We start from the raw sequence: 51100 nt of genomic DNA, 5'->3' as shown, positions 1-51100 counted from the left end.
CTTTTAATCAGAGGGTCGAAGGTTCGAGTCCTTCATGGCTCATTTTAATAAGCGGAAGTAGTTCAGTGGTAGAACACCACCTTGCCAAGGTGGGGGTCGCGAGTTCGAACCTCGTCTTCCGCTCCATTTCTATATAAAAAAAGATTTTGGGGCCTTAGCTCAGCTGGGAGAGCGCCTGCCTTGCACGCAGGAGGTCAGCGGTTCGATCCCGCTAGGCTCCACCATACATATAAACGTACAACCTTTAAGCAATTTGCTTAAAGGTTTTTTTGTGCAGTTTCTACAAATTAGAATTGTATATATATTCAAAAAAGTGTCGAGTTGAGCCATCGCTCATTTAGCCGTTACAATAAGAGAGTAGCAACATTTGTGATGGGGGGACATATTATGAATAAGCTTTCAATTATTGGAGTACCAATGGATTTAGGTCAAACTCGCCGTGGGGTCGATATGGGGCCAAGTGCGATACGATATGCAGGTGTTATTGAACGCATCGAGAATATTGGCTATAGTGTAGAAGATAAAGGGAATATTGAAATTGCCTTAGCTGAACGAGTACATAGTGATGAAAATACAAACTTAAAGAATTTAAAAGCTGTAGCAGATGCTAGCGAGAGGCTTGCTCAGACCGTAAGTGATGTTATTACAAATAAAAGGTTTCCTTTAGTGCTAGGGGGAGATCACAGCATCGCTATCGGAACACTAGCAGGAGTAAGTCGTCATTATCAAAACTTGGGCGTGATTTGGTATGATGCACACGGAGATTTGAATACAGCAGATACGTCTCCTTCAGGAAATATTCACGGTATGCCATTGGCGGCAAGTATAGGTATAGGAGACGACGCATTGACTCGAATTGGCGGTTATACACCTAAAGTCAAGCCTGAAAATATTGTGATTATCGGAGCACGTTCTTTAGATGAAGGAGAAAAAGAGCTAATAAAGGAAAAAGGGATTAAAGTGTATACGATGCATGAGATAGACCGAATGGGTATGACAAAAGTAATGGAAGAAACAATTTTATATTTGCGTGATAAAACAGATGGGGTTCATCTATCACTCGATTTAGATGGACTGGATCCACATGATGCACCTGGAGTAGGAACGCCAGTTATCGGTGGAATAAGCTACAGAGAAAGTCATTTAGCTATGGAGATGTTGGCAGAATCTCAGCTAATCACTTCTGCCGAGTTTGTGGAAGTGAATCCTATTTTAGATGAACGGAATAAAACAGCTACAGTAGCTGTTGCATTGATGGGCTCACTTTTAGGAGAAAAATTAGTATAAAACATTAGTACCTACCAAAAAGTACATGAAATATATATGAAGATAAAAAAAAGAAGCTCTTAGTTCGGATTCGAGAGCTTCTTTATATAGAGAAAAACTTTTCATATTCATTTAATAAACCATCTAACTCTGAACTTACTCTCACCACTGTTAGTGATGATAAAGGGTTTTCTGCTGCAAGAGTGACCATGTTATTTCTGCATTCTTCAATTTGATTCAAAAGGTTCTCTTTTGTATGAGTCAAGCTTTCCACTCCTCTTCTTTTCATCTATACTAATTACATAACCTACGTACGATCTTTTTAAACATATTTGACAAATTTTTGTTAAAATAATTAAGCATAAGTGAAACTTTATGATAAAGTACACGTATATATACTATCCCGCAATGGGCGGAGGTAACCGTTACATGGATTTATTATTAAAAAGAAAAATAAAAAAAGTAAAAAAAGGTGACCAGGATGCGTTTGCTGACATAGTAGAATATCACAAGGATAAACTTTTTCATCTATGTTATCGAATGTTAGGAAACCGGGAAGAAGCGCAAGACGCTGCACAAGAGGCGTTTATTCGAGCCTATGTAAATATTCATAGCTATGACACGAGTAAAAAGTTTTCCACCTGGTTATATCGAATTGCTACAAATCTTTGTATTGATCGAATTCGTAAAAAAAAGCCAGACTATTATTTAGATGCAGAAGTAGCCGGGACCGACGGGTTAAATATGTACTCTCAAATAGCTGCCGATCAGGCCTTACCAGAGGAAGAACTAGAGCAAGTAGAATTGCAAGAATTCATTCAGTCGGAAATATTAAAGCTACCTGAGAAATATCGAACTGTCATTGTCCTAAAATATATAGATGAGCTGTCGTTAAAAGAAATCAGCGATATTTTAGACCTGCCGCTTGGTACGGTAAAGACTAGAATTCACAGAGGACGTGAAGCTTTAAGAAATCGACTTCGCCACTTGTAAGGAGTGAACTAAGAATGAAATGTCCAAAAATGTATGTAAATCTCATTCATGAACATTTGGATGGGGATATTACAAAAGAAAATGAACTATTATTAAAAGAGCATTTGCATCAATGCAAAGGTTGTCAGCAGCATATGCATCAGTTAAAAAGAACCATTGCATTTGTGCAAAGCACTTCTCATATAGAATTACCTATGAACTTTACAGCAGGTGTTATGGCTGGGTTACCACGTGAAAAGAATCGAATTCGAATGAATAGATGGTTTACAAACCACCCGATTCTTAGTGCAGCTGCTGTATTTGTGCTGTTAATGTCCGGCACGGTGTTTTCAGCTTGGGAAACGGATGAAGACTTTTCTGTTTCAAAGCAGCCGAACTTGGTCATTCATGATAAAACAGTCGTTGTACCAAAAGGTGAGACCGTCAAAGGTGATATTACTGTGAGAAATGGCGATATTAAAATTGAAGGAAAAGTAGATGGAAATGTTACTGTTATACATGGTGATAAGTACCTAGCTTCTGCAGGAGAAGTGACAGGCAATATTGAAGAGTTAGACAAGATTTTTGACTGGGTATGGTATAACGTCAAAACTCATGCCAAACAAGCTGTTGACTTTTAATAGTTGAAACATAAAACCGTCCGCTTATCTTGTTAGAGAGGAACAGTGGACGGTTTTATTTATATAAAAAGAAGGCTACATTATATAGGAACAAGGATTTAAAAATAAGATGTAATTTACAGTGTAATTTTGTTTTATGGTATAATAAAACGGTTATGTTATCTTTATTACATATATAGAGGAAGTGAGAAGATGCCTATTGGAGACCTGCCAATCCTCTCATATTTAGGAAAAATTGTTGATGTTCTCCTGGTATGGTTCGTCATATATAAATTAATTATGGTCATAAGAGGTACAAAAGCAGTACAGCTTTTAAAAGGAATCACCGTGATTTTAGTTGTACGCTTTATAAGTAACTTCCTTGGACTAAATACGCTGCAATGGTTAATGGACCAAGCGTTAACGTATGGGTTTTTAGCTATCATTATTATCTTCCAGCCGGAGCTGCGCCGAGCGCTTGAACAGCTTGGGAGAGGACGTTTGTTTTCACGCAGTAATTTGCCTGAAGAAGATGAACGTACCATTACGATTGAGGCGATTATAAAAGCAACGCATTATATGGCTAAAAGACGCATAGGTGCATTGATCTCAATCGAAAGAGAGACGGGTATGGGTGACTATATCGAAACAGGTATACCGCTCAACTCTAATATTTCTTCTGAATTATTAATCAACTTATTTATACCGAATACACCACTTCATGATGGAGCGGTTATTTTACAGCGGGATCAAGTAGCCGCTGCAGCATGTTACTTACCTTTATCTGAAAGTCCTTTTATTTCAAAAGAATTAGGTACTCGCCATCGTGCTGCTGTAGGAATAAGTGAAGTAACAGATAGTGTGACTGTTATTGTATCTGAAGAAACTGGAGGCATTTCCGTTACCAAAAATGGTGAATTGTATCGTGAATTGACAATTGATACATTGAGAGAAATGCTAGAAAAAGAATTAGTCACAACTTCTAAAGCAACTTCTTCCACTCGTTGGCAATGGAGGTTGAAGAAGAATGGATAAATTGATGAATCGATCGTGGGTTATGAAAATTATCGCGTTGCTGTTAGCCTTCATGTTATATTTATCTGTTAATTTAGATGATGGTGCCAGTTCATCAAATAAGATCCTGAACCGAAGCAGTTCTGCCAACACTGGAGTAGAAACATTAACAGATGTTCCGGTTCAAGTATCCTACAATGAGAAGAACAGAATTGTAAGAGGTGTTCCGGATACGGTTATTATGACACTGGAAGGTCCTAAAAATATTTTGGCTCAAACAAAGCTACAAAAAGATTATCAAGCTTATATTGACCTTGATAATTTAAGCTTAGGGCAGCATAGAGTCAAGGTTCAGTATCGAAATATCTCTGATAATTTAAACGTAGTGGTTAAGCCTGATATTGTAAACGTAACAATTGAAGAACGCGATTCAAAACAGTTTTCAGTAGAGGCAAGCTATGATAAAAACAAGGTCAAGAATGGATATGAAGCAGGGGAAGCAACCGTTAGTCCAAGAGCCGTCACGGTAACGGGCGCATCAAGTCAATTAGACCAAGTTGCTTATGTGAAAGCTATTATTGATTTAGATAATGCTTCAAAAACAGTGACGAAACAAGCAACTGTTGTCGCACTAGACAAGAATTTAAATAAATTGAATGTAACAGTTCAACCAGAAACGGTCAATGTAACAATCCCAGTGAAAAATATTAGTAAAAAAGTGCCGATCGATGTGATTCAAGAAGGCATGCCAGGCGACGGTGTCAACATTACGAAGCTAGAGCCTAAAACAGATACAGTGAAAATTATCGGTCCATCTGATTCTTTAGAAAAAGTCGATAAAATTGATAATATTCCAGTCGATGTTACCGGTATTACGAAATCTAAAGATATTAAGGTGAACGTCCCTGTTCCAGACGGAATAGATAGTGTAAGTCCTAAACAAATTACCGTTCATGTGGAAGTAGACAAACAAGGTGATGAGAAAGACGCAGAAGAAACGGACGCGAGTGCAGCTGAGACTAAGTCATTTAAGAATTTACCGGTTTCTTTAACTGGTCAATCCTCAAAGTACACGTATGAACTGCTTTCTCCTACTTCAGTAGATGCGGATGTAAAAGGACCAAAATCTGATTTAGATAAGTTAACGAAAAGCGGCATTAGCTTGTCAGCGAATGTAGGGAATTTATCTGCCGGGGAGCACACGGTTCCTATTATAATAAATAGTCCCGACTCTGTTACATCAACTCTATCGACTAAACAGGCAAAAGTTCGTGTAACAGCGAAAAAACAATCAGGGACAAATGATGAGCAAACAGATAAAGAAACAAGTGGAAGCACGAGCGATAAAGAAACAAAGCCAGACACGGGAACTGGATCAGGATCAGGAACAAATCCTGGGACGGGAAATTCAGGTGATTCAGCTGATAAACCAAGCGAAGAGACTGATACACCTGAAGATAATACAGATACACCAACAGATAGTACAGAAACTGGTGACGACAGTAGTAATCAAAGTGATGAAAATTCTACACCCGTAGATGGACAGACAGATAATACATCAGGAAACTAAATGTTTTGACATGAAGGAGAGAAAATTAATGGGTAAGTATTTTGGAACAGACGGAGTACGAGGAGTTGCCAATAGTGAATTAACTCCTGAGCTTGCTTTTAAAATTGGACGCTTAGGTGGTTACGTTCTAACAAAAGATTCAGAGCGACCAAAAGTATTAATCGGACGCGATACACGCGTTTCTGGTCATATGTTAGAAGGAGCGCTTGTTGCAGGATTGCTTTCAATTGGAGCAGAAGTTATGCGACTAGGCGTTATTTCAACTCCAGGGGTAGCGTATTTAACAAAAGCACTTGGCGCACAAGCAGGAGTCATGATTTCTGCTTCGCATAACCCAGTTCAAGATAACGGAATTAAATTCTTTGGTCCAGATGGATTTAAACTTTCAGATGCCCAAGAGAATGAAATTGAAGCGTTAATGGATAGTGAAACAGATCAATTACCAAGACCTGTTGGGGGAGACTTAGGTCAGGTAAATGACTACTTCGAAGGTGGACAAAAATATCTTCAATACTTAAAACAAACGGTTGATGAAGACTTCTCAGGTATTCATGTGGCATTAGACTGTGCGCACGGGGCAACGTCATCGTTAGCAGCACATTTATTTGCGGATTTAGATGCAGATATCTCTACAATGGGGGCATCTCCAAACGGATTAAACATCAATGACGGTGTAGGATCTACACATCCCGAAGCATTAAGTGCCTTCTTAAAAGAAAAAGGAGCGGATGTTGGATTAGCATTTGATGGAGACGGAGATCGTTTAATCGCAATCGATGAAAAAGGCGAGATTGTAGACGGTGATCAAATTATGTTCATTTGTGCAAAATACTTATATGAACAAGGACGTTTAAAGAAAAACACGCTTGTTTCTACCGTTATGAGTAACTTAGGCTTCTATAAAGCACTAGAAGCTAGCGGGATTGAAAGTGCACAAACTGGTGTAGGAGATCGTTATGTAGTGGAAGAAATGAAAGCTAATCAATATAACCTAGGTGGAGAACAGTCAGGTCATATTATTTTCTTAGATTACAACACAACAGGTGACGGTATGCTTTCAGCTATTCAGCTTGTAAACATTATGCAAGCAACGAAAAAGCCTTTATCAGAACTAGCAGCTGAAATGAAGAAATATCCTCAGCTTCTTGTAAATGTAAAAGTAACAGATAAGCATCATGTTACAGATAACGAGAAGGTAAAAGTGGTTATTGAAGAAGTGGAAAAAGAAATGAACGGTAATGGCCGAGTACTTGTACGCCCTTCAGGAACAGAGCCGTTAGTACGTGTTATGGTTGAAGCACAAACACAAGAAGAATGTGAAACTTATGTAACGCGTATCGTAGAAGTAGTAAAAGAAGAAATGGGCTTAGAGTAATTCATTAATTATATGCATAAGCGGTGACGTTTCAAGCTGCTTATGCATATTTTTATATTGTTGAGAAAAATTCTTGGAAATTATCTAATGCTAAAGGCTGTTTTTACAGATAGTAAAGAAGATAATTGACGTTTTCTCACTTCTTATTGTAATATTAAATCTGTTCGTCTCTTAATTTATGTAAAGGAGTGAACAATCTATTTTAAAAGTGAATACAAAGCGCCTGAACTAAGTAAAGGGACGGAAACGACTTAGTTGACGAGGAGGAGGTTTATCGAAGTATCGGCGGATGCCTCCCGGTTGTTGATTATCACGACCGAAAACTTGATGTGAAAAACAATGAGGTGACTTATTGGACAAAAGCATTGAGATGATAATCATTGATGATGAAAAGAGACTCTCTTTTCATACATGAAGGAGGATTTTATCTATGTGCGGAATTGTAGGATATATTGGAACAGAAGATTCGAAAGAAATTTTATTACGTGGTCTTGAAAAGTTAGAATATCGTGGCTATGACTCAGCGGGTATTGCAGTTGTTAACCATGAAGGCGTACACGTATTCAAAGAAAAAGGCCGTATTGCAGAATTGCGTCAGGCAGTAGATAACAGTGTTTTAGCACCAGCAGGTATCGGTCATACGCGTTGGGCAACTCATGGTGTACCAAGCCAAGAAAATGCTCACCCGCATCAAAGTACATCTGGACGCTTCACACTTGTGCATAACGGTGTAATTGAAAACTATGCTATTTTGAAACGTGAATATTTACAAGATGTAACGTTCAAAAGCGAAACGGATACAGAAGTAATCGTTCAGTTAATTGAAAAAATCGCAGCAGAAGGCTTAGATGTAGAAGAAGCGTTCCGTAAGACAGTAAGCTTGCTTCACGGTTCTTATGCACTAGCTCTTGTTGATAACGAAGATAAAAATACAATCTACGTAGCTAAAAACAAAAGCCCGCTTCTTGTAGGTGTTGGCGAAGGATTTAACGTTGTAGCGAGCGATGCTATGGCAATGCTTCAAGTAACAGATCAGTACGTAGAATTAATGGATAAAGAAACAGTAATTGTTACAAAAGAAGGCGTAACAATTAAAACGCTTGATGGTGAAGTGGTAGAAAGAGCACCTTATACAGCAGAGCTTGATGCAAGTGATATTGAAAAAGGTACGTACCCTCACTATATGTTAAAAGAAATTGATGAGCAGCCTTTAGTTGTTCGTAAAATCATTCAAGAGTATCAAAATGAGAACAATGAACTGCACATTGATGCAGACATTTTAGGAGCAATGGATGAAGCAGACCGCATCTATATCGTAGCATGTGGAACAAGCTATCATGCAGGCCTAGTAGGTAAACAATTCATTGAAACGTGGGCGAAGGTTCCAGTAGAAGTGCACGTAGCAAGTGAATTCTCTTATAACATGCCGCTTTTATCTGAAAAGCCATTGTTTATCTTTATCTCTCAAAGTGGAGAAACAGCTGACAGCCGTGCAGTATTAGTTCAAATTAAAGAACTAGGTTACAAAGCGTTAACAATCACAAACGTTCCGGGATCAACATTATCTCGTGAATCTGATTATACGTTATTACTTCATGCAGGTCCGGAAATTGCTGTAGCATCAACAAAAGCTTATACAGCTCAATTAGCAGTGCTATCAATTCTAGCGGCTGTAACAGCAAAAACACGCGGCATTGAATTAGAATTTGATTTAGTTCAAGAGTTAGCAATCGTAGCAAACACAATGGAAGTACTTTGTGAGGACAAAGAAGAAATGGAAAGCATTGCTCTTCAATTCTTAGCAACAACTCGCAACGCATTCTTTATTGGACGTTCTGTTGATTATTATGTAGGTTTAGAAGGTGCGTTAAAACTAAAAGAAATCTCTTACATCCAAGCAGAAGGATTTGCTGGAGGAGAGCTTAAGCACGGAACAATTGCTTTAATTGAAAACAATACGCCAATTATTGCATTAGCAACACAAGAGCATGTAAACTTAAGCATCCGTGGTAACGTAAAAGAAGTAGTAGCACGTGGAGCTAATCCTTGTATCATTTCAATGAAAGGATTAGAAACAGAAGAAGATCGCTACGTGATTCCGAAAGTTCATGAAACACTTTCACCACTAGCAGCGGTTATTCCTTTACAATTAATCTCTTACTACGCTGCATTGCACCGCGATTGCGATGTAGATAAACCACGTAACTTAGCAAAATCAGTTACTGTAGAATAATAAGGTTCTAGACACCCTTCTATTATAGAAGGGTGTTTTTGTATACAATTCTCATTGAGCTAAAAAATATATTTGCTTGCTCACTTTATTTTATATAATAGAGTAGGTAAATGAACGAAACTCACTTATAAAAAAGGAAGTGAAAAGTATTAGTGGAGTAGCTCAAAGTATAAAGTACGTGTTGCGAGGCATCTTTTTTGTCTTGTATTTTCCCTTTTATTTTGTATTTCAAATTTTGTGTAAGCTATGGGTATATTTTATCGCTAAGCCCCTCATATGGATAGGAACAAGAATTATTCAACCTGTCATTGATTTCATTTGGAGATACATTATACGTTTCTTGTTCGTTTATCCTATTTCTTGGCTATGGAGTGTCCTCATCTATCCTTTTATTCTCTTCGTTTGGAAACGATGTTTTTTGCCTATAACTAGATTTATATGGAAGTACGTTTTATACCCTGTGTTGTATCTAGTTTGTTACCCTTGTTATCTTTTCTGGAAATATGTTGTGCTGCCATTTTTCAATGAAATTGTTATTCCTGTGGTTTCATTTTGTCAGCGTATATTCCTCTGTTTCTGGAAAGGAGTTAAGTGGATCGTAATTCATATGATCTACTATCCTTTACGGTGGATTTGGATGAGATGTATATACAAACCGCTTAAAAATGTATATACAAAAATCATTCAGCCTGTTATCAAATGGTTTTCTCATTTATTTAGTTAATGAAATATACCAAAAGATTGCTTGTCTTTTTTAGGTATTAAACTCGAAAGATAAGAGGGAATTGATGTATAATAAAGACGGATATATCATTGCCTATTTATTTTATTAGATTCAATTTTGAAAGAGAGTGAAACAATATGGGCCGTAAGTGGAACAATATTAAAGAAAAGAAAGCGTCAAAAGATGCTAATACAAGTCGTATATATGCCAAGTTTGGCCGTGAGATTTATGTGGCTGCGAAACAAGGCGAGCCAGATCCAGAATCAAACCAAGCGTTAAAAGTTGTATTAGAACGCGCGAAAACATACAATGTGCCAAAAGCAATTATTGACCGTGCGATTGAAAAAGCAAAAGGCGGATCAGAAGAAAATTACGATAATCTTCGTTATGAAGGTTTTGGACCAAATGGCTCAATGGTTATCGTAGATGCTCTTACGAATAACGTAAACAGAACAGCTTCAGACGTGCGTGCTGCTTTTGGTAAAAACGGCGGTAATATGGGAGTAAGCGGATCAGTAGCGTACATGTTTGATCCAACAGCTGTTATTGGTGTAGAAGGTAAGGATGAAGAAGAGACGCTAGAACTGTTAATGGAAGCAGATGTAGACGTGCGTGACATTTTAGAGGAAGAAGATTCTGTAATTGTTTATGCTGATCCGGATCAATTCCATGCGGTACAAAAAGCGTTCAACGATGCTGGTATTACGGAATTTACAGTAGCTGAGCAAACGATGCTTGCTCAAAATGATGTAACTCTTCCTGAAGATGCACAAGCTCAGTTTGAAAAAATGATTGATGCATTAGAGGACCTAGAAGATGTGCAGCAAGTATATCACAACGTTGATTTAGGATAATAGTGAAAGAGGCAGACCTATCAAAGAGGTCTGTCTTTTTTTATAGGCCGTATGAAAAGCATCTATTGACCCTTTCCCTTCGTTTGGAATATGGTAAGATAATGAATTAAGAATAGAAAATAGTAGAATTTTATAAGAGATAACTGGAGGGAAAGCAGTTGAAAAAATTAATGGTGGGGATGGCGTTAACAGCTACACTTGCAACGGCTGTAACGCCTGGCTTTGGCTCAATTGGGGGAAATCAAGGAAAGGCATATGCAGCGACAGTTACATATAAAGTAACGGCAAGCAAGCTAAATGTGAGAAGCGGAGCGGGAACAACTTACGGGATTATCGGCAGCGTAGTGAAAGGTCAAACGCTATCTGTGATGAGCAAAAGCGGAAGCTGGTACAAAATTAACTATAACGGCCGCACGGGCTACGTAAGCAGCAATTATGTACAAGCATCAGGAACAGCAACGCCACCAGCAGAAAGCACAACGTATACAGTAACGGCAAGCACGCTGAATGTAAGAAGCGGAGCGGGCACTAATTATGCAGCAATAGGAAGTGTGACAAAAGGCCAGAAGCTGTCTGTGGTGAGCAAAAGCGGAAGCTGGTACAAAATTAACTATAACGGCCGCACGGGCTACGTAAGCAGCGATTATGTACAAGTTTCAGGAACAACAACGGCCCCAACAACGCCGCCAGCAGAAAGCATAACCTACACAGTAACGGCAAGCACGCTGAATGTAAGAAGCGGAGCGGGCACTAGCTATGCAGCAATAGGAAGTGTGACAAAAGGTCAGAAGCTGTCCGTGGTGAGCAAAAGCGGAGATTGGTACAAAATTAACTATAACGGCCGCACAGGCTATGTAAGCAGTGACTATGTACAGGCTTCAGCTACAGCGTCTCCAAAGCTCGTAGTCGATTCTTTTAAAACGTTAGGTAACGCTCAGCAAGTCATCTTGGTTACAGCAGATAACTACGATACGAAGTCTGCTAAAATTCAAACGTTTGAAAAAGTTGATGGAAAATGGAAGCAAGTTTTAACCGCGAACGGTGTACTTGGACAAAAAGGATTCGCTTTATCGAAAAAAGAAGGAGATATGGAATCTCCGACAGGGAAATATACAATTGGCACAGCATTCGGACGCTATGCAAATCCTGGAACTAAGCTTCCATATCGAAAGATTACAGCAAATGATGTATGGGTAGACGATTCAAAAAGCTCTCTGTATAATACGTGGCAGCAAAAGCCAGCGAATGGCCGCTGGACGAGCGCTGAGAACATGGATATCCCGGCTTATGATTATGGGTTTGTCATTAATTATAATGAATCTAGAACCCCAGGAAAGGGAAGTGCAATCTTCTTTCATGTAGGAACAAATTATACAGCAGGATGTACGGCCACTTCTAAAGAACAAGTTGTCTCTATTTTAAAATGGTTAAATCCAGAGAAAAATCCAGTTATTATTCAATCTCCTGTAAGTGAATTAGATAAATATTAAGTTAGAAAGCAGCTGAATTCGTGTAATTCAGCTGCTTTTTTATGTAATTAAAAGCTTTGTCCGTCTGTGGTACGACAAAGTTAGTTTTCTTATTCATTGAATGAAAGCGTTTAATCTCTTACGATTAAAGTATCATCACGTAGAGAAAGGAAGAGAGCAAATGGCTCAATCTAATATAAAAGTAGCTGTACAAAAGTTTGGGAACTTTCTAAGTTCAATGGTTATGCCAAATATCGGAGCATTTATTGCATGGGGACTTATTACTGCTTTATTTATTCCAACAGGCTTTTTTCCAAATGAAAGCCTTACCAAACTAGTGGATCCAATGGTCAAGTATTTGCTTCCGCTGCTAATCGGCTACACGGGAGGAAAGCTTGTACACGATCAGCGGGGAGGCGTTGTAGGTGCTATCGCCACCATGGGCGTCATCGTTGGATCTGATATTCCGATGTTTCTAGGCGCTATGATTATGGGACCGCTTGGCGGTTACATCATCAAGAAGTTTGATCAGTTTATTGAAGGTAAAGTCAAAACAGGATTCGAGATGTTAATTAATAATTTCTCAGCAGGTATTCTTGGAGGAATTCTAGCAATTCTAGCCTTTTTAGGTGTTAGTCCAGCCGTGGACGGATTTACAGGCGCGCTTGTAGTGGGTGTAGATTGGATGGTTGCACATGGCCTTCTTCCTCTTACAAGTATTCTAATTGAGCCTGCTAAAATTTTATTCTTAAACAATGCTATTAATCACGGTATCTTATCTCCGATCGGAGCAGAACAAATTCGAACAAACGGACAGTCCATTCTATTGTTATTAGAAACAAATCCTGGTCCGGGATTAGGAATTTTGTTAGCGTATTGCTTCTTTGGAAAAGGAACAGCAAAACAGTCAGCGCCGGGAGCGGCCATCATTCATTTTATTGGAGGAATTCACGAAATTTACTTCCCTTACGTTTTAATGCGTCCGCTTCTAATCATTGCGGCTATTTTAGGAGGAATGAGCGGCGTATTTACATTTGTTCTTTTAGGCGGAGGCTTACAAGCGGTTGCTTCACCAGGAAGTATTTTGGCTATTTTAGCTGCTACACCAGGTAATGCAGGCAGCTATGTTGCAAATATCTCCGGTGTTCTCGTTGCAGCCGTCGTATCGTTTATTGTAGGTTCGTTAATTTTAAAAACGGGCAAGCAAACAGAAGATTTGGATGAAGCAGCTCGCAAAATGCAAGAGATGAAAGGCAAGAAGAGCTCTGTAGCAGGAAGCTTTACAAAACAGCAAGGCGACGTACCAGCAAGCGTTCAAAAAATTGTTTTTGCCTGTGACGCAGGTATGGGATCGAGTGCAATGGGCGCCTCTCTTCTTCGCAAGAAAGTTAAACAAGCAGATTTAAATATTTCGGTAACAAATACAGCGATCAGTAATATTCCAAGTGATGCTCAAATCGTTATTACACAGGAAGAGCTAACGCCAAGAGCTCAAAACAAAGTTCCAGATGCGTATCATATCTCGGTTGATAATTTTCTATCTAGCCCGGAATATGACAAATTAATTGATCAACTAAAAAATGATCATACTACTTCTAAGGCGGAAGAAGAAAAGAACGTATCTGTAGAAAATAATACAGATAGTAATGATGGTTTATTAAAAGAAGAAAACGTTTTCTTGAATCAGCACTTTTCTTCTAAGGAAGAAGCAATTCGATTTGCAGGAAGTGTGTTAGTAAAAGGCGGATATGTAGAAGAAAACTATGTTGAAGCGATGATTGAGCGCGACAATATGACTTCTACTTATATGGGAAATGACGTAGCGATTCCGCACGGTACGGAAGAAGCGAAAAAGAACGTTTTAAGATCAGGTTTTACAGTGATTCAAGTTCCAGAAGGCGTTGATTTTGATGGTGAGAAAGTTCGTTTGATTTTTGGAATTGCTGGAAAAGACGGCACCCATTTAGAAATTTTATCTGGTATCGCGATTACATGTTCTGATATGGACAATATTGAAAAGATGGTTCATGCCAAATCAGCTAAAGAATTAATGGCTATTATTCAAAGTAACTAACGGGATAGAAAGGCATGAAGATGCCTTTTTGTCCTTTGTTTATAAATAAGAAAAGAGTTGATGTTCTTGTTTATTACTTCAAGAGAAAAATCAATCATTGAGTTAATTATTAAAACGGCAGGAAAGCATACAGCCCTTACACTTGCTACTTTTTTGAATGTAAGTGTAAGAACCGTTCACCGAGATTTGAAGGCAATTGAATCAATACTTGAAAAATTTGATTTGAAGCTGATTCGTACACAAGACGAAGGACTAATGATTGAAGGTAAAAATGAACAAATTTTTCGTCTTATTCAAGAGCTGATGAAGATTAAAACGACGGATCAGTCTCCACAGGAAAGAAAATTAATTCTTTTAATTCTTCTTCTAGAAGAAGGAGATTCATTTAAATTACAAACGCTGGCTAAAGACTTAGCAGTAAGTATCACTACACTAACTGCTTATTTAGATGAATTAACAGAGTGGTTAACCACATTTGACGTTCTCCTTCATCGAAAAAGAGGGGTGGGAGTAGAGGTTCACGCTACTGAAGCCAATAAACGGAAAGCATTAGCTAATTATTTTCTTCTTCACTTTAATGAAGAGTTAATTGAGTGCTTGTTTTTAGCAGAAAATCAGCAGCATACGGATGAAACAATTTTGCATTATTTTTATCCGGATTATTTGGCAGAAGTAGACAGAATTGTACATCAAGCGATTAATCAGCATCATTCTAAGCTGGCTGACAGCGATTATATAGGGCTCATTGTTCATATTTGCATTATGATACAGCGAACGAAAAAGCAAATGTATCTAGAAGACGACGGCGGCCAAACGGAAGAGCTGGCAAGTGAACTGTTCTTAATGAAGGATATTTGCCGCGAAATTGAACGGGTATTTTCTCTTTCTTTTACAGAAAAAGATATTCATTTCTTAGCAGTGCGGTTACGTGCAGCAAAATTCCAAACTACTAGAGACGTATATTACGACAGCGTAGTGGTTGGGCAGATTATTAAGAATATGATTGCTCACGTTTCTGTTCAGCTTAACACCGACTTAACCGGTGATTTTTCCCTTTACCAAGGGCTGCTTGCTCATATGGAACCGGCAATTTTTCGCCTTAAGCAAAAAATGGAGCTTTTTAATCCATTAACAGAAGAGATTAAAAAAAAGTACCCGGTTTTATTTATGGCTGTGAGAAACAGTATCGATCAAGAGCTGCCGGATTTAGTTTTTCCAGATGATGAAGTAGCATATCTTGTTTTGCATTTCGGTTCAACGCTAGTGCTAAAAGAAGAAGTCATGGAAATTCAGGCACTGATTGTCTGTCCAACTGGAATTGGCACCTCGAAAATGTTAGCTAGCCGTATTCGTAAAGAGATTCCGGAGATTAATTCAGTTGTCATTAAATCGGTAAAAGAAATCAAAGAAGCCGCGTTTGAAGGGTATGACGTAGTGATTTCAACAGTAAGACTGCCTTTTTTAAATGTCGATTACATTTTAGTCAATCCACTCTTAACCGAAGAGGATATTCAATCCGTCCAGAATTTTTTACAGAAAAACATTCAAAAGTTAACCAAAGATAAGGACTATCGCTCGTTCCAATATAAAAATAAGACTGTTTCTAAAGAAAAACCGTCTTTTGAGGAAACGATGAAGCAAATTAAAGATGTGCATGGAAGTATCGAATCAATTCTTCAAAACCTTAGAATGTATCGATTTTCGGATGCAGTGAGTCACGATCAAGTGATTTCGCACGTAGTAAAAGTTGCTGAAAAAGAACGTTTAATAACCAATGCCAACTGCGTTATTCATCAGCTTAAGGAACGAGAAAACAAAGGCGGTTTAGGTATTCCGCAAACGAGTATGGCACTGTTCCATTGCCGTGAACATCACGTGAAAGAGCTGATTTTTCAAGTTTCACATTTAGAACAGCCTTGCACAGTTAAAGGCATGGACGGAACAAACATGCAGGCGCGTAACCTTCTATTAATGCTCGCACCTGAAGAGTTAAGTGAAGCACAGCAAGAAATTTTAAGTTTAATTAGTACCAGCTTAATTGAAGATCATGAAGCAATGATGATTTTTTCGTCTTCAAACGAAGAGATAATTCGCAAAAAGCTAGAGGATACGTTTCATGAGTACCTTCGAAATAATTTGATAAAGGAATGATTTTTGTGAAACAAGTAGTTCATTTTGGAGCAGGCAATATTGGTCGAGGATTTATTGGGGCATTGTTTTCTCAAAGCAACTATCACGTTACATTCGTAGATATTGCTGAAAAGATTATTAATCAGTTAAACACAGAGGAAGGGTATAACGTAATAACAGCCGCAGAGCACCCCGAGACATTAGCTGTTCAAAACGTATCTGGTTTAAATAACCTGACACAAGAACAAGCAGTCATTAAAGCGATTAAAGAAGCAACGTACATTACGACAGCCATCGGACCGAACGTTCTGCCCCGCATTGCTCCTTTAATTGCTAAAGGTTTAGCTGAACGTGTAAAAGCAAGCGACGAAAATGTATATATTATTGCATGTGAAAATCAAATCTCTGCGACAGATTTATTAAAAGGCTATATTTTTGACGCACTGGATGGAGAGACAAAAGCTCATATGATAAATAGGGTCTTTTTCTTCAATTCAGCTGTAGATCGTATCGTGCCTATTCAACATGACCAAGGTTCGCTTGATGTTTTAGTAGAATCCTATTATGAATGGGTAGTAGAGGCACCTGAAGATATTCCTTTTGTAGAAGGAATGACGATTGTGCCTGACCTTGCTCCTTTTATTGAAAGAAAGTTATTTACAGTGAATACGGGACACGCGGTGATTGCATATTTTGGTTATTTAAAAGGAAAAGAAACAATTGATCAAACGTTAAGAGATTCAGATATTTATGAACAAGTACAGCAAACGCTACAAGAAACAGGAAACTATCTAATTAAAAGATATGACTTAGATAGAGAGGAACACGAAGCCTATATTACTAAAATCATTGAACGCTTTGAAAATCCTCATTTAAATGATTCAGTTAAAAGGGTAGGAAGAGCGCCAATTCGCAAGCTTGGACCTCAGGATCGTTTGATTCGTCCAGCGCTAGAAGCAAAAAAAGCGGGCCTTTCTTATACCTATTTAGCAAAGGCTATTGCCGCTGCGCTTTTATTTGACCCGCAAGAAGATAAAGAGGCTATGAAACTTCAAGCGGGTATTCATGAGTATGGTATTGAGTACGTATTAAAAGAGGTTAGTGGGTTAGAGGCAAGTAATGATTTAACAAAAGAAATCATTGCTCAATATAATGCTTTAAAATCGTGAATGAATTTAGTGCGTGTAAACAGTCCATTTTAAATGGGCTGTTTTTCTTTTTGTAGAAAGGGAATATTTGTGTATAGGAGGATGATAAAATGGTAGCTATTACGCACGTTGGATTAGCTGTACCTGATGTAGAAGAAGCCGTACAGTGGTATGGGAAAGTTTTAGGTTTTAAGCTGATTGCCGGTCCTTATACGTTTAATGCGGAGGAAGAAAAAGCTGAAAATATGACCCAAGATTTACTGGGGTCTCATATTAAAAAAATGAAAAATGCTCACATGACAGCTGATAACCAGGTAGGCATTGAACTGTTTGAATTTAATAAGCCGCAAATGCCTCTTGTATTAAAAGACAGCGATGAGCAGTATCAAAGTTATTTTCACATTTGTTTAATAGCCGATGACGTGAAAAAATTAGCGGATAAAATTGAACAATCAGGCGGTAAAAAGCGCAGCCAAGTATGGAATACAAGACCGGGAAAACCTTATTACTTAATTTATTGCGAAGATCCGTTTGGGAATATTATTGAGCTATACTCACATAGTACGGAGCTCATGTATGGGAATAGAGAAGAATAAAAGCTTATCCACATTTTTTGGATAAGCTTTTATTTTTTCACAGCTGTCCGTAGCCGTATACTTTTGCCAGCTCTTCGAAGGTTTTTGATGAATACGTAATAGTTACCGATGTTCCTACTGCCACTTTATCGAATAATTCTTCGACATCCGCATTATGCATTCGTACGCAGCCGTGGCTTACATAGTTGCCGATGCTATCTTCTGAGTTATTGCCGTGAATAGCGTATGTGTCGCCGGTTGTTCCGTTTGCATTAAGCCCTAGCCAGCGAGAGCCAAGAGGGTTATTAGGAGCGCCTCCTGCAATATGCCCTGTATAGTAAGGACGATTTTTAATTTTGTTAACAATCTTAAAAAAACCTACCGGCGTATCGCTCCACGTCTTTCCCGTAGCTACTGAATACGTCTTTTCTAACTTTCCATTATGAAAATAAGCAAGCTGATTTGTTTTTTTATTAATAATAATTAAATCTCCACTTACTGTCTTTTCACTTGCGTCCGCCGTGCTTGCTGTATATGAAATACTGATAATAGTTGCGAGACACAAAGCCGCTGCTCGCAGTAGAATTTTTCTCACGTTCTAGCCATCTCCTCTATTGCTCGTTTACATATTTGATGAATTACATGCTATTAGTGTATAAAAGAAAAATGGACTGAACATGAACCTTACCTGAATGAAAACTGAAAGTTCGTTTTTATTTACACGCGAATATAAAGTAAAAATATGGGCAGAAATACAACTAAAGGTCTGGTACATATCTCATGAAAAAGAGAAAAATGAAAATGCACCTTGTCTGTTTAATTTAGGATGTATTATCATGAAAGTTTGAAATGAAGGGCAGGAGGTGGAACAAACAGATGCTTAAAGAATTTAAAGAATTTGCTTTGCGAGGAAACGTATTAGATTTAGCAGTCGGTGTTATTATTGGAGCGGCATTTGGAAAAATTGTCACGTCTCTTGTAAATGATATTATTATGCCGCTGATTGGTTTGTTGTTAGCAGGTATAGACTTTAAAGATTTATCCTTCACGGTTGGAGATGCTACGGTATTATATGGATCTTTTATTCAAACAATTGTTGATTTCTTAATTGTCGCATTCTCGATTTTCTTATTTATTCGTTTCTTTAATCGCTTTAAGAGAAAAGAAGAAGAGAAAGTAGAGGAAGAAGTGGCTGTTCTCTCAAAAGAAGAAGAGATTTTAACAGAAATTCGTGATTTGCTAAAAGCACAAGCAGTGAAAGAGCGTTCATAGCAGCAATTTTTACATACGTATAAAACGGCTAAGAGGCCCGTCTTTTCATAAGAAAAGCGGGCTTTTTTCGTGTGAAATTTCTCGGGAAATGTTAGTGGTATGATCATGGGAAAATTAGGCGTGAAAGCGAGAGAGATAGGAATGTTAAAATCATATTAAAAGTGTTAAGATATTGTAAATAGGAGGCTTAAGGTTATGTTTAAACATTTGTATCGTTCTTTGCCAATGCTGGTGGCGTATGGGCTGCTTAGCGTTTTTTTATACAGTGCTGTGATGTTTAATGTGTCAAATGACACAAAAATGTTGTTTGATTGGGCCCAAATCCATACAGCTGGGTTCGTAGTATTAATAGGAGGATGCTCACTTGTTTTATGGGCGCTCACTTTCTATTTGCTACTTCGATTTAATCAGATAGAGAGAATACAAGATTCGCAGTGGTATGCCATTTTTACGGCAAGTGTGTTTTCAATTGCGGTAGCAGCCGTTTCTGCTATGGTTTTTGTTATATATCATATTGATATACATAATCCAGGCAAAACAATAGAGTGGATGCAAGCATATCCCGAACGCTATCTTTTTACGGTATTTTTACTTTCGCTGTTAACACTAGCGATCATTATGCTAGTAGGAGAAGCTTATTTAGGGGCTGGGATTACCTTTGTTCTGTATTTTATTTTAGCTCTTGTAAACTATTATAAAAAAATCTTTCGAAATGAACCATTGTTCCCGAACGATTTTATTCAGGCGAGTCAGTTAAAAGAAGTTATTCCGATGATTAAAGATTCGATTTCAATTCCTATTGTAATAGGAGTTATTGGATCCATTGTCGTACTGATCGCTCTTTGGTTTTTCTTGCCGAAAATTAAAATTCGATGGTTTCTTCGAATTATTATGATTCTGCCGCTCATCTTTTTAATGAAATCATTTTTATTCTTTGAACACTCGTTTGCTCAAAAATATTACGATCAATATGCTGCGCTGATGCCTTGGAATCAGCAAAATAATTATTACTATAATGGACCTGTTATTGGCATGATTTCAAATGTTAAAACAGATGTGCTGGAAGAGCCGGATGACTACTCACAAGAAGTAATGGCCAAAGTGGCAAAGCGGATTCAGTCAAAGGAAGAGAAAACACAAGAAAGCAATGCTGAAGTCAAACCAAACGTCGTGTTTGTGATGAACGAAACGTTTTGGGACCCAACAAAGCTTAGCGTGACGTTCTCTGAAGATCCAATGAAAAATACAAGAGAACTTCAAAAGAAATATCCTTCTGGGTGGTCTTTAAGTCCTTCATTTGGCGGGGAGACAGCTAATGTGGAATTTGAAGCGCTGACGAGCTACTCTTTGTCTTTCTTTAACCCTGGAGGCCTTCCTTATCAGCATGTATTGAGTAAAAAAGAATATCCGTCTTTTGTTTCTTATTTAGAAAAACAAGGCTATGCTACAACAGCTATGCATCCAAACAGCGGTATGCTTTATATGAGGCAAAATGTGTATCCAAATTTGGGATTTGATCAAGTGAAGTTTATTGATCAAATGAAGCATACGCAAAAAGATAACAAAGAATTTGTTTCCGATGAAGCGGTAGTTGATGAAGTACTCGATACGCTTCGTCAGTCGAAAAAGCCTGCATTTGTGCATGCTGTAACGATTGCAAATCATCTTCCTTATTCAGCGGATAAGTATAACGGTCAGGAAACCATTAAAGTAACCGGTAAAGGGTTATCACCGGAAATGCAAAAGGAAATTGAAATTTATGCTGAAGGAATTAAACGTTCAGATGCTGCTTTAAAACGATTGAACGATGAAATTCAAAAGCTGGACGAGCCAACCATTGTAGTATTTTGGGGAGATCATTTGCCAGCACTTGGACAAAACCTTCAAGCTTACAAAGAAACGGGTTTTGGAAACGAGAAAACGCAGCAAACATCTCAAAAATTTTATGAGACGCCGCTCTTATTTTTATCTAATTACGATACGAAAATAGATAAAAATCTCGGTACGATGAGTCCTATTTATATTGCTCCGACGCTTGCTCAATCTCTTGGTTACAAAAGTAATCTGTTCTACGATCAGTTGAATCAAATGAAAACAGAAGTGCCGGCTTTTCGTTCAAATATGTATATAGATTCAAAAGGAAAGCTAGTGGATGATCCGGCAGCGCTATCTAAAAAAGCTGCAAAAGACCTTCAAGATTACCATGAAGTTGAGTTTGATACATTATCCGGGAAACAGTACGAAACGCATAAGTTGTATAAATAAAAATAAAAACTCCTTTTAAATAAAAGGAGTTTTTATTTTTTAAGTGTTTAAGGTTGTACTAAAAAATAATTCATGTATAATATTTTAAGGTTAAAAGTAAACTTTAAGTTAAGTAAAACAAAACTTGAGTTTGGAACAGCATGAACAATCATTCATGCTGTTTGCTAATTTTAAATACAGTTGAGGATCGAGAGTATGGAAATAGGAAAGAAAATTAAAAATTTACGATTAAAAAAAGGTTTAACACAAGAAGAGCTAGGAGAACGTACTGATTTAAGCAAAGGCTATATTTCGCAGCTAGAGCGCGATTTAAGTTCGCCGTCTTTAGAAACATTTTTTAGTATTTTGGAAGTGCTAGGATGCGAACCGAAAGAATTCTTCGAAATTGATACGCATGTTCAAAAGGTTGTATACAGAGAGGAAGACTACACGAGTTATTGCGAAGATGAAAAAGGTTACCATATTCAGTGGCTTGTGCATGAATCAAATGAAAAAGAAATGGAGCCAATTCGTCTTATTCTTCATGAAAAAGGTGCATTTAAGAGATTTGAGCCTTCCCTTTCAGAAACGTTTGGCTACATTTTGCGCGGGTGTGTGAAGGTGAAGCTTGGAGGCAGAATATATGAAGCCAAACAAGGAGAAACCATCTATTTTCAAGCTTCTGAAGAACATCAGATTTTAAATGCTCATGACGGAATAACAGAGTTAATTATCGTGGCGACAGAGTCTTATTTATAGAACAAAAGAGGTGAAGTGAAATGACATCTACGAATACAATTATTCAATTTGAAAATGTGACCAAGCAATATGATAATGATTCAGTTGTATTGGATCATGTAAGCTTTGAAATTGAAAAAGGGAAATTTTATACCCTCTTAGGTCCATCGGGATGTGGAAAGACAACGATTTTACGATTAATTGCAGGCTTTACGGAAGCCTCAAGCGGAACGATTTATTTTAATGGGAAAAGAATTAATGATGTTCCGGCTAACAAACGTCAGGTTAATACGGTTTTTCAAGACTACGCGCTTTTCCCCCATTTGAATGTATTTGAAAATGTAGCATTTGGTCTTCGAATCAAGAAGATGAAAAATGCTGATATTACAATAAAAGTTAAAGAAGCCCTTCGTTTTGTTAACTTAGAAGGATATGAAAACAGAGAAATAAAGGAAATGTCGGGCGGCCAAAGACAGCGCGTAGCAATTGCACGAGCAATTGTAAATCAGCCCGAAGTCATTTTGCTGGACGAGCCGCTTTCAGCTCTTGATCTAAAATTGCGTACGGAAATGCAATACGAGTTAAGAGAATTACAGCGTCGTCTAGGTATTACGTTCATTTTTGTTACGCACGATCAAGAAGAAGCGCTTGCGATGTCCGATGAAATCTTTGTTTTGAATAAAGGAAGAATTCAGCAGAGCGGGGAACCTACAGATATTTATGATGAGCCAATTAATCGTTTTGTTGCCGATTTTATTGGTGAATCAAATATTGTACCAGGTAAAATGATTGCTGACTTTTTAGTGGAGTTTGGCGGCCAGCAATTTGAATGTGTTGATCAAGGATTAAACCAAAATGAGCAGGTTGAAATTGTGATTCGTCCTGAAGATTTAGCCATTACAAGCTCCGATCAAGGAAAGCTGCAGGTTCGTGTAGATTCACAGCTGTTCAGAGGAGTCCATTATGAAATTTTAGGCTATGACCATGCAGGGAATGAGTGGCTCGTTCACTCTACGAAAAAGGCAACGGTTGGCGAAGAAATTGGTTTATATTTTGAACCTGAAGCTATTCATGTTATGCGATTTAATGAAACGGAAGAAGAATTCGATAAGCGACTCGAAGGTTATGAAGAGGATTACGATGCAAACTAAATCAAGAAATATTTACTTAGTCCCTTACGTGTTATGGATTTTGCTTTTTGTAGTTGCTCCCATTGTATTAGTTGTCTATTATTCTTTTTTCAGCATCGATAATGAGCTGACGCTTGAAAACTATAAGAAATTTTTTACCCCAGTTTATTTACAGATGACACTGAGTTCATTTTGGTATGCTTTTTTAATTACGTTATTTTCATTGGTTTTTTCTTATCCTACAGCTTATTTACTAACGAAGCTTAAGCACAAGCAGCTTTGGCTTCTACTGATTATTTTACCGACGTGGATTAACCTATTATTAAAAGCTTATGCTTTTTTAGGTATATTTGGCACGTATGGTACGGTTAATAAGTTTACTGAATTTCTGGGACTTGGTACTCATCAAATTTTATTTACTGACTTTAGTTTTGTATTTGTATCGGTGTATATTTTTATCCCCTTTATGATTTTGCCGATCTTTAACTCTTTAGAAGAACTTAATCCCTCGCTTATCTACGCTTCGCGAGACTTGGGGGCATCTTCATGGGTGACATTTAAGCGCGTGGTATTTCCGCTAACGCTAGAAGGGGTTAAATCAGGTTGTCAGGCTGTTTTTATTCCAGCACTATCACTCTTTATGATTACGCGTTTAATTGCTGGAAACCGCGTCATTACACTGGGAACAGCGATTGAACAACATTTTTTAGTGACGCAGGATTGGGGCATGGGCGCCACAATAGCCGTCTTTTTAATTATTGCGATGGCCGTTATGATGCTCATAACAGGCACTGGAAAGAGAGGTGTGTAAAATGAAGAGAAAGTGGAAGTTCAGCCACCTTTATTTATTTTTTGTGTTTTTCATTTTATACGCGCCCATTTTTTATTTAATGTATTACTCTTTTAACAGCGGAGGGAACATGCGTGAATTTGAAGGGTTTACGTTAGATTGGTACAAAGAAGTGTTTCAAGACACACGTTTGCTTATTATTGTCTTGAATACCCTTATTATTGCTCTATTGTCTTCGGTTATTTCAACTATTATTGGCGTGATAGGGGCACTTGCTATCGTATACGTGAAGCGCAGACGTGTTCAAAATACGCTGTTAACATTTAATAATGTGTTAATTGTGAGTCCAGATGTTATTATTGGCGCATCTTTTTTAATTCTATTTACCATTATCGGTGTAAAGCTCGGATTTATATCGGTATTATTAGCGCATATTGCATTCAGTGTACCGATTGTGGTCATTATGGTTCTGCCTAAGCTGCAGGAAATGAGTCCGACACTGCTCGATGCAGCCCGTGATTTGGGCGCAAGCCGCTTTGAAGTACTTTCGAAAGTGGTATTGCCATTTATTCGTCCGGGTATCTTTGCAGGCTTTTTTATGGCTTTAACTTACTCTTTGGATGACTTTGCGGTTACGTTCTTTGTGACCGGGAACGGTTTTTCCACGCTTTCAGTAGAAATTTATTCTTTAGCAAGAAGAGGGGTCTCGCTGAAAATCAATGCTCTTTCTACTCTTATTTTCATGTTTACCGTGCTGATTGTAATTGGTTATTACTTTATCAGTCAGCGATATAGCAATAAAGTGAAAGGGGTGGCGACTGGAAAATGAAGCAATTAGCAAAGCCGTTTATCTTCATCGTCATCCTTTCTTTCGTTCTTATGTATGTGGTTCATCATTTGAACAATGCCGAAGGATACTCTGGAGGAGATACGCTGACCGTCTATAATTGGGGAGATTATATTGATCCTGATTTAGTGAATCAGTTTGAAAAAGAAACCGGAATTAAAGTCATTTATCAGACCTTTGATTCGAATGAAGCAATGATGACCAAAATTGAACAAGGCGGTACGACATTTGATATTGCTGTGCCTTCTGAGTACGCGATTAGCAAGATGCGTGAAGAAAATTTACTATTGTCAATTGATCATTCGAAGCTGCCTAATTTAAAATACATTAATCACCGTTTTTTAGACTTATCTTTTGATCCTGGAAATAAGTACTCTATTCCTTATTTTTGGGGAACTGTGGGTATTGTATATAACTCTGATATGCTTCATGGTAAGAAGATAAAAAGCTGGAATGATTTATGGGATCCTAAGCTAAAAAATCAAATTTTACTTGCAGATGGCGCTAGAGAAGTGATGGGAATGGGGCTAAACAGCTTAAATTATTCATTAAATGATACGAATAAGGCTCATCTTCAAGAAGCGAAAAGAAAGCTTGATACATTGACACCAAATGTCAAAGCCATTGTAGGAGACGAGATTAAGATGCTCCTAGCAAATGAAGAAGCGGCAGTTGGCGTTGTTTGGTCAGGCGATGCTTCTGAAATTATGAGTGAAAACGATAAGCTGAATTACGTTGTTCCAGAAGAAGGTTCGAATTTATGGTTTGATAACATGGTTATTCCAAAAACGGCTAAAAACGTAGAAGGCGCACATAAATTCATGAATTTTATGCTGGATCCTAAACACGCTGCTCAAAATGCGGAATATGTAGGATATTCTACGCCTAATAAAAAAGCGTTAGAATATTTGCCGAAAGAAGTAGCGGAGGATGAACGTTTTTACCCAGAGGAAGAACTAACAAAAAAGCTTGAAGTATATAATAACTTAGGCAAACGAATGCTTGCTTATTACAATGAATTATTTTTAGAATTTAAAATGCACCGTAAATAAAAGGAACTTGATTAGGTCTTTGTACTTAAGTTCTTTATTGTTTTTGTAAATTCAGTTGCGTGATAGCGAGAGGAAAGATAAAATACAAACGAGTAAAGCTAATAACATTTATTTTATGTTATTAGCTTTTTTATTTGTAAAAAGGGAAAGATAAGAAAAAATTGAATGTTCTATTATTCATCCAGAATTTATATTTCACATTATATAGGAGAGAAAAAGTGAAGCAAACACAAAAGCAGCATATTCAATCCATTTATTTTTTACGATTATTCGCTATGATGATGGTTGTGCTCGTACATGTAACAGCAGCGTATGCAACGGTACTGCCATTTGCAAGTGAAGCTTATCAGAAATATCATTTTCTTAACCGAATTGTTCGAATTGAAGCAGGGATCTTTATTGTTATCACAGGTTTGGTTTTCTTTTATAGTTATATTAACAAGCCGTTAACAAAGACTTTATGGAAAACGTATTATGCTCGAAGAGTGACATATATTTTGGTTCCCTATATTATTTGGGCACTTATTTATGAATTTTATTCGTACTATGTAGGAGCAACAGAATTGAATGCATCTGATATTGTGAAACGTATTTTACGCGGAGAGTCCTACTATCAGCTTCATTTTATCTTTTTAATTGTACAAGTCTATCTCGTGCTGCCGGTTTTTGTATGGCTAGCACAAAAAGTAACCGTTTTTAAAAAATACATGTGGCTGTTTGGCATTATCATTCAGCTTGGTTATTTAATGCTCAACAATACGTATCACATCACTTCGTTTAATTTATTTTTAAATACAATGGCTACGTTTTTACTCGGCGGTTGGATTGGCATTTATTATCGCGAGCAAGTGGATAAAAAGTACAGTCGTTCGAATATTGTATTATTTCTGGTGACGCTCGGATCGGGAATAGCTATTTCACTGTTAAATTATCACTTATACACAATGAAGACAATCCAAATTTCAGGCTTTACGTATGAGGTTGTTAATACGCTTTATTTGGTCGCTGGAAGTTATTTCTTCTTCCGAATTGCAGAGATATTAGCTGAAAAGCTTTCTGTGAAATCCGTGACGATTGTTAAGAATATTGCTATGTACTCGTTTGGATTTTACTTGATTCACCCAATGGTTTTAAACTTTGTAGCAAAAGCAGTACCAATACAAGGCAACTACATGTTTCACGTTGAAATCGTGGCGCGCTATATTTTAACATTAGCGGGCTGCTACCTCATCATTTGGGGATGTCATCGTCTTTTACCGTTTGCTAGCTTTTTGTTTGGTAAACTGCCAAAAGAAGCGGTGTTCATTTACCGACGTCCTAATCATAAATAACGTTTAGTTAAAAGTTATGTCTGCTTGCAGGCATAACTTTTTTTATAAAGTATAAGAGATGATAACACGCTAGTTTTAAAATATTTTTAAAAGTGACATGCTAAGATAATGCTTACTTAGGTACTCACAAAAGGGGGAATTTGATATGCGTGTACTTGTGGTAGAAGATGATGCTTCATTATTACACGGTATCGTAGAAGGCTTAAAAGAAGAAGGATATGAAGTTGATTGTGCGTCTGAAGGAGATGAAGGTTTGTTTTTAGCAGAGCAGAATATTTATGATGCCTTGATTTTAGATATTATGCTGCCGGGTATGACAGGGCTTGACATACTAAAAAAGCTAAGAAAACAAAAGGTGCTGACGAAAGTTATTTTTCTCACTGCAAAAGATAGTGTAGAAGATCGAGTGAAAGGACTTGATTATGGAGCTGATGATTATTTGGTTAAGCCTTTTGCCATGGCTGAACTTTTTGCGAGGTTAAGGGTGATGCTCAGAGACTTGCAGGCAGAAGAAGGCATGATTTCATATGGTCCCATTTCTATACGAGAAGCCAATCATGAAGTTATGATAAATGGGAGTGCCCTAACGTTAACGATTAAAGAATTTCAGCTTTTGGAATACTTTATTCGAAATAAAGAACAAATCCTTATTCGAGATCAAATTTTTAATCGGGTATGGGGATTTACATCTGATGTAGGAGTGGGTGTAGTAGACGTCTATGTTCACCATTTACGAAAGAAGCTTCAGCCTTTTAAGTGTGACGGTTATGTACGTACAGTCAGAGGCGTAGGCTTTATGTTAAAAGGGGAAGAGCATGTTTAAAAAGACGAGAATCAGGCTTGTGTTATTTAACACAATCGTGCTGATGGTTATTTTGAGCATTTTTAGTTTAGTTTTATATTTTTACATGCAGCATCTTATTTTTTTAAATCCAGACAATCGGTTAAGTGAGATGAGCGAGCAGGTTAAAAAAAGAAATTTACATGAAATTCAGGAAAACAATGAGAGAGAAACAGAACGGCGCGTTGCGTTTTTACTTTGGAGCAGTGATAAAAAACTAATCAAAATCACACCTAAAAAAGGGTTATATACAAACGATATTGACGACTTTAAGCCTGCGCTCTCAGAAGGAAAAGTCCAAACGTCGCAAGAGGTAAACGGTCATGCTTATCGAGTGATGAATGTGAAAAACGAAGGGTATATAAAAGACCAAGACGTTTCAACGATTCAACTTGTTTTAAACGTAGATCCAGAAACTCAAACCTTAGAGCACCTTGCTTTTCTTCTTGTCATTTCAGCGTTTATTGGACTGCTTCTTTCGCTTGTAGCTGGCTTGTTTTTAGCTAATCGAGCGCTTGTACCTATACAAAAGTCGTGGAACAAACAGGTCGAATTTATTGCAGATGCTTCCCATGAGCTAAGAACGCCTCTTTCCGTGATGCAAACGCATCTCGAGCTATTGTTTAGACGACCAAATCATACGATTGAGCAAGAAAGCGAAAATATTTATCAAAGCTTAAACGAAGTAAAGCGGATGACGAAGCTGGTGGGCAACTTACTAACACTGGCTAGATCTGATTCAAGTGCACAGCTGCTAAATAAAACGGTCTTTAATATGGGTGAGCTGGTTGATAAAGTAGCTAATCAGTTTGAGCCCATATTTGAACTAAAGGAGCTTCGTTTCACAAGGGAAATTGAATCGTTAATGTGCGGAGGAGATCAAGAACGACTTCATCAGCTATGTATGATTTTATTAGATAACGCTTTTAAATACACCCCACCTGGAGAAAGCATTCATATTAGTCTAAAGAAACATCATCACTCTATGACGTTAATCGTTAGAGACACAGGCGTTGGAATTGAAGCGAAAGATCTTCCATATGTGTTTGATCGCTTTTATCGAAGTGATAAGAGCCGAGCACGTGCCGAAGGAGGGTCAGGTTTAGGTCTGGCGATTGCCAAATGGATTGTACAAGCCCATGACGGAGAAATTAAGGTTTTTAGCCAAAAAAACGTGGGTGCGGAATTTTATGTGAAAATTCCGCTATGAAAAAAGCTGCCTGTCATCAGGCAGCTTTTTTTGTCACTTTTTTGTTTGCAGTCTTCCATGCTTTCCATGCATTAGCAAGTAACAGGCCAATTAATAAATAGGCAAGGCCGCCAAAAACTAAGTAATCTACAGCGCTAATCGCCCCCGCAAGCAGCCCAAATTTTATTTGGTCTTTATACTTGGCAGGAGAAGTTGGCGGATCCGTCACCATGAAGAAGGCTAAAAATAAAGCGGAATTAACAAAAGGAGCTCGTAAAGCATCTGCTACATCGCCTACTCCTATTAATGACATAATCGTAAAAATAGCAAAATACACGCCCAAAAACGCAAATACTTGAGGGAATTTATTTACCTTGCTCGTCACAAGGTACCCCGTCACAAACACGAATACAATGAGCCATACGGGTAGTAAAGATAAGCTTCCCCACCAGCTTTGGCCGCTTGAAAAGACAATAAGTGAAAAGAGAAGACCAAAAGCAGCAGGGTTAAAAATAGGCTTCTTTTTTACTTTTACGAAGTGCTTCGATAAAATCGCAACAGCTACAGTGCAAAATGTGACCCAAGCAGGTGTAGAGGTGCTGAGTACTAAGGCAATAATTAATCCGGTAATAATTCCGCCGTCAGGAAGCTGAATGTTCTTTTTATAAGCAAAAGAAAATCCTAAATCTAAGGCGGCCGCCGAGCATACGGCAAGTAGTAGGTGTCCTAACCCTTGAAAGGCAGAAGAGTTAAATTCACCTAATAAAGTTAAAAGCAGAAGCATAGCAATTACATATCTTTTAGGGGTTTTAACTAGCTGCGCCCAAAGACTTATTTCTTTTGGTTTGTTTTCATCTACAATAATATAACCTTTTGGTGTACTAATATATTTAACACCGCTTCTTCGTTCAGAACGTGTGGTCATAATTTATTAATTCCTCCATATCTGATGTAAAAAAAGGAGTGAAACTAGAGTCGAAGAGCACGCCGCGTATGTCGGCATCATTCAATAAATTTACTCCTTTTTCCGCTCCCAAAATAAAAGCTGACGTAGATAATGCATCGGCCAGCATGGCAGAAGGAGCAATAGCTGTACAACTCAACAGACTGCTTCGAGTGGATGGAGATAAGGGATTAACCAAATGATGCGTTGATGGATGTGTCTTATTTTTTCTAGCATAATTTCCTGATGTGCAGACAGCCGTATCTGTTACACGCAAAGTCAGTAATGACTGCGTTTGAATCACAGGGTGCTGAATCCCGACTTTCCACAACTCTCCGTGTTGATTGCATCCTTTAACTAGGATGTCTCCTCCTGCATTAATCATAAAATGCTGATAAGGAAGGGAGCGGGCAGCCAAATCAATCGCCAACCCTTTGGCGACCGCTCCAAGATCTATAATCATCGGTTTTTGTAAACAAACCGTTTTTTTATGTGTATCCAATACGATGTCTTTATAACTTCCAGAATCGACTGCTTCGTTCACTTGTACGGGCTTTCCATATAAGTAATGTTCGTTAAAACCGCGGTTTTCTAATTGCTTTCCTACCGTTGGGTCAAAGATTCCATGCGTTTCATTTGCTACTAAGATAGCGAAATGAAGGGCTTCAAATAATAGAGGACTAACAGAAACAGGCTCTTTGACATGTCTAATTAGTTTCATAACTTCGCTTTTGGCATCAAATCGACTGCATGTCGTTTCAACGGTTTTAAAAATAGTAAATGCCTTTGAGATATGGTGAAGGACATTTGCTTCTTCTGAGTGGGGAGCAATTACTTGAATGGAGACGGTTGTTCCCATACATAAGACAGACCGGCTATACGTTTTTATGGACATCATTCGTTTCTCCTTTATGCATTCATTGCTTGCTGAAGTGCGTCGTCCACAGCATTTTGAAAATCTTCTGTACTAAGCGTTGCTCCGCTCACGACGTCGACATCTGAGCTTTGTCTTTGTACGACTTGAGCCGGAAGGCCCTCAATGTAACTTTGAGAATAGTGAGTATCCGCTTCTGTAATTTCAACTGTATCAATTCGGTCGTTTTTAATGGTCACGGATACGTAGACAGTTCCGATACGGTTGCTTCCTTGGCCAGAATACGTTCCATCTTTGTATTTTGTTTTAGGAGCAGAACTTTCGGCACTCGCTGATGACTGTTTCTTATTAGAGGAAGCAACATCTTCTCCCCAGCTGTCATTGACAATCGTTTGATTGTCTGTTTGATCCGTCGTTTTCTTCTGATGATGAGCCGGGGGGACTTGAACAGCTTGTGCATCAGATAGAGTGTTTATATAACCAGTTGCATAAATACTTCCAATGGCTACGCTGCATGCAGCAATCATCGTTTTTCCCATTTTACTCATGTTTGTTGAACCTCCTGATTTATACCAGAACTATAGTTTCGATTATTGATGGTGATCTTTAGCATAAATAAACTTTACAAATAAACTTTTAAAAAAGATTTAAAATCAAAAAAGTTTTTTCAAAAGTAAATGTTCCAAGTGAAAAGGTCATTTTAAATAATGAAAGGAGAAGCTGGAATTTCTTTCACAAGCCTAGCTATTTTGACATACGTAATAATAGTTAATATTTCTGTTTACTATCTAAACGTGCATGATAAAATAGAAAAGATGAATATGTGTTAGGAGGAACATCAGTGAAAATTAAGCTTGGCCTTTTATACGGAGGAAAATCCGCTGAACATAAAGTATCTTTACAAACAGCTCTAGCAGTTTCAAAAGCAATTAATCACGATAAATATGAAGTGCATCCAATTTACATTACGGAAACAGGAAAGTGGATTCGCGGCACACAGCTGACTGGTCCGCTTGAAACAGTTGCTCAATTAGAAATTCAAGATAACGGAACTGCTATTTCACCAGTTTCATTGAATACGGAAATGTTTGCATTAACAGATTCAAAGACAGATGATCAGCTAGATGTTATTTTCCCACTTCTTCATGGTCCAAATGGAGAAGATGGTACGGTACAAGGGTTATTAGAATTGTTAAATATTCCTTATGTTGGAAATGGTGTATTAGCTTCAGCAGCTGGTATGGATAAAGTTGTAATGAAGCAGCTGTTTGCACAGGCAGGTCTGCCTCAAGTAGAGTACGTATCATTTATCCGCCGCGAGTGGGAAGCAGATCGAACGGCTGCTTATGAAAAAGTAGAAACACTTGGATATCCTTGCTTTGTTAAACCAGCAAACTTAGGTTCAAGCGTTGGGATTAGCAAATGTGATAACCGTGAAGAGCTAGAAGCGGCATTTGTTGAAGCTTTTTTATTCGATCGGAAAATCATTGTAGAAGCAGCAGCAGTTGGTCGTGAAGTTGAAATTGGTGTGTTAGGGAATGATGAAGCAGCTTGTTCAGTAGTTGGAGAAATCTTACCTAAAAAAGCGTTTTACGATTACAAAGCCAAATATGAAGACGGCGATACAGGTCTTATTATTCCAGCTGAAATTACAGAAGAACAGCATCAAGAAATGTCAGCACTAGCAATCAAAGCATTTAAAGCAATTGATGGATCTGGTCTTGTACGTGCAGATTTCTTCTTAACATCAGAAGGTAAATTCATTATTAATGAAGTGAATACGATGCCTGGTTTTACACCTTTCAGTATGTTCCCGTTATTGTGGAAACACGCAGGTGTTGAATATCCAGATTTAATTGAAAAACTTGTATCACTAGCAATTGAACGTCATACCGAAAAGCAGCAAATTAAACACACAATGTAACTCACACAACACTATTCATCATGAATAGTGTTTCTGTGTTTAGTTTCAATTAATGTTATCCATAGTTTACTTTATATCGAGAGGAGCAAACCAACAATGATTAAACGTACGCTTAAACAGCTAGCTGCAATGATTCCAGGAAGTGTATTTCATAGCGGGAATGAAGCAGCTGTAATTGAGGGAGTCTCAATTGATACGAGAACCATTCAGCAAGGTAATTTATATATCCCAATTAAAGGGGAACGTTTTAACGGGCATGCATTTGTTCATAAAGCAATTGAAAACGGAGCGGTTGCTACACTGTGGAACAAAGATGAAGAAAACCCACCGACAGACATTAGTGTTATTTTAGTCGATGATACGCTAGAAGCTCTTCAGCAATTAGCGAAATCCTATCGTCACGAGTTAGATATTAAAGTAGTGGGCATTACAGGAAGTAACGGAAAAACAACGGCAAAAGACATGGTGAAAGCTGTGCTCGATACAACTTATCGTGTTCTGAAAACAGATGGAAACTTTAATAATCATATTGGCATGCCGCTTACTATTTTGCGTTTAGATGAAACTCATGATATTGCAGTTTTAGAAATGGGCATGAGCAGCCGAGGAGAAATTGAGTTTCTTTCTAATTTAGCGGAGCCTGATGTGGCCATTATTACAAATATCGGAGAATCGCACCTTCAAGACTTAGGAAGCCGTGATGGAATTGCGGAGGCAAAATTAGAAATTACAAGCGGCTTAGCCCCAACAGGTCAGCTTGTCTATAATGGTGATGAGCCACTTTTAACGTCGCGCGTTGTTAATCCAGTATTTGAAACGGTGACATTTGGCAGCTCAGAACAAAACGATTTGTATCCAAGTGCTATTTCAGCTGAAGAGTTAGGCACAACATTCACTGTTTCACGTGAAACAACATATTCATTCTTTATCCCGGTATTAGGTAAACATAATGTTCACAATGCGCTTTCTGCTATTGCGGTAGGTCATTATTTTGGACTAGACAATAAAACAATCGCTAAGGGATTAAAAGAATTAAAGCTAACCAATATGCGTATGGAGCTCGTGAAACGAACAGATGGCCTGACCTTCATTAATGACGCATATAATGCAAGCCCAACGTCCGTTAAAGCTGCTATCACGTTGATGCATGATTTAGAAGGCTATAAGCAAAAAATTCTTGTTCTTGGGGATATGCTTGAATTAGGCGATCAGGAAAAAGAGTTCCACAAAGAAGTGGGAGAGTTTATTCAAGCAGAAAAAATTGATTATGTTCTAACATACGGCCCCTTATCTGTTGAAATTGAGCAAGGAGCAAAAAATAATTTTGCAGAAGATAAGGTAATGCACTTTGAGGAGAAAGATGAGCTTGTTAAAAAATTAACAGCGATTACAACAAGAGAAGATGTGGTTTTAGTGAAAGCATCTCGAGGGATGAAGCTTGAGGAAGTTATCTCAAAAATGATGCATAAATTACCGTGATATTAAAAAGAGTATAAGTAAGCTCTATTGCAAACGGAAAGCCATAGTGTTATGATGTAGTCTGAGTGTCTTGAGGCGCTTATACTCTAAACGTTGAATTTATTGAAGTAGTCGTTTAGAGCATTTTCCGTTTCCTCGGAGAATGCTTTTTTTTGTAAAATATAGATAGTCTAAATATAAAAGGAGTTTGAAAAACTTGGCATTATTTCAAGATTTAGGATTAAGTCAACAGCTTAATAAAGCTGTGAGTAAAATGGGTTTTGAAGAAGCAACACCAATTCAATCAGAAACTATCCCATTAGCACTAGAAGGTCACGATTTGATCGGACAAGCACAAACAGGAACAGGGAAAACAGCGGCATTTGGTATTCCTCTTATTGAAAAAGTTGATGTAAACGTAGATGCAATTCAAGGGTTAATTATTGCTCCTACTCGTGAACTTGCTGTACAGGTATCTGAAGAACTTTACAAAATTGGTCAAACAAAGCGCGTACGCGTGCTATCAATTTACGGTGGTCAAGATATCAGTCGTCAAATTCGTGCATTGAAAAAGCACCCTCATATCATCGTAGGAACACCAGGGCGTATGCTAGATCATATTAATCGTCGTACACTTCGTCTACAAGATGTTCATACAGTTATTTTAGATGAAGCAGATGAAATGTTAAACATGGGATTCATCGAAGACATTGAAAAAATCTTATCAAACGTACCTGAGAACCACCAAACACTTTTATTCTCAGCAACAATGCCTACTCCAATCCGTCGCATTGCTGAAAAATTCATGAACGAACCAAAAGTGGTAAAAGTAAAAGCAAAAGAAGTAACGATGCCAAACATTACGCAGTACTATTTAGAAGTACAAGAAAAGCGTAAATTTGATATCCTTACTCGTCTTTTAGATATGCAATCACCTGAATTAGCTATCATCTTTGGTCGTACAAAGCGCCGTGTTGATGAGCTATCAGAAGCATTAAATATGCGTGGTTATTCTGCACAAGGTATCCATGGTGACTTGACGCAATCGAAACGTCTATCTGTACTACGTCAATTTAAAGAAGGTTCTATTGATGTATTAGTTGCGACGGACGTAGCTGCACGCGGACTTGATATTTCTGGTGTTACTCATGTATACAACTTTGATATCCCTCAAGATCCAGAGAGCTATGTACACCGTATCGGACGTACAGGACGTGCTGGTAAAATGGGTGCTGCTATGACATTTGTAACGCCAAGAGAAACTGGACAGTTACACAATATTGAGCGTACAACAAAACGTAAAATGGAGCGTCTTACTCCTCCAACGCTTGATGAAGCAATGGAAGGTCAACAGCGTATTGCAGCTGACAAATTAACAGAATCTGTGACACAAGGCAACTTATCTTACTACAAACAGTTGGCAGAAGAGTTACTTGAAGAGCACGATTCAGTTTCATTAGTGGCAGCAGCAATCAAATTATTTACAAAAGAACCAAACGAATCACCAATTCAATTAACTGCTGAACCACCGGTAATTGCAAAAGGTGATAAAAACAAACGTGGAAATGGCGGAGGTCGTTCACGTTCTAACTCTAAAAACTACTCACAGCAAAATCGTCGTGGAAACTCGAAGCGTTTTGGTGACAAGCGTCGCGGTGGAAGCAACGGCAGTGATAATAGAAATCGTAATAGCAGCAGTAATCGTAAAGATTCTCGCAGCAAAGCGTAAAAAAAAACGAGCCTTAACAGGCTCGTTTTTTTTTATGTGTTAATTGCTATTTTATTGGTGCACACTATGAGTAAAATAAAATGGGGTGTTCACTGATGTCGACCATTGTACGGTTAGGTTATGTGGCGATGAGCGTTCATTTGGAAAATAGTTCTCCTTCTCAAACAATGACTTTTGCACAATTTCAGCGTGTGAAAGACCATGAAGCGGCCATTCGCAAGCTCGAACGTATTGCAATATCCAACTTAGAAAACTGCTTACGGTTATTAAAACATAATGCGTGGAGTGAAATTGAGTTTTTTCGATTCAGTTCTAAGTTAATTCCATTAGCTAACCATGAGGCCCTAAAAGAGTGGAACTACATAGCTCCTTTAAAGGATGCTCTTCAGCGTATTTCTGTATTTTTGAAGGAACATCCAATGCGAGTAGATTTTCACCCGGATCATTTTGTTGTTTTAAACTCAACGGATAAAGAGGTTTTTAAGCATTCTATCCAAACTCTTCGCATGCATCAAAAGTTGCTAAAAGGAATGGACATTCCGCTTCAAAATCGCTGTGTTTTACATGTTGGAGGGGCTTATAATGATAAAGAAAAAGCACTGGAGCAGTTTATTCATAATTGGGGGCTTGTACCTCAATCCCTTCAGCAAATGATTATGTTAGAAAACGACGATACAACCTTTCATATAAAGGACGTCTTGTATTTATGTGAAAAACTAAATGTCCCAATCATTTTTGATCTTCATCATCATCAGGCAAACAACGACGAAACTTCATGGCAAGAGCATTGGGACCGTATCATTAGAACGTGGGAACAGGAAACGCTTCCTCTAAAAATGCATATATCTAGTCCTAAAAGTGATAAAGAATTTAGAGCCCATGCAGATTATATCGATGTTCATGGGTTTTACAGCTTTTTAAAAGAAGTAAATGGAACGATACCGCAAATTGATTGCATGATTGAAGCTAAGAAAAAAGATGAAGCGCTCTTTCAGTTAGTAAGAGACTTGAAGTCTTATGAAGATGTGGAATTTATTAACTCATCCACCTTTTATATTAAATCTTAAAGCAGGCCTCATATCTGTGGCTTGTTTTTCTGTTTGAACGCCAGAAAAGCGAGAAAAAATCCAGCAATACCTCCAACGAAATGAGCTGTGTTGTTAGTTCCTGGCGTTAGCAGACCTGAAAGTAATCCAATAATTAAAAAGACGACAATGATTTGCTGGTTACTTTGAGAAAGCATATGCTTTTGTTTTATTACAAGGTAGAGGTAAAACCCAAGCAGCCCGAAAATGGCACCGGATGCACCCACATGGCTGTAGAAAGAAGATTGGGTTAGAAATGTAACGATATTTCCAAGCAATCCACACGTAAGGTAGAATAGAAGAAACTTATAAGAAGAAAGAATACGCTCAGCACCTGGCCCTAACAAGAACAATGAAAATGAGTTAAAAAGAAGGTGTGAAAAGCTTAGATGCAAAAAGATAGGTGTGAAAAGTCGCCAGTAGTCTCCTTGAGAAATTAAGCTATTCACACCAATAAGCTGATGTATAAAAGATTCTGCAAGGTGTGAGGGAAGAGCGGCAAGTAACCATAGCGCAATGTGGATGCAGATAAGCGTGAAGGTAACAGGATAAAAACGTTTAAATTCAGCTGCATTTTCTGTGCGTACGAACATATTTGTCACTCCTTTTTATAAAGGCATTTTTATATACTATTCTGTAAGAGAGGATTAAATGAAAATGATTATAGGAACTGGAATTGATATTACAGAGTTAGAGCGGATTGAAAAAATGGTGCAGCGTCAAAGCGCTTTTATTACTCGGATTTTAACAAAAAATGAAAAAGAACGCTATGAAAAGCTATCAAGCCGACGTAAGGTCGAATTTTTAGCAGGAAGATTTGCTGTGAAGGAAGCATATTCGAAAGCTCTTGGAACAGGAATAGGAAAAGATTTCAGTTTCCAAGATATAGAAATTGTGAATGATGAAAGAGGAAAACCCCACATTGTTACAAAACAACCACTGGATGCGTCCGTACACGTATCTATTTCCCACAGTGCGCACTATGCAATTGCTCAAGTAATTATTGAACGCTTGTCAAGCTAGTCTGCATATTCATTATTTCTTGTTCATATATTCATAGTGTGGATAGGGGAGACAAGATATGTTCTTGCTTCTCCGTTTAGCTGTGAATATACGAAATAAAGGAGTTGGGGAAATGCATAAAAAATGGATTGGCTTATTTGTTTGCGCCTTTTTTCTCTTAGCCTTATCAGCATGCGGTGAAAAAAGTCAGCAGGATGTAACAGATGCATTGGATGCCAAGGTACAAGAAATGGCGGGTTATAAATCAGATGCTAAGATGACATTAAATACAGGGAAAGATGCTCAAGTATACGATGTAGAGATTTGGCATAGTAAGCCTATGTATTATCGAGTGAATTTGAAAAATACAAAGAAAGATCAAAGCCAAATGATTTTGCGTAATGATGAAGGGGTTTTTGTTTTAACGCCTGCCTTAAATAAAAGCTTTCGTTTTCAAAGTGACTGGCCGCAAAATAGCAGTCAAGCTTATTTGTATGAATCCCTTGTCCAAGATATTGTGAAGGATGAAAAGGCAAGTTTTAAATCAACAGATAAGCATTATATTTTTGAAACAAAAACCAACTATCAAAATAGCACGATGCTTCCTAAACAAGAAATTACGCTGAATAAAAGTGACTTAGCGCCTGTTTCGGTTAAAATTATGGATACGGATAATAAAGTGTTAATAAAAGTTGATTTCTCTAAGGTCAAATTCGATTCTAAGTTTGATAAAGGGGCTTTTGATACAAAAAGAAATATGACAAGTGCAAAGATTGACGTTCCGACATTAGCTCAGCAAAAATCATTTAGCGTCCTTTATCCTAAGGATGTTCCAAAAGGTACAAAGCTGTCCAAGGAAAAGAAAATTGAGACAGAAAATGGCGAAAGAGTCGTTTTAATGTACAAAGGAGAAAAGCCGTTTACGCTTGTACAAGAAAAAGCGCAAGTAGCTAAAACAGCGACATCTACAGTTACTGCCGGAGAGCCATTTGATTTAGGTTTTACTGTGGGAGCTTTAACGGATAAAAGTCTATCTTGGACATATAATGGAGTAGACTTTATGCTGGCTTCTGATCAGCTAACACCAGATGAATTGAGTACAGTTGCTAGATCTGTGCAAAGTCAGATGGGAAAATAAGAGAAGCTTACAAGCCTGCATATATGTAGGCTTGTTCTTGCTTAATTTGAATAAAGATCGAGATGAAGTTTGGCTATAGATGTATTATACTAACAGAGGAAAGTACGTTTAGAATGGTTCTGAAAAAAGGAAGTGTCGTAGTAATGGATGCATTTTATAGAGAAACATGGGCAGAAATTGATGTAGAAGCCATTTTTCAAAATGTGAATCATGTAAGAGAACTGATACCGGGGCATAAAACGTTAATGGCTGTAGTGAAGGCGAATGCGTACGGGCATGGAGATAAAGAAGTAGCAGAGATTGCGCTTCAAGCTGGTGCTGATATGCTAGCTGTAGCTTTTTTAGATGAGGCTATTGCTCTTCGGAAAAAAGGAATAAAGGAATCCATTTTAGTATTAGGAGCCGTGCCTACCCTACACATTCAAACCGCATTGGACTGGAATGTAACGGTCACTGCTTATAGCAAAGCTTGGATTGAAGAAGCGGCGTCCATTCTAGGTGAAAACAGTCAGCTGCATATGCATTTAAAAATAGATACAGGCATGGGTCGCTTGGGAGTTAGAACAAAAGAAGAATTACACGAAACGATGAAAATCATCGCTTCTCATTCGGGATTCGTGCTGGATGGAGTGTTTACACACTTTGCAACAGCAGACGAGCTAAACTCATCTTATTTTGAAGAACAATACACATTCTTTGAAGAAATGGTTCGAATTGTGAAAGAACATAATTTTACACCTCCGATGATTCACTGTGCAAATAGCGCAGCCTTGCTTCGTCGTCCAAAAGATATCTTTAATAGCGTACGCTTAGGCATCTCTATGTATGGCTTGAGTCCTTCTGAGGAATTAAAAGAAGTCATGCCAATTCCGTTAAAACAAGCTTTTTCGCTGCACAGCCGTATCGTGCATGTCAAAAAAGTCAAAAAAGGGAGTCATATCAGTTACGGAGCTACTTATGAAGCTAAAGAAGATGAATGGATTGCTACTATCCCAGTAGGATACGCAGACGGCTGGATTCGTAAATTAAGTAATTTTGAAGTATTAGTAGATGGAGTTAAAGTGCCAATTGTTGGTAGAATCTGCATGGATCAACTGATGATTAAATTACCTAAAATGTATAAAATGGGTACAAAAGTGACATTTATTGGAAAACAAAAAGATGCTGAAATTACAATTGATGAAGTAGCGAAGCATCTTGAAACAATTAATTATGAAATCCCTTGCATGGTTGCAGCAAGAGTTCCGAGGGTTTATACAAGAGATTCGCAGCATATTGATGTTAATAATTATATCTTGCGCTGAATATATATCTTCCTGAGTCAACATAAAAAGTCTGCGAACAAAAGACAATAAAAATAATAACTTCCATGCATAAAAGAGGGTATCAATTGACGATAATAGTGTAGAAATTGACAGAATTAACTTTCCATTAAAGCTAATCAATGTTATGATAAGGAAAGATGAGACTATTGGTGTGTGTATTGATGTTGGAGGTGTATGTTTGTGTCTGAAGCGAGCGCAACTACAGAAATCCTAGTAAGATTACCGAAAAATTTAGTATCGGAGCTCGATCTTATGGTTAAACAAGAAAATGGCAACCGAAGTGATTTTATTCACCAAGCAACAAAATTGTACCTTCGTGAGCGAAAAAAACGCCATATTCGCGAATCAATGAGACGTGGATATATGGAGATGGCAAAGATAAACTTAAATATTGCTTCCGAGGCTTTTCTAGCAGAGTATGAAGCTGATCATACTGTGGATCGTTTAGTAAGCGGGGGGTAATGACTTGGTAGTCAAACGTGGCGACGTTTATTTTGCTGACCTATCTCCTGTTGTTGGCTCAGAACAAGGAGGCGTTCGCCCTGTACTTGTCATTCAAAATGATATAGGCAATCGTTTTAGCCCAACTGTTATTGTAGCTGCGATCACTGCTCAAATTCAAAAGGCAAAGTTACCTACGCATGTTGAAATTGATGCAAAGCGCTATGGATTTGAGCGAGATTCAGTTATTTTACTAGAACAAATTCGTACTATTGATAAACAGAGGCTAACAGACAAGATTACCCATTTAGATGATGAAATGATGGACAGAGTGGATGAAGCCTTGCAAATCAGTGTAGGACTTATCGACTTTTAGAATTATACTTCCATTTATGCTAAGTTGCTCCTTTATGAGCAACTTTTTTAATTTGACTAGGAATAATCAGTAAACGTATATTGTAATAAGAAACGTTTTAAAAATGATAATATATATATAGATATAAATGAGTGTATTGACTCACAAGGAGGACCTCATGAATCAAGATTTATTCAATTATATACAAAATCATAAATCAGAAATTTTTGATCGATGGCTAGTGTTAATGAATGATGTGGAAACAGAGCGGATTAAAAACATTGTATCCGAACAAGTGTACGTAAATGTAAGCTCTGATTTTGTAAATTTACTTTTGGCAAAAGCATTCCGTGATCAGGAAAATTTTGCAGAGGAACTAGAGGAAGTAGTAGGACGAGTTGTGAGTTTAGGATGGCCTCTTGCTTATTTGACACAGGGTGTACGTAACTTGGGTCACGTAGTGGTTGAAGGGTATGTAAACAGTGAACATGTGAAGGCTGACCAAACTCATTCTGAATTATTCTATCGGTTTGACAAGTGGTTAAGCCCTATTTATAACAAAATAGTAGAACAATACTCCAACTCGTGGGAAAATACAGTTATGTTGCAAAAAGTTGCACTTCAAGAATTGTCTGCTCCATTAATACCGGTATTTGATAAAATTACAGTAATGCCGCTTGTAGGAACAATTGACACTGATCGCGCAAAGAAAATTATGGAAAACTTACTGCAAGGTGTCGTAAAGCACCGATCAGAGGTCGTATTAATAGATATTACCGGAGTACCAGTAGTGGATACGATGGTTGCCCATCATATCATTCAAGCTGCTGAAGCCGTACGTTTGGTTGGAGCCAAGTGTTTGTTAGTAGGAATTCGTCCGGAAATTGCTCAGACTATTGTGAACTTAGGTATTAACTTAAACGAAATTATTACGAAAAACTCATTAAAAAAAGGCGTAGAGTTTGCGTTAGAAATGACTGAGCGGAAAATAGTTGATATAGAATCGGAGGAATAAACGTGAGAATACCCATTTTGAAATTGTACGACTATTTATTGGTATCCATTCAGTGGGAGCTGGATGATCAAACGGCTATTCAATTCCAAGAAGATTTGCTAAGTAAAATTCATCAAACTGGAGCAAAAGGAGTGGTAATCGATTTAACTTCAATTGATATGATCGATTCATTCATCGCAAAAGTGTTAGGTGACGTGGTTAGCATGTCTAATTTGATGGGGGCTAGAGTAGTATTAACAGGTATCCAGCCTGCAGTAGCTATTACACTTGTTGAGTTAGGGATTGGCCTAAATGATGTTCTTACTGCACTCGATTTAGAAAAAGGTCTTGAGAAACTCCAATCGGAATTGGGGGATTAGTATATGGAATTCCAATCCAGCGTAAAAATCGTAACAGAATGGGACATCGTAGCGGCACGCCAATTAGGTAGAAATGTGTCGAAAGAGCTAGGGTTTGGAACAGTTGACCAAGCTCGTATTACAACCGCCATTTCTGAATTAGCTCGTAATATTTACCTATATGCGGGTAAGGGTCAAATCTATATTGAGAAATTAAATCGTGGAGGAAAAAACGGTCTTCTTGTCGTAGCAACAGATGAAGGGCCAGGTATCCCCGACGTTCGCAAAGTAATGGAAGATGGATACTCAACATCGGGTGGACTAGGAGCTGGGCTTCCTGGGGTAAAACGATTGATGGATGAGTTTGACATCGAAACAAATGTCGGAGAAGGTACTGAAATTAAAGCAGTTAAGTGGCTCCGGTAGGAGGAAATAGATAATGTCTTTTGATAAAGAGATGAGAGATTTATACAAAGATATTTTGGGGAACTATATCCAAACACAAAATGAACAAATTTTGTATCAAGGACAAAAACTAAGTAGAAAATCTTTAGAGAATGAAATATCCCCAGAAGATATTGTGAGCATTCATAAAGAAGTGATTGAAGAAATTTATTCTGATATTCCAGAAAAAGTGCTGCATTCTCTGGACTTTTTACTTGAGGTAATGATTAGCTACGGCCTTGCTCTTCGTGAGCATCAAACATTAAAAAATAAGCAGCGGGAACTTCGTTCTGAGATTGAAGTTGCTGCTAACGTCCAGCAGACGCTGTTGGGGACAAAGATTCCGGCTAGTTCAACTTTAGAAATTGGTGCGATTAGCGTACCGGCTAAACAGATGAACGGAGATTATTTTCACTTTGTAGAAGAAGAGCACGGCGGGTTAAGTATTGCCATTGCCGATGTGATCGGAAAAGGAATTCCAGCTGCAATGTGTATGTCTATGATCAAATATGCAATGGACAGCTTACCGGACTCAAGGAAAAATCCAAGTTATGTATTAGAGAACTTGAATAATATTGTAGAGCGAAACGTAGATCCAAGTATGTTTATTACGATGTTCTACGGAAGCTATAATCCCGAGACAAACTTATTTGATTATGCTTCTGCAGGGCATGAGCCAGGTTTTTATTATGATGCAAAAGCTGATTCATTTGAAGATTTGGAGGCAAAAGGACTCGTGCTAGGAGTCGATCGCCATGTGAAATATCTTCAGTACGAGCAGCAGCTTTCAAAAGGCGATATGATTGTTCTGTTAACAGATGGCGTAACAGAATGCAGAACTGAAGAAGGATTTATTGAAAGATTGGACATCATAAAATTAATTCGAAAATACATGCATTTGTCTCCTCAAGAAATTGTAGAATCTGTATATAAAGAGCTGGAGAAATTACAGCATTTTCAATTGAGGGATGACTTTACATTGATTATTTTGAAGAGTTTAGTTTAAGTATTCTAAAAAAGGGTACAGAAAAGATAGCACAAAATTAGAGGGGGTCTACTAATACGATGAATTTAAAAATAGATATACAAAAGGACGGTCAAGCATATCGTATTAAGCTGGCTGGAGAGATTGACGCATATACAGCACCTAAGCTAAAAGAAAAGTTCATGGAAATTACTGAACATACTGAACCGGAAATTATAGTCGATTTAACCGATGTATCATACATGGATAGTACAGGACTAGGTGTATTTATTGCATTGTTAAAAGCCAATAAGAAAAATAACGGCTCTTTGAAATTTGTTGGTGTATCAGAGCGCATCAAGCGCTTATTTGATATTACGGGCCTTACAGACATTTTAAACGTGAATTCACAAGTAGAAGGTGGCGTAAAATGAAACAGCCTTATGACTTTGTTGAGATGAAGATTCCTGCTAAGCCAGACTACGTAGCGATTATTCGACTGACGCTGTCTGGTGTAGCGAACCGGATGGGTTTTTCTTATGATGAAATTGAAGATATGAAAATTGCTGTGAGTGAGGCATGTACAAATGCCGTGCAGCATGCTTACAAGAGTGAAGAAAATGGTGAAGTGAGAGTAGGTTTTGGTTTATTTGATGACCGTTTAGAAATCATGGTGGTCGATAAAGGTGAAAGCTTCAATTTTGAAGAGCTTAAGGAACATATAGGACCTTATGAAACATCAAAAGAAGTTGAATTTCTTCCTGAAGGTGGACTTGGTTTATATTTAATTGAAACACTAATGGATGAAGTGAAAATGGTCAATTCAAAAGGTGTAACGCTAATGATGACTAAGTATGTGCAAAGAGAGCAGGTGGAGAGTGATGAAAACACAGTCTCAACCTATGAAATTAACTAAAGAACAGGTTCAGGAACGAATTGAGCGCTTTCAAAAAACGCAGGATGAAGAAGCACAAAGTGATCTAGTAGTACATTACAAGAACCTTGTTGAATCTATTGCACGTCGTTATTCAAAAGGCAGAAGCTTACATGAAGATATTGTGCAGGTAGGGATGCTAGGACTGTTAGGAGCTATTAGAAGGTATGATGCTTCATTTGGAAGAAGCTTTGAATCGTTTGCTGTTCCTACAATCATTGGAGAGATTAAGCGATTTTTACGCGATAAAACGTGGAGTGTTCACGTGCCGCGCCGCATCAAAGAATTAGGTCCTAAAATTAAAGCAGCTGTCGAAGAGTTAACAACCCGTTTACAGCGATCTCCTCAAGTGAAAGAAATTGCTGATCATATCGGAGTGACAGAGGAAGAAATTTTAGAAACGATGGAGATGGGGCAAAGTTATCAAGCGTTGTCTGTTGATCATTCCATTGAAGCAGACTCTGATGGAAGCACTGTGACAATCCTTGATTTAGTAGGTGAACAAGAGTCGGGTTATGAGAAAACTGATCAGCGCTTAGTGTTAGAAAAGATTCTTCATGTATTAAGCGATAGAGAAAAAGAAGTGATTCGCTATACCTTTATTGAAAATCTGAGTCAAAAAGATGCCGGTGAGAAGTTAGGGATTTCTCAAATGCATGTATCTCGACTGCAAAGAAGAGCGCTTGATAAGCTAAGGACTGCAGCTCGCTCAGATTCTAACGATTCGGAGTATATGTCGTGATGGCAGTAGACCCTAATACAAAGTCGATTCAAACTCATATATACCAAGAACCAAAGCAAGGGAACGTATGTTGTGGAGATAGTTACTATGTCAAAGAAACGGATGACTATTTTCTATGTGCAGTGGCAGATGGATTAGGAAGCGGTGAACAAGCCAGAGCCGCTTCTGTAGCTGTTACGGATGTAGCGAAAGCTCATCATCATCTAGATGTGGATGAGATCATTTCTAAGTGCAACAAAGCTACTCGACATACAAGAGGCGCAGCAGTAGCTATTTTGAAAATTGATAAAAAACATAACGAATTTCATTATACAAATGTAGGTAATATCCGCTTTTATCTGTATTCTCCGGAGGGGAAATTAACGTACCCTCTGCCAATTCAAGGTTTTTTATCAGGAAAAATTCAAAAGTTCCGCACACAAACCTTCCCATATGACTCCGGTTCTAAATTTTTGATTCATACAGATGGCTTAGAATTAAAAGAGATTAAATCTGTTTTTGCTAACTCGATGAATGTAGATCAATTGTCGACACGGCTACAGGCAGCTATTCGATCTCATAATGACGATATTACGTATATCGCTGGTCATCTTCCAACTGCATAGCCTTTCTTTTTAGCTCACATGTGTTATTGCATGTGAGTTTTGTTACAATAGAGACAAAGTTTCATTTAGGTAGGAGGATAAGCTGTGTCTGTTGCAACGAAATTAGATAATCAAATTGTTCAACGTGTAAGTAAAGAGGTGGAGATTTCGCAAAAGCAAGTACAAAACGTAATTGCTTTAGTAGAAGACGGTAATACAGTTCCCTTTATTGCTCGATATAGAAAAGAACAAACTGGTGCTTTGGATGAAGTCCAAATCCGGAATATTTTAGATTCCTGGAACTACTTAATGAATTTAGAGGAGCGTAAAGAGGAAGTTCTTCGATTAATTGAAGAGCAAGGGAAATTAACTGAGGAACTGGCTGCTCAAATTCATCAAGCGAAGAAATTGCAGCAAGTAGAAGATTTATACCGCCCTTTTAAGCAAAAACGACGTACAAAAGCAACTGTAGCAAAAGAAAAAGGTCTTGAACCATTAGCACAGTGGCTACTAAGTTTTCCACGTTCTGACGTGAAGAATGAAGCGCAAACATACATAAATGAAGAAGCGGGAGTTCAATCTTCTGACGAAGCTATTCAGGGAGCCCTAGACATTGTAGCGGAACAAATTTCCGACGAAGCATCTTACCGTCAATGGATTCGTACGACCACTGTAAAAGATGGCATAATTGTTACTTCAGTCAAAGATCCGGGAAAAGATGAAAAAAATATCTATGAAATGTACTATGAATATACAGAAGCGGTAAAGCGAATCGTTCCTCATCGTATCTTAGCTATGAATAGAGGAGAAAAAGACGGTATTTTAAAAGTGAGTATTGATGCGCCTACAGATCGTATTCTTTCATATTTACATAAACAAGTAATCAAAAAAAGGGATTCTTCAGCCGAAAGTTATATCATCTCAGCTATAGAAGACGCTTATAAACGCTTAATAGAACCATCTATTGAACGCGAAATCCGTAAAGAGCTATCAGAAAAAGCGGAAGAAAGAGCCATTCACATCTTTTCTGAAAACTTACGAAAACTTCTTCTCCAACCTCCATTGAAAGGGAAAGTCGTATTAGGAGTAGATCCAGCCTTTCGAACAGGCTGCAAATTAGCTGTAGTAGATGAAACAGGCAAGGTATTAAAAATTGATGTTATTTATCCACATCCTCCTGTGAGAAAAGCAGCTGAAGCGCAAAATAAATTAAAGAAAATGTTCGCTGAATACCCTATTGAAGTAGTAGCCATTGGAAACGGAACGGCATCTCGCGAAACGGAGCAATTTGTAGCGGATGTTCTTAAAGAAATTGAAAACCCAGTTTATTATTTGATTGTGAATGAAGCGGGAGCAAGCGTATATTCGGCTTCTGAAGTTGCTAGAGAAGAATTTCCTGATTTTCAAGTAGAAGAGCGAAGCGCTGTATCGATTGCCAGAAGGCTGCAAGATCCGCTGGCTGAGCTTGTGAAAATCGATCCTAAGTCGGTAGGGGTAGGGCAGTATCAGCATGATGTGTCTCAAAAGCAATTAAATGATTCACTGACTTTTATTGTAGAGACAGTAGTAAACCAAGTAGGAGTAAATGCAAACACGGCTTCTGCTTCGCTTCTACAATACGTTGCTGGTCTAAATAAGACAGTTGCTCAAAACATTGTAAAATATCGGGATGAAAACGGAAAATTCTCTAACCGAAAACAGCTGAAGAAAATTCCGCGTCTAGGTGCTAAAACGTATGAGCAGTGTATTGGGTTTTTACGTATTATAGAAGGTGAAGAACCTTTAGACAGAACGGGTATCCATCCTGAAACATATGGAGACGTTAAAAAGCTTTTAAAGAAAGCGGAAGTGAAAGAGACTGAGCTTGGAACGGAGAAAGTAAAAGAAGCATTAAAACATATTTCTTTACCCGAAATATCAGAAGAACTAAGTATAGGGGAGCTTACTTTAAAAGACATTATAGAAGCGCTCGTAAGACCGGAAAGAGATCCTCGTGATGAACTGCCAAAACCTTTGCTCCGTCAGGATATTTTGAAGCTAGAGGATCTAGCAAAAGGTATTCAGCTTGAAGGCACGGTGCGAAACGTCGTAGACTTCGGAGCGTTCATCGATATAGGAGTTAAGCAAGACGGTCTAGTCCATATTTCTAAATTAACGAATCGGTACGTTAAGCATCCCCTCGATGTCGTTTCAGTAGGAGATTTGGTGAATGTGTGGGTAGAAGACATAGATATGAAAAAAGGAAGAGTTGCACTGACGATGATTCCGCCCCATCAATAATAAAATTGCCTTTTCAGATTTTCTGAAAAGGCAATTTTATTTGTAAAAAGAAGTGATTTAAGAAGCGGAATTATTTTTTTGATAAAAAAACCAACATTGATTGAGCAATTTTATTTGTGCACGGTCCTTTTCAGAATAAGCGCGCCTCATTTGTTTTTGTAGCCACATTGGCATAAGGACAATCACTCCTTTTCATTTATGATAAGGTGAATAGTGAGTATGTAATGAAGTGTATGCCCAAAGAGCTAGTCAGGTGATTTCATACAGTAAAGGAGTATATAAGATGAATGATAAGGATTTACAAATACTTGTAGAAGAAATTTCATTGAAGCTGTTCCACAAACCATTTCGTCATGAAGCCACTTTTAATTCTCGGTTACGTACGACAGGTGGAAGGTATTTATTACGTACATCTAATATAGAAGTAAACTACAAATACTTTGAACAATATGGCAGACAAGAAATAGTAGAAATTATTAAACATGAGCTCTGTCACTACCATTTGCATATTGAGGGGAAAGGGTATAAGCATGGAGATCAAGACTTTAAAAGGCTAATGAAAGAAGTAGGCGCCCCTCGATTTTGTCAGGCATTGAAAAAAGAAAGTGATGGAAAGAAAAAAGAGCACATATATGTATGTATGCAGTGTGATCAAAAATATGTTCGAAAAAGAAAAGTGAACACGGTTAAATATGTTTGTGGAAAGTGTAAAGGTAAATTAAAAAAAATATAGAAGATGCTTGACTAAAATAGATTGATTATGATAAATTAATAAAGCCGTCTCAAATAAACGGCAAAGAAATTACAAAAACTTATTGACATTACATATAATGTCGATTACAATGTAAGAAGTCTGATAAATATTATTCCACAGTAGCTCAGTGGTAGAGCTATCGGCTGTTAACCGATCGGTCGTAGGTTCGAGTCCTACCTGTGGAGCCATATGGAGAAGTACTCAAGTGGCTGAAGAGGCGCCCCTGCTAAGGGTGTAGGTCGTGTAAGCGGCGCGAGGGTTCAAATCCCTCCTTCTCCGCCATTTTATAATGGCCCGTTGGTCAAGCGGTTAAGACACCGCCCTTTCACGGCGGTAACACGGGTTCGAATCCCGTACGGGTCACCATTGATTTTCATTTACATATTCTGTGGAGGATTAGCTCAGCTGGGAGAGCACCTGCCTTACAAGCAGGGGGTCGGCGGTTCGATCCCGTCATCCTCCACCATTTGACTGTTTTATACATAATTTTGGATGGTCCCGTGGTGTAGCGGTTAACATGCCTGCCTGTCACGCAGGAGATCGCGGGTTCGATTCCCGTCGGGACCGCCATTTAAATTATTGGGCTATCGCCAAGCGGTAAGGCAACGGATTTTGATTCCGTCATGCGTTGGTTCGAATCCAGCTAGCCCAGCCATAAAGAGCCATTAGCTCAGTTGGTAGAGCATCTGACTTTTAATCAGAGGGTCGAAGGTTCGAGTCCTTCATGGCTCATTTTCATTTCTTGCGGGTGTGGCGGAATTGGCAGACGCGCTAGACTTAGGATCTAGTGTCTTTACGACGTGGGGGTTCAAGTCCCTTCACCCGCATCTTATTCATTTTATGTATTTAGCGGTCGTGGCGGAATGGCAGACGCGCTAGGTTGAGGGCCTAGTGGGGGCGACCCCGTGGAGGTTCAAGTCCTCTCGGCCGCACCAAAAAAACTTTTTAAAAAAGTGTTGACATAAGAAAATAGAAGTGATATTATAATAAAGTCGCCAAAACAACGGTGGTAAACATCATAAGAAGCGCCCGTAGCTCAATTGGATAGAGCGTTTGACTACGGATCAAAAGGTTAGGGGTTCGACTCCTCTCGGGCGCGCCATATTGCGGGTGTAGTTTAGTGGTAAAACCTCAGCCTTCCAAGCTGATGTCGTGAGTTCGATTCTCATCACCCGCTCCAAATATATTGAACTTTGAAAACTGAACAAAGCGACAAACGTCAACGTTAAATTTTATTTTTTAATTGAGCAAGTCAAACATTTCTTCGGAGAGTTTGATCCTGGCTCAGGATGAACGCTGGCGGCGTGCCTAAT

General features: G+C 38.1%; 49 protein-coding genes and 13 tRNA genes. 55 read left to right on the top strand and 7 right to left on the bottom strand.

The genetic code is table 11. The annotated features are described in order from the left end of the window. The first annotated feature begins 51 nt into the window (after positions 1–51). The 3 genes from MMB69_RS26485 to rocF all read left to right on the top strand — a co-directional run bounded on the left by MMB69_RS26485 (position 52) and on the right by rocF (position 1287). Positions 52–126 (top strand) — tRNA-Gly (locus MMB69_RS26485). Between the two features lie 22 nt (positions 127–148). Continuing rightward, positions 149–224 (top strand) — tRNA-Ala (locus MMB69_RS26480). A 163-nt stretch (positions 225–387) separates the two neighbouring features. After that, positions 388–1287 (top strand): arginase, encoded by a 900-nt coding sequence (gene rocF / locus MMB69_RS26475; protein WP_025753445.1) that lies wholly within the window; start codon positions 388–390, stop codon positions 1285–1287. Positions 1288–1369: 82 nt separating this feature from the next. Here rocF and MMB69_RS26470 read toward each other — a convergent pair whose 3' ends face one another. Next, positions 1370–1540 carry an aspartyl-phosphate phosphatase Spo0E family protein gene (locus MMB69_RS26470; RefSeq protein WP_223260213.1) on the bottom strand — a complete coding sequence of 57 codons (171 nt, stop codon included), beginning with the start codon at positions 1538–1540 and terminating at the stop codon, positions 1370–1372. 155 nt (positions 1541–1695) lie between these two features. On the opposite strand from MMB69_RS26470, the gene sigW reads away from it, so the two are divergent. The 12 genes from sigW (at position 1696) to MMB69_RS26410 (ending at position 18045) form a co-directional block, all read left to right on the top strand. Further along, positions 1696–2259, top strand: coding sequence for an RNA polymerase sigma factor SigW (gene sigW / locus MMB69_RS26465; protein WP_013054969.1), 564 nt, complete (start codon positions 1696–1698; stop codon positions 2257–2259). A 14-nt stretch (positions 2260–2273) separates the two neighbouring features. Continuing rightward, complete coding sequence (locus MMB69_RS26460; RefSeq protein ID WP_013081391.1) at positions 2274–2879, top strand: anti-sigma factor family protein; 606 nt, start codon at positions 2274–2276, stop codon at positions 2877–2879. 192 nt (positions 2880–3071) lie between these two features. Continuing rightward, positions 3072–3893 (top strand): diadenylate cyclase CdaA, encoded by an 822-nt coding sequence (gene cdaA / locus MMB69_RS26455; protein ID WP_057243254.1) that lies wholly within the window; start codon positions 3072–3074, stop codon positions 3891–3893. Beyond that, positions 3886–5442, top strand: a complete 1557-nt coding sequence (locus MMB69_RS26450) for a CdaR family protein (RefSeq protein WP_221786117.1) — start codon at positions 3886–3888, stop codon at positions 5440–5442. The genes cdaA and MMB69_RS26450 overlap by 8 nt, the downstream gene beginning before the upstream one ends. A gap of 28 nt (positions 5443–5470) precedes the next feature. After that, positions 5471–6817: a phosphoglucosamine mutase gene (gene glmM / locus MMB69_RS26445; RefSeq protein WP_025753441.1), complete on the top strand. Its 1347-nt coding sequence runs from the start codon at positions 5471–5473 to the stop codon at positions 6815–6817. Positions 6818–7247: 430 nt separating this feature from the next. Then, the gene (gene glmS, locus MMB69_RS26440) at positions 7248–9050 is read left to right on the top strand and encodes a glutamine--fructose-6-phosphate transaminase (isomerizing) (protein WP_277448699.1); all 1803 of its coding nucleotides are present in this window, start codon (positions 7248–7250) and stop codon (positions 9048–9050) included. An 861-nt stretch (positions 9051–9911) separates the two neighbouring features. Further along, positions 9912–10628: a YebC/PmpR family DNA-binding transcriptional regulator gene (locus MMB69_RS26435; RefSeq protein WP_013054976.1), complete on the top strand. Its 717-nt coding sequence runs from the start codon at positions 9912–9914 to the stop codon at positions 10626–10628. 158 nt (positions 10629–10786) lie between these two features. Beyond that, the gene (locus MMB69_RS26430; protein ID WP_277448698.1) at positions 10787–12118 is read left to right on the top strand and encodes an SH3 domain-containing protein; all 1332 of its coding nucleotides are present in this window, start codon (positions 10787–10789) and stop codon (positions 12116–12118) included. Between the two features lie 160 nt (positions 12119–12278). Beyond that, complete coding sequence (locus MMB69_RS26425) at positions 12279–14171, top strand: PTS mannitol transporter subunit IICBA (protein WP_221786118.1); 1893 nt, start codon at positions 12279–12281, stop codon at positions 14169–14171. A gap of 60 nt (positions 14172–14231) precedes the next feature. Next, positions 14232–16322, top strand: a complete 2091-nt coding sequence (locus MMB69_RS26420; RefSeq protein ID WP_221786119.1) for a BglG family transcription antiterminator — start codon at positions 14232–14234, stop codon at positions 16320–16322. A gap of 5 nt (positions 16323–16327) precedes the next feature. Beyond that, positions 16328–17470: a mannitol-1-phosphate 5-dehydrogenase gene (locus MMB69_RS26415; protein WP_221786120.1), complete on the top strand. Its 1143-nt coding sequence runs from the start codon at positions 16328–16330 to the stop codon at positions 17468–17470. Positions 17471–17559: 89 nt separating this feature from the next. Next, entirely contained in the window at positions 17560–18045 is a 486-nt protein-coding gene (locus tag MMB69_RS26410) for a VOC family protein (RefSeq protein ID WP_221786121.1), read from the top strand. Positions 18046–18082: 37 nt separating this feature from the next. On the opposite strand, the gene MMB69_RS26405 is transcribed toward MMB69_RS26410, so the two are convergent. Continuing rightward, the gene (locus tag MMB69_RS26405; RefSeq protein WP_221786122.1) at positions 18083–18619 is read right to left on the bottom strand and encodes a L,D-transpeptidase; all 537 of its coding nucleotides are present in this window, start codon (positions 18617–18619) and stop codon (positions 18083–18085) included. A gap of 281 nt (positions 18620–18900) precedes the next feature. Here MMB69_RS26405 and mscL point away from each other — a divergent pair, with 281 nt between their 5' ends. From mscL to MMB69_RS26355, 10 genes are all read left to right on the top strand, one after another. Further along, positions 18901–19296, top strand: a complete 396-nt coding sequence (gene mscL, locus MMB69_RS26400; RefSeq protein WP_025753425.1) for a large conductance mechanosensitive channel protein MscL — start codon at positions 18901–18903, stop codon at positions 19294–19296. 195 nt (positions 19297–19491) lie between these two features. Continuing rightward, positions 19492–21561, top strand: a complete 2070-nt coding sequence (locus MMB69_RS26395; protein ID WP_221786124.1) for an LTA synthase family protein — start codon at positions 19492–19494, stop codon at positions 21559–21561. 195 nt (positions 21562–21756) lie between these two features. Further along, a complete protein-coding gene (locus MMB69_RS26390) occupies positions 21757–22299 on the top strand; it encodes a helix-turn-helix domain-containing protein (RefSeq protein WP_013054985.1) in 543 nt (180 codons plus the stop codon). Between the two features lie 20 nt (positions 22300–22319). Then, positions 22320–23429 (top strand): ABC transporter ATP-binding protein, encoded by a 1110-nt coding sequence (locus tag MMB69_RS26385; RefSeq protein WP_025601794.1) that lies wholly within the window; start codon positions 22320–22322, stop codon positions 23427–23429. Continuing rightward, a complete protein-coding gene (locus tag MMB69_RS26380; protein WP_013054987.1) occupies positions 23419–24219 on the top strand; it encodes an ABC transporter permease in 801 nt (266 codons plus the stop codon). The genes MMB69_RS26385 and MMB69_RS26380 overlap by 11 nt, the downstream gene beginning before the upstream one ends. Before the next feature lies 1 nt (position 24220). Further along, positions 24221–25027 (top strand): ABC transporter permease, encoded by an 807-nt coding sequence (locus MMB69_RS26375; protein ID WP_013054988.1) that lies wholly within the window; start codon positions 24221–24223, stop codon positions 25025–25027. Further along, positions 25024–26097: an ABC transporter substrate-binding protein gene (locus MMB69_RS26370; RefSeq protein ID WP_221786125.1), complete on the top strand. Its 1074-nt coding sequence runs from the start codon at positions 25024–25026 to the stop codon at positions 26095–26097. The genes MMB69_RS26375 and MMB69_RS26370 overlap by 4 nt, the downstream gene beginning before the upstream one ends. Before the next feature lie 218 nt (positions 26098–26315). After that, a complete protein-coding gene (locus MMB69_RS26365) occupies positions 26316–27428 on the top strand; it encodes an acyltransferase (protein ID WP_221812717.1) in 1113 nt (370 codons plus the stop codon). A gap of 145 nt (positions 27429–27573) precedes the next feature. Further along, positions 27574–28251 (top strand): response regulator transcription factor, encoded by a 678-nt coding sequence (locus MMB69_RS26360; RefSeq protein ID WP_221786127.1) that lies wholly within the window; start codon positions 27574–27576, stop codon positions 28249–28251. Then, the gene (locus MMB69_RS26355) at positions 28244–29479 is read left to right on the top strand and encodes a sensor histidine kinase (RefSeq protein ID WP_277448697.1); all 1236 of its coding nucleotides are present in this window, start codon (positions 28244–28246) and stop codon (positions 29477–29479) included. Before MMB69_RS26360 ends, MMB69_RS26355 begins: the two co-directional genes overlap by 8 nt. Before the next feature lie 16 nt (positions 29480–29495). Here the strand turns inward: MMB69_RS26355 and MMB69_RS26350 are convergent, their stop codons facing one another. Genes MMB69_RS26350 through MMB69_RS26340 form a run of 3 tightly spaced genes read right to left on the bottom strand, consistent with a single transcriptional unit; the run spans position 29496 to position 31823 of the window. Continuing rightward, complete coding sequence (locus MMB69_RS26350) at positions 29496–30383, bottom strand: RnfABCDGE type electron transport complex subunit D (protein WP_277448696.1); 888 nt, start codon at positions 30381–30383, stop codon at positions 29496–29498. Beyond that, on the bottom strand, positions 30367–31299 hold the full coding sequence (locus MMB69_RS26345) for an FAD:protein FMN transferase (protein WP_221786130.1): 933 nt from the start codon (positions 31297–31299) through the stop codon (positions 30367–30369). Before MMB69_RS26345 ends, MMB69_RS26350 begins: the two co-directional genes overlap by 17 nt. Positions 31300–31310: 11 nt before the next feature. Then, complete coding sequence (locus tag MMB69_RS26340) at positions 31311–31823, bottom strand: FMN-binding protein (protein ID WP_221786131.1); 513 nt, start codon at positions 31821–31823, stop codon at positions 31311–31313. 293 nt (positions 31824–32116) lie between these two features. Between MMB69_RS26340 and MMB69_RS26335 the strand changes: the two genes are divergently transcribed. The 4 genes from MMB69_RS26335 (at position 32117) to uvsE (ending at position 37453) form a co-directional block, all read left to right on the top strand. Next, positions 32117–33199 carry a D-alanine--D-alanine ligase gene (locus MMB69_RS26335; RefSeq protein WP_013054995.1) on the top strand — a complete coding sequence of 361 codons (1083 nt, stop codon included), beginning with the start codon at positions 32117–32119 and terminating at the stop codon, positions 33197–33199. A 96-nt stretch (positions 33200–33295) separates the two neighbouring features. Then, positions 33296–34678 (top strand): UDP-N-acetylmuramoyl-tripeptide--D-alanyl-D-alanine ligase, encoded by a 1383-nt coding sequence (locus MMB69_RS26330; RefSeq protein WP_221786132.1) that lies wholly within the window; start codon positions 33296–33298, stop codon positions 34676–34678. Between the two features lie 196 nt (positions 34679–34874). Further along, positions 34875–36386 (top strand): degradosome RNA helicase CshA, encoded by a 1512-nt coding sequence (gene cshA / locus MMB69_RS26325; protein ID WP_013054997.1) that lies wholly within the window; start codon positions 34875–34877, stop codon positions 36384–36386. 95 nt (positions 36387–36481) lie between these two features. After that, positions 36482–37453 carry a UV DNA damage repair endonuclease UvsE gene (gene uvsE / locus MMB69_RS26320; RefSeq protein ID WP_050690798.1) on the top strand — a complete coding sequence of 324 codons (972 nt, stop codon included), beginning with the start codon at positions 36482–36484 and terminating at the stop codon, positions 37451–37453. An 8-nt stretch (positions 37454–37461) separates the two neighbouring features. On the opposite strand, the gene MMB69_RS26315 is transcribed toward uvsE, so the two are convergent. Then, a complete protein-coding gene (locus MMB69_RS26315; RefSeq protein WP_221786134.1) occupies positions 37462–38064 on the bottom strand; it encodes a rhomboid family intramembrane serine protease in 603 nt (200 codons plus the stop codon). Between the two features lie 64 nt (positions 38065–38128). Between MMB69_RS26315 and acpS the strand changes: the two genes are divergently transcribed. The 14 genes from acpS to MMB69_RS26245 all read left to right on the top strand — a co-directional run bounded on the left by acpS (position 38129) and on the right by MMB69_RS26245 (position 49033). Further along, a complete protein-coding gene (gene acpS / locus MMB69_RS26310) occupies positions 38129–38494 on the top strand; it encodes a holo-ACP synthase (protein ID WP_153252861.1) in 366 nt (121 codons plus the stop codon). A 58-nt stretch (positions 38495–38552) separates the two neighbouring features. Continuing rightward, positions 38553–39611 carry a LolA family protein gene (locus MMB69_RS26305; RefSeq protein ID WP_013055001.1) on the top strand — a complete coding sequence of 353 codons (1059 nt, stop codon included), beginning with the start codon at positions 38553–38555 and terminating at the stop codon, positions 39609–39611. 62 nt (positions 39612–39673) lie between these two features. Continuing rightward, the gene (alr, locus tag MMB69_RS26300) at positions 39674–40915 is read left to right on the top strand and encodes an alanine racemase (protein WP_481861931.1); all 1242 of its coding nucleotides are present in this window, start codon (positions 39674–39676) and stop codon (positions 40913–40915) included. Between the two features lie 201 nt (positions 40916–41116). Further along, positions 41117–41398 (top strand): CopG family ribbon-helix-helix protein, encoded by a 282-nt coding sequence (locus MMB69_RS26295; protein ID WP_013055003.1) that lies wholly within the window; start codon positions 41117–41119, stop codon positions 41396–41398. A 4-nt stretch (positions 41399–41402) separates the two neighbouring features. After that, positions 41403–41753 (top strand): type II toxin-antitoxin system endoribonuclease NdoA, encoded by a 351-nt coding sequence (gene ndoA, locus MMB69_RS26290; protein ID WP_013055004.1) that lies wholly within the window; start codon positions 41403–41405, stop codon positions 41751–41753. Positions 41754–41910: 157 nt separating this feature from the next. Beyond that, a complete protein-coding gene (locus MMB69_RS26285; protein ID WP_013055005.1) occupies positions 41911–42747 on the top strand; it encodes an RsbT co-antagonist protein RsbRA in 837 nt (278 codons plus the stop codon). Positions 42748–42749: 2 nt separating this feature from the next. Beyond that, positions 42750–43106, top strand: coding sequence for an STAS domain-containing protein (locus MMB69_RS26280; RefSeq protein ID WP_013055006.1), 357 nt, complete (start codon positions 42750–42752; stop codon positions 43104–43106). 3 nt (positions 43107–43109) lie between these two features. Further along, on the top strand, positions 43110–43511 hold the full coding sequence (locus MMB69_RS26275; RefSeq protein ID WP_013055007.1) for an anti-sigma regulatory factor: 402 nt from the start codon (positions 43110–43112) through the stop codon (positions 43509–43511). A 13-nt stretch (positions 43512–43524) separates the two neighbouring features. Continuing rightward, entirely contained in the window at positions 43525–44535 is a 1011-nt protein-coding gene (locus MMB69_RS26270) for a PP2C family protein-serine/threonine phosphatase (protein ID WP_277448694.1), read from the top strand. Positions 44536–44594: 59 nt separating this feature from the next. Beyond that, positions 44595–44927 carry an anti-sigma factor antagonist gene (locus tag MMB69_RS26265; protein ID WP_013055009.1) on the top strand — a complete coding sequence of 111 codons (333 nt, stop codon included), beginning with the start codon at positions 44595–44597 and terminating at the stop codon, positions 44925–44927. Beyond that, positions 44924–45409, top strand: a complete 486-nt coding sequence (rsbW, locus tag MMB69_RS26260) for an anti-sigma B factor RsbW (RefSeq protein ID WP_025753516.1) — start codon at positions 44924–44926, stop codon at positions 45407–45409. The genes MMB69_RS26265 and rsbW overlap by 4 nt, the downstream gene beginning before the upstream one ends. Continuing rightward, positions 45375–46169, top strand: a complete 795-nt coding sequence (gene sigB / locus MMB69_RS26255) for an RNA polymerase sigma factor SigB (RefSeq protein ID WP_013055011.1) — start codon at positions 45375–45377, stop codon at positions 46167–46169. Before rsbW ends, sigB begins: the two co-directional genes overlap by 35 nt. Further along, positions 46169–46774, top strand: coding sequence for a PP2C family serine/threonine-protein phosphatase (locus MMB69_RS26250; RefSeq protein WP_221786139.1), 606 nt, complete (start codon positions 46169–46171; stop codon positions 46772–46774). Before sigB ends, MMB69_RS26250 begins: the two co-directional genes overlap by 1 nt. Before the next feature lie 84 nt (positions 46775–46858). Continuing rightward, positions 46859–49033, top strand: a complete 2175-nt coding sequence (locus MMB69_RS26245; protein ID WP_277448692.1) for a Tex family protein — start codon at positions 46859–46861, stop codon at positions 49031–49033. 57 nt (positions 49034–49090) lie between these two features. On the opposite strand, the gene cmpA is transcribed toward MMB69_RS26245, so the two are convergent. Then, positions 49091–49207 (bottom strand): cortex morphogenetic protein CmpA, encoded by a 117-nt coding sequence (cmpA, locus tag MMB69_RS26240; RefSeq protein WP_013055014.1) that lies wholly within the window; start codon positions 49205–49207, stop codon positions 49091–49093. Between the two features lie 109 nt (positions 49208–49316). Between cmpA and MMB69_RS26235 the strand changes: the two genes are divergently transcribed. From MMB69_RS26235 to MMB69_RS26180, 12 genes are all read left to right on the top strand, one after another. Then, positions 49317–49766: a SprT family protein gene (locus MMB69_RS26235; protein ID WP_221786137.1), complete on the top strand. Its 450-nt coding sequence runs from the start codon at positions 49317–49319 to the stop codon at positions 49764–49766. 134 nt (positions 49767–49900) lie between these two features. After that, positions 49901–49975 (top strand) — tRNA-Asn (locus MMB69_RS26230). 3 nt (positions 49976–49978) lie between these two features. After that, positions 49979–50069: transfer RNA gene (locus tag MMB69_RS26225), tRNA-Ser, on the top strand. Positions 50070–50078: 9 nt separating this feature from the next. Further along, positions 50079–50153, top strand: a tRNA-Glu gene (locus MMB69_RS26220). Positions 50154–50177: 24 nt separating this feature from the next. After that, positions 50178–50253, top strand: a tRNA-Val gene (locus MMB69_RS26215). A 28-nt stretch (positions 50254–50281) separates the two neighbouring features. Further along, positions 50282–50357: transfer RNA gene (locus tag MMB69_RS26210), tRNA-Asp, on the top strand. Between the two features lie 10 nt (positions 50358–50367). Then, positions 50368–50442 (top strand) — tRNA-Gln (locus tag MMB69_RS26205). Between the two features lie 4 nt (positions 50443–50446). Beyond that, positions 50447–50519: transfer RNA gene (locus tag MMB69_RS26200), tRNA-Lys, on the top strand. 12 nt (positions 50520–50531) lie between these two features. Then, positions 50532–50614, top strand: a tRNA-Leu gene (locus tag MMB69_RS26195). 22 nt (positions 50615–50636) lie between these two features. Continuing rightward, positions 50637–50722: transfer RNA gene (locus tag MMB69_RS26190), tRNA-Leu, on the top strand. Between the two features lie 90 nt (positions 50723–50812). Next, positions 50813–50889: transfer RNA gene (locus tag MMB69_RS26185), tRNA-Arg, on the top strand. 4 nt (positions 50890–50893) lie between these two features. Continuing rightward, positions 50894–50967, top strand: a tRNA-Gly gene (locus MMB69_RS26180). Positions 50968–51100: the final 133 nt, after the last annotated feature.

The organism is Priestia sp. P5 (assembly GCF_029522155.1).
Lineage (GTDB): Bacteria > Bacillota > Bacilli > Bacillales > Bacillaceae_H > Priestia > Priestia megaterium_E.
This window is presented reverse-complemented; position numbering and strand designations above follow the sequence as displayed.

Excerpts from the sequence above, each read along its gene's own strand:
- rocF (WP_025753445.1), top strand. The coding sequence starts at position 388 with ATGAATAAGCTTTCAATTATTGGAGTACCAATGGATTTAGGTCAAACT.
- sigW (WP_013054969.1), top strand. The coding sequence starts at position 1,696 with ATGGATTTATTATTAAAAAGAAAAATAAAAAAAGTAAAAAAAGGTGAC.
- MMB69_RS26460 (WP_013081391.1), top strand. The coding sequence starts at position 2,274 with ATGAAATGTCCAAAAATGTATGTAAATCTCATTCATGAACATTTGGAT.
- cdaA (WP_057243254.1), top strand. The coding sequence starts at position 3,072 with ATGCCTATTGGAGACCTGCCAATCCTCTCATATTTAGGAAAAATTGTT.
- MMB69_RS26450 (WP_221786117.1), top strand. The coding sequence starts at position 3,886 with ATGGATAAATTGATGAATCGATCGTGGGTTATGAAAATTATCGCGTTG.
- glmM (WP_025753441.1), top strand. The coding sequence starts at position 5,471 with ATGGGTAAGTATTTTGGAACAGACGGAGTACGAGGAGTTGCCAATAGT.
- glmS (WP_277448699.1), top strand. The coding sequence starts at position 7,248 with ATGTGCGGAATTGTAGGATATATTGGAACAGAAGATTCGAAAGAAATT.
- MMB69_RS26435 (WP_013054976.1), top strand. The coding sequence starts at position 9,912 with ATGGGCCGTAAGTGGAACAATATTAAAGAAAAGAAAGCGTCAAAAGAT.
- MMB69_RS26425 (WP_221786118.1), top strand. The coding sequence starts at position 12,279 with ATGGCTCAATCTAATATAAAAGTAGCTGTACAAAAGTTTGGGAACTTT.
- MMB69_RS26420 (WP_221786119.1), top strand. The coding sequence starts at position 14,232 with ATGTTCTTGTTTATTACTTCAAGAGAAAAATCAATCATTGAGTTAATT.
- MMB69_RS26410 (WP_221786121.1), top strand. The coding sequence starts at position 17,560 with ATGGTAGCTATTACGCACGTTGGATTAGCTGTACCTGATGTAGAAGAA.
- mscL (WP_025753425.1), top strand. The coding sequence starts at position 18,901 with ATGCTTAAAGAATTTAAAGAATTTGCTTTGCGAGGAAACGTATTAGAT.
- MMB69_RS26395 (WP_221786124.1), top strand. The coding sequence starts at position 19,492 with ATGTTTAAACATTTGTATCGTTCTTTGCCAATGCTGGTGGCGTATGGG.
- MMB69_RS26390 (WP_013054985.1), top strand. The coding sequence starts at position 21,757 with ATGGAAATAGGAAAGAAAATTAAAAATTTACGATTAAAAAAAGGTTTA.
- MMB69_RS26385 (WP_025601794.1), top strand. The coding sequence starts at position 22,320 with ATGACATCTACGAATACAATTATTCAATTTGAAAATGTGACCAAGCAA.
- MMB69_RS26380 (WP_013054987.1), top strand. The coding sequence starts at position 23,419 with ATGCAAACTAAATCAAGAAATATTTACTTAGTCCCTTACGTGTTATGG.
- MMB69_RS26375 (WP_013054988.1), top strand. The coding sequence starts at position 24,221 with ATGAAGAGAAAGTGGAAGTTCAGCCACCTTTATTTATTTTTTGTGTTT.
- MMB69_RS26370 (WP_221786125.1), top strand. The coding sequence starts at position 25,024 with ATGAAGCAATTAGCAAAGCCGTTTATCTTCATCGTCATCCTTTCTTTC.
- MMB69_RS26360 (WP_221786127.1), top strand. The coding sequence starts at position 27,574 with ATGCGTGTACTTGTGGTAGAAGATGATGCTTCATTATTACACGGTATC.
- MMB69_RS26355 (WP_277448697.1), top strand. The coding sequence starts at position 28,244 with ATGTTTAAAAAGACGAGAATCAGGCTTGTGTTATTTAACACAATCGTG.
- MMB69_RS26350 (WP_277448696.1), bottom strand. The coding sequence starts at position 30,383 with ATGACCACACGTTCTGAACGAAGAAGCGGTGTTAAATATATTAGTACA.
- MMB69_RS26345 (WP_221786130.1), bottom strand. The coding sequence starts at position 31,299 with ATGATGTCCATAAAAACGTATAGCCGGTCTGTCTTATGTATGGGAACA.
- MMB69_RS26340 (WP_221786131.1), bottom strand. The coding sequence starts at position 31,823 with ATGAGTAAAATGGGAAAAACGATGATTGCTGCATGCAGCGTAGCCATT.
- MMB69_RS26330 (WP_221786132.1), top strand. The coding sequence starts at position 33,296 with ATGATTAAACGTACGCTTAAACAGCTAGCTGCAATGATTCCAGGAAGT.
- uvsE (WP_050690798.1), top strand. The coding sequence starts at position 36,482 with ATGTCGACCATTGTACGGTTAGGTTATGTGGCGATGAGCGTTCATTTG.
- MMB69_RS26315 (WP_221786134.1), bottom strand. The coding sequence starts at position 38,064 with ATGTTCGTACGCACAGAAAATGCAGCTGAATTTAAACGTTTTTATCCT.
- acpS (WP_153252861.1), top strand. The coding sequence starts at position 38,129 with ATGATTATAGGAACTGGAATTGATATTACAGAGTTAGAGCGGATTGAA.
- MMB69_RS26305 (WP_013055001.1), top strand. The coding sequence starts at position 38,553 with ATGTTCTTGCTTCTCCGTTTAGCTGTGAATATACGAAATAAAGGAGTT.
- alr (WP_481861931.1), top strand. The coding sequence starts at position 39,674 with ATGAAGTTTGGCTATAGATGTATTATACTAACAGAGGAAAGTACGTTT.
- MMB69_RS26285 (WP_013055005.1), top strand. The coding sequence starts at position 41,911 with ATGAATCAAGATTTATTCAATTATATACAAAATCATAAATCAGAAATT.
- MMB69_RS26275 (WP_013055007.1), top strand. The coding sequence starts at position 43,110 with ATGGAATTCCAATCCAGCGTAAAAATCGTAACAGAATGGGACATCGTA.
- MMB69_RS26270 (WP_277448694.1), top strand. The coding sequence starts at position 43,525 with ATGTCTTTTGATAAAGAGATGAGAGATTTATACAAAGATATTTTGGGG.
- MMB69_RS26265 (WP_013055009.1), top strand. The coding sequence starts at position 44,595 with ATGAATTTAAAAATAGATATACAAAAGGACGGTCAAGCATATCGTATT.
- rsbW (WP_025753516.1), top strand. The coding sequence starts at position 44,924 with ATGAAACAGCCTTATGACTTTGTTGAGATGAAGATTCCTGCTAAGCCA.
- sigB (WP_013055011.1), top strand. The coding sequence starts at position 45,375 with ATGAAAACACAGTCTCAACCTATGAAATTAACTAAAGAACAGGTTCAG.
- MMB69_RS26250 (WP_221786139.1), top strand. The coding sequence starts at position 46,169 with ATGGCAGTAGACCCTAATACAAAGTCGATTCAAACTCATATATACCAA.
- cmpA (WP_013055014.1), bottom strand. The coding sequence starts at position 49,207 with ATGCCAATGTGGCTACAAAAACAAATGAGGCGCGCTTATTCTGAAAAG.
- MMB69_RS26235 (WP_221786137.1), top strand. The coding sequence starts at position 49,317 with ATGAATGATAAGGATTTACAAATACTTGTAGAAGAAATTTCATTGAAG.